This window comes from Photorhabdus tasmaniensis, from assembly GCF_011189505.1.
Taxonomy (GTDB): domain Bacteria; phylum Pseudomonadota; class Gammaproteobacteria; order Enterobacterales; family Enterobacteriaceae; genus Photorhabdus; species Photorhabdus tasmaniensis.
In genome coordinates, this window is the sequence record NZ_PUJU01000006.1 from 1 (window position 1) to 57671 (window position 57671).

The window sequence follows — 57671 nt, forward strand, 5'->3', positions numbered from 1 at the left end:
CCGAAATACTGAGAAAAAGCGTCGATATTCATGGGGGCACTCCTGAAAAAAGGAGTATGAGATCATAAGTAGCTCCGTGGGTCAAACTGAACGATTTTGATTAAATAACGTTCGCGATCTCACCCTAACCAATCAGGGCTTTGAATATTGTAGTTAGATTGAATATCTTTAAAGGCACCAAACAACCCTTCTAATATCACATTGAGCTCCATTTGTACAAACGCAGCACCAATACACGCATGATACCCACCACCAAACGCAACATGATTTAATTTCTCTTCTCTTTGAATATTAAACATGTCAGGATATTGGAAAGCTCGCGGATCGCGGTTTGCGGCCCCTAAAAACAGATAAACCGAGTCGTATTTTTTTATAGTTTCTCCGTGCAGTACGATATCCTTGGCTGCATGACGAGTGACATATTGAATTGGCCCCTCAAAACGCATTGATTCCATGAGTGCATTATCAAGTAGTGAGCTATCTTGTTTAAGTGCTTCCATCTGTTCAGGATGAGTAATCAGGCAATGCAACATATTTGTTAGCATAAATTGCGGAATTTTATGTCCACCGAAAATCAGATGAACAGTTTGAGCCGCTATTTCTGCATCACCTAACATCGCTCCGTCTTCAAATTTCTCAGAATTAGCCAAGCGACTGATGAGATCATTTCGAGGTATATTGCGACGAGATTTAATGGTTTCAAACAGAAAATCAAACATCTCTCTCATGCTCTTTTTAGTAATATCTGAAACTCCTTTGTCTGGTACGTTTGATACCACAAAATTTTGCATAAAATCAGCAATATCATCCGACCATTTGATGAACTTTCCTACCTCGCTTTCATCTAGACCTAACATTTTGCACAAAATCATCGCAGGTAATGGGTGTGCAATTTCCTCTACAAAGTCAATTTCTGTGCAACCACTATCTGTAATTTTTTGGATCAGTGTATGTGTAATCTTAGCAATTTCAGGCTTGATAATTTCAAGCTCTTTTCTCATAAATGCCTGGTTCATGAACTTTCTAAGGCGTGTGTGAACTGGTCTATCGTTGTAAATCATCCAAGTTGAAATGATGTCGATAATTTCTTTAAAGTGTTCACTTTCACCTTCTTTGAGGTTATCTAATTTTTCCTGAATAAGATGGCTAGTAATCAAATCGTTTGAACGTAATAAGCTTGATACATCCTCGTATCGAGTGATAAACCATGAATTCATTTCCTTAGAAAAATATGCCGGAGCCTCATTTCTCAAACGCTCATATACTGAGTATCTGTCGTTAAGGTATGTATCTCCATACACGCTGAACTGCTCCATTTATTACTCTCCCTTTTAGTAGTATGTTAGTGTTTGTTGCTCAGTTAACGATGAAATCAAATCAACGATATTCCGGACCAATTCACTTTCTTGTCGTCTCTGCATCAATGATTCAAATAAACAAGAGAGTATTTGCCTTGAATACTCATCTTCTTTCATTGCGTATTCGTGTTCGATTAAGAATTGCTTGCTAATTACTGCTGCACAGCGGGTGAAATCTTGGAAAGTACTGAGGTTAATATGACCTTTAGAGTTGAGGAAAAATTGGGTAAGTATTGTGGAGGCTATCTGAGTGGTACTCTGATTTATCATTTCGATGATGACTTTGCACACATCCAAATAGTCTGTCTTTCGATATGACTCCAAAAGGGTCATACTTCCTCTCTCAGTAACCATATCTTTTATGTCACTGATAGTGTACGAGATCTCATCGGCGTAATTCACGACAGCTTTTAGCTCCTCCAGATCATAATTCCTTGATAACGTCAGAAGAAAATTTTCTGATTCGTAAATCCCTTTGATTAATGGGGCATTTTGAGAACATGTGCATATTGGGATTACATGATTGTATTTAATACAAAGCGAGGAAATTAGATTTGGGAGTTCAAGATGTTGATAGGCGATTCTGACACTTTGTGCATTACTTTCAAATCCCCCATATTCAGCCATTAGCTCATTCAATACCCGCTCGCCTGAATGTCCAAAAGGAGGATGGCCAATATCATGAAGCATTCCAGCAATACGGCAAAGACCAAGCTCAAATTCATTAAGTCCACTACCAAACAGACGAATACAACTAATTACATCATTAGTATGTTTCATCCGTGTATAGTGTGCTGCACTTCTGAAATGGTACGGGATAAACTGGGTTTTTCCTGTCAGCGAGCTATAATACCAACTCTTTGAAATACGCTCTTCAATTTCTAATAATTTCTCAATATTTCTTTCTCGAACAGCCTTATCCAGTACCAGCATCCATGTACCCTAAAATGAATCATCCTAAAAATTATCACCTATGCTAACAAATGAGAATCACAATGTAAAATCAGTGTGAATATAATGTGCATTTATAGATACTTAATTGTGATTAATCCTAACCACATAGTGTCATCATGAGATTTTCAGCCAAAGTGCAGGGTAACGGATCTGAACTGCGGCAAAAAATGAGACACTATTTTTCACATATCGGGTCGCTATACCACGCCAGCGTTTAAGATAAGGGAAGGCACTTTTAACCATGATGTCGAAGATGATAGAGCTCACGATCATATTCCCGCTCTATATTACGATTTTTTCGACAAGAAATTTGTATCTTAATCCCATGTCGCCAGCTTGCGAACAATCAGCTGTAGTACCACTTGTAACAAGAATTCTGAGCGGCATACCATGCGCATCCACGTCCAAATGTATCTTAGTGTTGAGTCCCCTTTTATACGTCCCATATCCTGATTACCTCCTTTAGCGCCTGCCGCATGAAGGTGAACTTTGATATGGCTGGCATCAATCATATAATATTTTCTAGAGCGGATAATTCCCCACTTACTCCGCCCTTGATATTTAATGCTCACCTTATTTTCAAATTAATAAACAAAGATAAGGTTGTTATGACAAGACAAGAATATATTCCCGAGTTTAAACGTAGAACCGTTGCCTTACTGCCAGAAAGCGGAAAAATCTGTTGTCCTGATGGCTCAAGAACTGGAAATTCGCCACCTTAACTGCTCCAGTACTAAAGCAACTTTAAGCCAGAAAAATGGAGAGTACTTTAAACATGTTTTGGCTATAATAGCTCCCACATTTTAGTTTGACACAAAGGAAACTTTCATGAGCCTGAACTTAGTACCGGCAGGAAAAGAACTGCCTGAAGACATCTATGTCATTATTGAGATCCCTGCCAACGCAGATCCCATTAAATATGAAGTTGATAAAGAATCCGGTGCGCTGTTTGTAGACCGTTTTATGTCTACCGCCATGTTCTATCCATGCAACTATGGTTACATCAACAATACTCTGTCTCTGGATGGTGACCCGGTTGATGTTCTGGTTCCAACGCCATACCCATTGCAACCCGGTGCTGTGATCCGTTGCCGTCCAGTTGGCGTTCTGAAAATGACTGATGAATCAGGTGAAGATGCAAAACTGGTCGCGGTTCCACACAGCAAATTGACCAAAGAATATGATCACATTAAAGATGTGAACGACCTTCCAGAATTGCTGCGTGCCCAGATTACCCACTTCTTTGAGCATTACAAAGATCTGGAAAAAGGCAAGTGGGTTAAAGTTGATGGTTGGGATAATGTCGAAGCAGCTAAAGCAGAAATTATCTCCTCTTTCGAACGTGCCGCTAAAAAATAATTTTTCTCTGTCTGCATAATTAAAAAACCCCCGCCAAGACATTTCTGACAGGGGGTTTTTGATATCACAATCCCTTAAAAAGGGAACTCCACTTTACTCTTTTTCGTGGCGTTTCAGCCAGTCACCGCTTTTTATCCGCCGTAAACCGGTTACCGGAAACTGATAAAGATATATCCATGCACTGCCATACGGTGTCTGAATCAACTCCCTTACATACTCACGAGAATTATCTTTCAAATCATCTAACTCTGTCAGGATAGTAGAATTGATGCGATATATCTCACATTCAATACTCCCGTCACCACGGATTACCGCAGGATAATGCCCAAGGTCGTATAACTCATAGCCTTCCAGCTTATGATCCCCTAACCATTGAGCATCAGTCATCCAGTGATGATTGCCTTGTTTGCGCCGTAAGCTGCCATAAACAATAATTCGCATTTTCAAAACTCAAACTGATAGAGCAAATCCAATGTCTGATCAATACCAGACACTGCTTCCAGATACAATCTAGGCATTAACCTATAGCGTAAGGTTAATGTTGCCAGTGAATCAAATATACCAACACCATACTTAACTTGCAGATCTTTTGTGATCTTTCCGCTAACAACTACCTGTGATTTATCACCAACTCCTTGAGTATCCAGTGCTAAATCGGAAACACCAAATATTTCACCGATTTTACCTACCAACTGACTACTCTGCGCAACCCCCAAACCTATCAACATTGCCGCCATCTGGGAGTTGTCTGAGTCACTGCTCTCCAACCCTTCACCACGCAACAGGTAAGAAAGCGCTTCCTGTTGTGATTTGGCAGGTTCTGAGAAAATTTCCACTTTTGGCTGATCCGCCAAACCGGTAACTCTCACCCCAGCAATAACACGACCATCCGTTGATTCTGGGTTACGGATAGCCTCAATATTAAGCAATGGTTGATCCGATGGACCTGAAAACACAATCATCCCTTTACGGACAATCAGATCTTGTCCATAGGCATGGAAACGGCCATCAAGAATATCAACTTGTCCATTCAAACCCAGGCCCTGTTCACCCTGAACAGCTTTCAGAGCGCCTCTAAGTTTCGCTGTGAGGCCAAATGCACTGAGTCGAACATCATCTCCTATATGAATCATCAAGTTACTTTGAATCGGGATTGACGCTTTTTTCACGTCTAACGGCTGAAGATTCTCACCCAACATAATCTCATCCGATGATGCCTCAACAGCCGATTCAGGTAGTTCTTTAACTGTAATACTCGCCCAGGGAATATCAACATTACCATCCAATTTCAGCAACTGAGGAGAAGCCTCAAATACCAAAACAGGGCTGACATCAATTTTCACCATTGGTGGAAAAGTTACCCTCAACTTATCACCGTTAGCGGCAATTCTTGCATGCCACGCATCCAAATTACGCCAGTCAGCATCACCATTCAGGTTAAGCTGCCCCTTCGGCGTTTTGATAACCCCCTCAAGATCAGAACGTATTCCATCAAAATCTACACCAAGTTGCCCTTGAATAATATCAAATGGAATCCAATGACCCGAAGCTTGCAGTGTGCTCAGGCTCAACCGACCAAACAATAATGGATTTTTGGCATTTCCGCCCAGGCGCAGGTCAGCATTCAAATGACCTTCTGCCTTATCACCTTTTCCAAGAATCGGTTTGATCAACGCCAGTGAAATATCCTGAATACCAATATTGCCCGATAGTTTGCGACGCCCTTCAAGATCAGCAACCTGTACCGCACCGTTAAACTGACCATTTCCCATAATTTTAAACAGCCAATTCAGCTCTGCTGCTCCGTTCTTCAAGCCTGCATTGAGTGTCAGGGTTTGAAAATCTACAGGTAATGCGATGCCATCAATTACTTGCTTAACCTGCACTGCCTCACCACGCAAATTAACGTTGGCCTGAGGCAATCCACCTCCAGCACTCCACTTAACATCCGCATTACCACTGAATACCCCTTTCAAATGTGTTTCAGGCCCCAGTAATGGTTGAATCATAGCAAGATCAAAACGATCAAGAACAATAGATGCACTACCGCTGGCACCCGCTTCAATGGGTTTCGGTACGCAGAGCTGCGCATGTGGATTCAACCAACAATGAGTACCTACAGTGACTTTCTGCTGCTGATTGAGATAATCAATAGTAATAGCTTTGGTTAAACGCCATTCGCCAACCGGAGTATCAAAACGGGTATTATTAATACTGCCTTTCCATCGTTGTTGCTTGCGATCAAAACTACCATTAAGCGCAAGTTGACCGGCAACCGGCTCACCATCGACCTTCAGTTGCAAATTATGTTGTTTCTCATTGCCATTAGCATTCAGCGTCAAACTACGAACGATTAAATCAGCCTGTTTCAACTGACCGATTTTGATAGCAAGATCGCCTTGGATCTGTGCAGCAGAACGTACATCTCCCTTCACATTCACACTATCAATGCGCAAATCCTGCCATTTCAACCCATTAGCATTCAGATCAGCCAGAATTTGAGGCGCTTGCATATTACCACGCAGTTTCAGCGTCCCATTAACGACACCACCAAGTCCTGGTAATAAGCCATCCAGCCTAGGTGCTCTGATATCGCCATCAAGTTGCCACTGTTTGAACAACTGTCCCTGGAGATTGATTTTATTACGCCCTAAGGCCAGCTCAAATTGAGGAATATTCCACTGACCAGCCGCATTACCCGAAATCTTACCCCTGGCTTTTATCAAGTTCTGTTTTACATTACCATCAAGTGTGATTTCCGGGATTCGGAGCTGCCAGCTACCACCGTGCAAACTGCCACGAGTCACTATTTTTCCATCTATTTCGGCTGGCCATTCCGGCCACTGTTTAGCAGTATTGATTCCAGAGAGTGTCAACACCGCATTCCAACTTACCGCCTTACTCCAATCTGCCACACCGACCAGTTCAGTCCTTCCCTGCAAAGCAGACAAACGTAGGCGGGTCAACTTAAAGCGTTCTTCATTACCTTTAGCATCCAACACCAATAATGCCGGTGGAATTTCATTACCTTTAATACCCGAACGCAATGACAAATCATAACCACTCGTTTTACCATTCAGGCGCATTTTTACATTATCAAGCTGATATTCAGGCTCCCCCGCCAAAGGCCAACTCAGTTGCTGGCTTTCAAGCGTCATACGCACGGGCAAACCTGCCTTAGCCAGTTCCACCTGGGCATCAATTTTAGCTTTGACAGGGCCAGACAAATTCAGAATTAAGTTGAGTTGCTCCAGCAAAGCTCCATTAAGCTTCAAGTCAACTTTTTGCCCTTGAATCTCTTGCTGATCTATCTCACCTTTTATTGACAGCTTCACCGGCCATTGCTGCGCCAAAGTCGCGGAACCATGAACGGCTAAAGAACCTTCCAGTGCCTTTACATTCAATTTATTAAGCTGAATCTGCTGCCCCTGATTACTAATTTGCAGTAATAACTCATTGATTGTGATATTGGTATCACCAGTCAGCCGTAATTGCTTACCACTGATCTCTTCAACCGTAATATCCAGTGGAATAGGCACTTCCGGTAACCTTGCCAATAGCGGCGGAGAGAATAGTGCTTTCAGGATTTCTCCCAACGACTTTTCTGGTTCAATTTCCCGTTTTGCTTTTTCTGCTGCTTCCGCTGTTTTCAATTGTTCAGAAGTCGTCTTTGGTAATCCTACCCGCAATCCATTGATTTTCGTTGACTTAAGAATTAATGCCTTTTGCTGCCACTCAGCTGCGGTCCTGAATTCATCAAGGTCAAACACCCTATCATCTATGGTGACCGCAGCATTTTTAATGGATAGCAAGTTAAGTGAAATCGGATATGGAGTCTTTAGTTCAGTCAGAGGGGCTGATTCTGGCGACGGCTCTCCCGCAAGTGGCAATTGTTTGGTGTTAATCGCGACTTTTACGCCTTCTGTCGTCAATGCATTAATACATAATTGACTATCTTTCAGGCAAGAAAGACGTAAAGAAAGGTGGAGTTGATTCACATTAACATCAACACCGGGCATCTGATACCTGACACCTCTCAAAGTCAAATCACGCCAGCCACCACTAACACCGGCTATATCCAGCCCCGGAACCCAACGGACGGCACTGTTAATCATCGTATGCAAACCAGATTGCGTTCCTACCAATCCGGCAACAGCAATAACCAACAGAGTAATAATCAGCAAAAAAGCAATACTGACCTTCTTAATCCATCTCATAATTCAGATCCTAACCCGATGTAAAACTGGATATTACGGGATTCTGAATCCCCTATTGGCCTGGCAAGGTCAAACTTAATGGGTCCGACAGGAGAGGCCCAACGCACACCGACACCTGCGCCGGTTTTAAAATTGCTCCTTCTAACATCATTGACTGCTTCACCGGTATCGACAAAAACAGCACCCCACCAATCACCCGTTACGTTATATTGATACTCAAGCGAACCCACGATCAGCATAGATGCCCCGGTCAATTTTCCGTCATTGTCTTTAGGGGAAATTTTCTGATATTGGTAACCACGGACACTGCGATCACCACCAGCAAAGAAACGTAAATCAGGAGGGACTTTCTGGAACTCATTGGTTTCTATCCAACCCAAATTACCCCGGGCAACAAAACGGTGGTTATCCCAATAAGTTCTGATCCAAACGTTTTGCGCCTGTAATACCAGGAAATCCACATCAGAACCCCAAAGGGTATCAGAAATATCAATGGAATAACGCTGGCTATCGCCCCAATAAGGCATCGTACCCCCACGTTGGCGGATACGACTAACGTTCACTCCCGGATACAACAACATAGCCGTATTGGTGACATTAGCTTGCGTAAAGTGGCTGAGACTCCAGCGCATATTAATCCCATATTGCCAACCAGTTGAAAGATCCCAGTTACGGGAAAGGTTCACCGTTGCGGTATCTGATACGGTATCGTTGACATCCTTACGTTTATAGCCGGTCTGCAACGCATAATATTGCTCCAGCGGATTCGCTTTCAGCGGCATTTTATAGGTAGCATCAATCACCTGTTCAGGTGCAGAAAGGTTGATACTCGTGCCAAGGCTGTGTCCACGAGAATTTAGCCACGGTTTTGTCCACTTAGCTTTTACCCGTGGCCCAACATCTGTTCCATAACCCCCACCCAGTTCAACATAGTTTTTGGAACGTGGTGTTAATACCGCCTCAAGAGGGAGAGTCTTATTACCACTTTTTCTGGCAGCCTTAAAATCAGGTGTCACCAGTGCTGAATTAAACCAGCCGGTTTCTGCCAGCCGCCGATTCAATTCCGCCAATTGTTCGGAGGTATAAAAATCCCCTTCTTTAAACGGCACCAAGTGACTCAGATAATCTTCACGAATTTGTGAACCACGATAATGTATCTGACCAAAGTGATAACGCTCACCGCTGTTAAAATTAAAATCCCAAAATGCCTCATGCCGCTCTTTAGCAACACCCAATTGGCTCTTTTTCATTACGGCGTCAAAATAACCTTTTCTAATAGCAAGCCCAGTCAGAGAGCCTTTAAAGCTTTCATAGCCACCATGATTAAGAATTGTCCCTTTTTTTGGGCTTTTGCTTTTAACCAGTTTGGCATAATCTCCATCTGTCTTAGCCCCACCGTCCAAAACAACATTAACACCGGCAATCCGTACAGGTTCCCCGACCGTGACTTTTGCTGTTAATACCGAACGAGCGGGGGGGTTATTTTCCTGATAGGTAAATTCGATAATGGGTTCATAATAACCAAGCGGACGCAGGCCTTCACGAATCGCTTTATCTACACGAGCGCGGAAACGCCCATCTGCTGCAACCTCGTCAGTACTGATAGTGGAAAGATGAACTCGGGCATTTTTTTCCAAACTGCCAGTTAATCCTTCTATTTTCAGGCGAAGACTAGCACTATGAGCGATAGGCGTTACGATAGACACACAAAGAAGACATAAAATGGGGTATCTCGACACGCGAACTCCTAACCTGATCGGAACAATTTAACTATAATAAAATTTATTTTGATTAAAGTTTATAATATATACAATCTATTAATATCTGAAAACTTAATAATTACAGGAGGGAATATTGTGCCAACTTCAGCTAATGAGATCCAATCTCTTGATCCTCAACGCATATTACCGGGCAGAATAGAATCACTTAAAGTTTCATCTGAACATACTGTCACCAATCATACGATAGAACCTGTTCCAGAAAATATGGAAGTTGCCTATTTTGGTATGGGATGCTTCTGGGGTGCAGAACGGCTGTTCTGGCAACAACCTGATATTTACACAACCTCTGCGGGTTATAGCGGCGGTACAACACAAAATCCAACTTATGAAGAAATCTGTAGCGGTCTGACCGGTCACGCCGAGGTTGTCAGAATTGTTTATGATCCGGTAAAAAATAGTTACGAAAACCTGTTAAAACTTTTCTGGGAAAACCACGACCCGGCTCAAGGAATGCGTCAGGGAGGGGATATTGGCACTCAGTATCGTTCCGCGATTTATACTGTATCACCTCAGCAACATGAACTGGCATTAGCCAGCCGCGAACGCTTCCAAAAAGCCATGCAACAACAAGGAGATAACCGGCCTGTTACAACCGAGATCACAGAAGCAGGGCCATTCTATTTTGCGGAAGATTATCACCAGCAATATCTGTTTAAAAATCCTGAGGGATACTGCGGGTTAGGCGGTATTGGCATTTGCCTACCACAAATGAGCAAAAACTAGCCAGCTCACCTAAACTGATGTTATAATTATCACACTAATCAATAGCTTTCTAAGTATCTATTGCAACTTTTTATTTTACATAATTTTTATTGTTTCCTCCGGTGATCTTTCAACCATAACCAATCCTATCGCCGGAGGTAAAACACGGATGCCTTATGCTAAATAGTCTCTTAGTGGTGCTTTTACTGTGCGCGATCAGCGCTTTTTTTTCGTTATCGGAAATCTCTCTGGCCGCCTCAAGGCGAATCAAATTAAAGCTGATGGCAGATGAAGGTAATGTCAACGCAGCTCATGTCCTCAAATTACAAGAATCTCCGGGAATGTTTTTTACCGTTGTGCAAATCGGCCTGAATGCGGTGGCCATTTTGGCTGGTATTGTTGGTGAATCGGCATTTTCTCCTTCACTGAAAGCTTTTTTCATTCAATTTATGCGGCCCGAATGGGCAGAACAACTCGGCTTTATCTGTTCATTTATCATTGTGACCAGTACATTTATTTTGCTTGCTGACTTGACACCAAAGCGTATCGGTATGATCAAACCAGAAGCTGTCGCGGTGAAAATCGTTAATCCAATGCGTTTCTGTCTGGCAATTTCCCGTCCGTTAGTCTGGTTATTTAATGGACTGGCTGATCTTATCTTTAAGATCTTTAAAATTCCGATGGCACGTAATGAAGACATCACATCTGATGATATTTTCGCGGTTGTGGAAGCAGGCGCTGTTGCGGGGATCCTACGTAAACAAGAGCATGAACTGATTGAAAACGTGTTCGAACTCGAATCCCGTACCGTTCCTTCTGCCATGACCTCACGGGAAAGCGTCGTCTACTTCGATAAGCATGAAAGTGAAGAAAGTATCAAACAACAGGTTTCCACCCAACCACACTCCAAATATCTGATATGTGACGGCGATATTGATCATGTTATCGGTTATGTGGATTCCAAAGACCTACTTAACCAAGTCCTGAGTGGTCAGAGCCTGAACTTCAATAAAGGTGTCCAGATCCGCAACGCGTTGATCATTCCAGATACTTTAACGCTTTCAGATGCTCTGGAAAGTTTTAAAGCTGCCGGTGAAGATTTCGCTATTATCCTGAATGAATATGCGCTGGTCATGGGGGTGATTACCCTCAATGATGTGATGACTACCCTGATGGGTGATTTGGTTGATCAAGGACAAGAAGAGCAGATCGTCGTCCGGGACGAAAATTCATGGCTGGTTGAAGGCGGAACACCGATTGATGATGTACAGCGGGTACTGGATATTGATGATTTTCCTGATTCCAGTAACTACGAAACCATTGCAGGCTTTATGATGTTCCGATTGCGGAAAATTCCAAAACGTACTGACTCGGTCAAGTTTGCGGGTTATAAGTTCGAAGTTGTCGATATTGATAACTACAAAATCGATCAGCTATTAGTCACAAAAATCACTGACACCCCCACCACAGCTCCCGCTCACAACCCAACCATCAGTGATGATAAATAAAAACGGCCTTTGAACTGAGGCCGTTTAATATTCTGTGTTATGCGCCACTTATTGTGGCGCAGATTATTCAGTATGCTACTCGCGGCTATTCTCGTTATCTATCCTATTTCGGCCTGCAAACGTAGCACCTGCTGATTAACTTCACTCATCACACTAAAATGGCGTTTGTCTCTTACCTTCGGCGGTAAAATTTTGCCGCAGTCGAATTCAAAAGCCCCCATATCTTTAATGTATAAACGTCCACGGAATAAAGTTTTAACGTAGAGAGCAATTTTCAGTGGGTTATATCGGTGAAAAATTTTCATCTCTGCTTTTTTCCTCCTATGCTTCTTACGGTTACGTTTGGTGAACCAGCTCCATGCACCACACCGTTATGTAGAATAGTAGACTTAATTTATCGGATTTTGTTCCCCCCATTTTCAGTTTTATGTACTAACTTTACATAAAATGACAGATATTTAGATATGCATAATTATGTAAATTTATCCCTTACTTAATGTTAAAAAATTGATCTTCTTTAAAGAGATAAATCAACTGATAACCGCTATGCTAAAGGCCCGTGCATCGTCACATTCACTTACAAAGGAAAAATTATGATCAAAAATTTTATGTTATATGCTGCGCTACTCTGTTCTCCTGCTCTGGCATTCGCTCACAACATTAACCTGGAACAAAAGGTTCCTGCGGTCAGTGTTTCTGATAAAGGTGAGTTGTTACTCAACAATAATAAGTTTAGCTACCAAAATTGGGATAGTGGAAAACTGATCGGAAAAGTGAGAGTCATACAACATATTGCAGGTCGTAGTGCAGCAAAAGAACTGAATGCTCCGCTGATAGAAGAAATAAAACGTGCTGATTTTTCAAAAGAAAAATACCAAACAACCACCATCATCAATGTTAATGATGCCATATTTGGTACCGGGCCATTTGTCCGCAGCAATATTGAAGACAGCAAAAAAGAGTTTCCTTGGTCCCAGTTTATCGCTGACAGCAATGGTGTAGTCAAGAAAACCTGGCAGTTGGAACCCAAAAATTCTGCCATTGTTGTCCTGGATAAAAATGGCGTAGCGAAGTTTGCCAAAGAAGGTAAGCTAAACAGCAACGAAATCAAACAGGTAATTGAATTAGTTCGTAAAGAATTACAGTAAAAACATCAGTGGTGATAACGACTTGCGGATATATTTCGATTTGCCCTTATCACCACCACCCTACTGAAAAGCAACTTATTTAACGTCAGCTTTTGCTTAAGAGCAGCAATTTCAAGATCACGTAAATTCAAGCTCGGTTTGCGACAAATCTTGCGACCACACCTACTCGACATCACGTTAACATGAAATAAAAACCTTCAGGAACAATTGTAATGATTACCATTCTCACATTAAGATGATACCGTGATTATTAACTTTTGATATTATAAAGCTATGTCTGACTACATTGTTGTTTCTGCGGAGCTGACGCTTGAATCGTTTTACGGCGCGCATCACGGCTGGCTAAAAAACTGGCTCACGTGCAAACTGCAATCGTCCTTTGACGCCGACGACGTAGCGCAGGATACCTTCCTCCGCGTGATAACCAGTGATTCGCTACAGACAATTCGCGACCCAAAATCCTTCCTCTGCACTATTGCCAAAAGGGTAATGATCGATCTGTTTCGCCGCAACGCTCTGGAAAAAGCCTATCTGGAACTGCTTGCGCAACAGCCCGAGGCGCTTATACCCTCGCCAGAAATTCGTCAGTGCCAACTTGAGACGCTCCAACAAATCGACCAGATGATCGATGGCCTGAGCAGCAAAATTCGCCAAACGTTTTTACTGTCTCAGCTTGAAAGTCTGACCTACAGCGATATCGCTTCACGTCTTAATGTGTCTGTCAGTTCCGTGAAAAAATATATGGCCAAAGCCACCGAGCATTGCTTGCTGTTTCGCCTGGAGCATGGACTCTGATATGAATACCACATTGACCAATTCTCGTCTCCAGGCCCTAAAATCAGCATCACACTGGTATGCAGTACTGAGTAGCGATCAAGCAAGCCCACGGCAAACCGAAAAATGGCAGCGTTGGTACGAACAGCATCAGGATAATCAGTGGGCGTGGCAACAGGTGGAAAATCTGCGTAACCAGATGCTTGTAGTGCCAGGCAATGTGGCAAGCCGCACACTTCAGGAAACACACCTGTCACGCCGCAGAATGATGAAAAGCGTGCTGTTGCTACTAGGGGTTGGCGGTATCTGGCAACTGTGGCATTCAGAAACAGGAGAGGGTCTGCGAGCTGGTTACCGTACTGCTAAAGGGGACATTCAGCAGTATCAACTGAGCGATGGCACACTGCTTACACTCAATACTGACAGCGCAGTGGATGTCCGTTTTGACCCTCAGCAACGTCTGGTGCATCTCTGGTATGGCGAAATTGCCATCACCACCGGGCACGGGGCTGGAACAAAGTTATTGCGCGTACAAACCCGCCAAGCACAACTGACTGCGTTGGGTACCCAATTTACGGTTCGTCAGGAAGACAACACCACGCTGGTTAGCGTGCAGCAACATGCCGTAGAAGTGACACTGGCTGGCGCTGACCGCAAATGTATTGTACGTCGGGGTGAAAGCTTAAGATTCAACGCTACCGATTTTAGCGAACTGACAACAGCAATCGCCGAAGACAACGCGTGGACGCAAGGTATATTAAGCTTCAGCGACAGACCACTGAGTGAAGTGATCGCGACCCTCGCCCGCTATCGCAACGGCGTATTACGCTGCGACCCAACTGTCGCCTCACTACGGTTAACCGGCACTTTCCCGATAAAAAATACCGATACGGTATTAACCGTTATAGAAAAAACACTTCCCGTTAAGATTCAATACATTACCCGCTACTGGGTGAATGTTCTGCCCGCATAAAAATCATTAACATAAAAATAATCATTTTCGATTGTCCCTTTTTACCTCTTCATTCGACTTATAAGTGAATACAGCAACAAAATGATTATGGAGACGTTATGACACTTTTACGTGCACGGTCACTGCGCGCGCTTCACAAAACAACACCGCTGGTAATGGCGATTCATTTAAGCCTGTTACCGGGGGCTTGCCTAACCTCGGGGATCGCGTATGCTTCTGTGGCACCAGCTAGCGCACACTATGACATTAATGCAGGCGAACTGGATAAAGTTCTCAATCAGTACTCCACCCGCGCGGGTATTACCCTTTCGGTAGATGCCAGCTTAACGCGCGGCAAACAGAGTAGCGGCCTACACGGTGATTATTCCATCACCGATGGACTGAACACCTTACTAATCGGTACTGATTTACAGACGAAAACGTTGGGTGATAATACGTTCACACTCGAACCCGCTTCTGTCACGCAGAAAGACTCGATGACCGTGATAGGCGACTGGCTGGGCAGTGCTCGTGAAACTGACGTGTTTGAACATGCAGGCGCACGCGATGTTATCCGCCGTGAAGATTTTGCCAAAACAGGCGCAACAACAATGCGTGAAGTGCTAAACCGCATTCCTGGCGTCAGCGCACCGGAAAACAACGGTACCGGCAGCCACGACCTGGCGATGAACTTCGGCATTCGTGGCCTGAACCCGCGTCTTGCCAGCCGCTCTACGGTTCTGATGGATGGCATTCCGGTCCCCTTCGCACCCTACGGCCAGCCACAGCTATCGTTGGCGCCAGTCTCTCTCGGCAACATGGACGCAGTAGACGTAGTACGCGGCGGCGGCGCTGTGCGTTACGGGCCACAAAGCGTAGGTGGTGTGGTGAATTTCGTGACTCGTGCTATCCCACAGGATTTTGGCATTGAGGCAAACGTGGAAGGTCAACTTAGCCCCACATCTTCACAAAATAATCCAAAAGAAACCCATAATCTGATGATTGGAGGTACAACAGATAACGGTTTCGGCACGGCGCTCCTCTACTCCGGTACACGCGGCAGCGACTGGCGCGAGCACAGCGCCACGCACATTGACGACGTGATGCTCAAAAACCGCTATGCCCCCAATGAAGTGCACACCTTCAACAGCCTGCTGCAATATTATGATGGCAGTGCGGATATGCCAGGAGGTCTTTCACGCGCCGATTACGATGCCAATCGCTGGCAATCCACTCGCCCATATGATCGCTTCTGGGGCCGCCGTCAGCTCGCAAGCCTTAGCTATCAGTATCAGCCCGACCAGCAGCACAAATTCAATATTCAGAGCGTATATACCCATACCTTACGCAGCGGTTATCTTGAGCAGGGCAAACGCATTACCCTTTCCCCACGGGAATACTGGGTGCGCAGCATCGAACCGCGCTATAGCCAGCTCTTCAATTTAGGGCCTTCAGCCCATGAAGTCGGAATTGGCTACCGTTACGTGAATGAAGCCAGTCACGAAATGCGTTACTATACCGCCACCAGCAGCGACGAATTACCCAGCACGTCGAGCCCTTATGACCGTAATACCCGCTCTGGTACCGAGGCTCATGCCTGGTACATTGACGACCGCATTGATATCGGCAACTGGACCATCACCCCAGGGATACGATTCGAACATATCAAATCCATCCAAAACAACAACCTGAAAGGCACCCGCCAAGAAGTAAGCTACAATGCGCCGCTGCCTGCACTCAACGTTCTTTATCACGTTACTGATAGCTGGAATCTTTATGCCAATACGGAAAGCTCATTCGGTACCGTACAGTACAGCCAGATTGGTAAGGCTGTGCGGAGCGGCAATGTAGAACCGGAAAAAGCGCGAACCTGGGAAGTCGGAACCCGCTACGACGACGGCGCTCTGACTGCGGAAATGGGGCTGTTCCTGATTAACTTCAACAATCAGTACGACTCCAACCAGACCAACGATACTGTTACGGCACGAGGGAAAACCCGGCACACAGGGCTAGAAACTCAGGCACGTTACAATCTTTCCGAGCTTACGTCTAAATTGGAGAACATTTCGGTTTACGCCAACTACACGTATGTGAACGCGGAAATTCGTGAAAAAGGCGATACCTACGGGAATCAAGTGCCATTCTCACCGAAGCATAAAGGTACACTTGGTATGGATTACAAACCTGGCAACTGGACCTTCAACCTCAACAGCGAATTCCAGTCCAACCAGTTTGCTGATAACGCTAACACCATACAGGAAAGCGCCGATGGCAGCACTGGCCGCATTCCGGGCTTTATGCTGTGGGATACGCGCATGGCGTATGACTTCGGTCCACAAATGGCCAATCTGACTCTAGCCTTTGGGGTGAAAAACGTTTTCGACCACGAGTATTACACCCGTTCTTATGATGATAATAATAAAGGCATCTACGCCGGGCAGCCGCGCACATTCTATATGCAAGGCTCGCTGAAGTTCTGATGCTGCATTAACCCTTTCGCCGGGCCATTGCCCGGCTTTACTATTTCTGATAGAAAAAGCGGTTGACCAACTTAAAAATATTTCCCAGATGAACACGCAAAGCACCGTAGTATACTCGGCTTTTTGTTAGAGATTGTGTCGGGATTAATTGTTTATACCTTCCAACCAAAAAAGCCGAGCTTGAATTTACGTGACTCTGAAATTGCTGCTCTTAAGCAAAGCCGACATTAATTTATTAAAAGATTGTTACTCTAAATCCTGGATTCAGGAATGATTCGCGAGGCGTATAATCCAGAGTCTGGCCTTTCCAGTTGGTTACATGAGCACCGGCCGCCATTGCCACAGCATGGCCTGCTGCGGTATCCCAGATATTAGTTGGTCCAAAACGGGGATAAAGTTGCGCTTTTCCTTCGGCCACCAGGCAGAACTTTAATGAAGAACCCACAGAAACCGTCTGATGTTCACCTAACTGATTGAGATAATCCTCCAATTCTGTATCCATATGAGAGCGGCTGACTACCACCATTGGGGGATTAGCATCACGAATTTTAATCGGCAAGCATTGACCACTACAGGTTTTTTTCCATGCCTGCCGTCCCTGCCCGAAATAAAGCGTATCCTGTACAGGAGCGTACACCACCCCCATCACAGGAATGCCCTTATCAATCAGAGCGATATTAACCGTGAATTCACCGTTACGATTAATAAATTCCTTGGTTCCATCCAGCGGATCAACTAACCAATAGCGCTTCCAATCACGCCTCTCCTCCCAGGCTGGCGGCTCTTCTTCCGACAACAATGGAATTTCCGGTGCGATACGGGACAATCCGGCTTTAATTATTTTATGAGCCGCAATATCAGCAATAGTAATCGGTGAATCATCCTGTTTATGATCAACTTTCAGGGGATGTCCATCCTGATAAACTGTCATAATAGCCACGCCAGCTTCCCGGGCCAGTTGGCAGACTTGTTCTAGCATCATACACCTCTACAGTGAGTTATCTGTTATCATTTTAGACTATATTATCAATCGATCTTCTGCCGGAATTGTAAGAATTTTATTGCCATCACCAAAACAAAAACAGCCGGATATACCGGCTATTTTTAATCATATTTCTGGATAAAATTATAGAATATCCAGTAATTCCACTTCAAAAATCAGTGTGCTATATGGAGGGATCGATGCGCCGGCACCACGCTCACCATAAGCCAAATCATATGGGATATACAGTTCCCATTTAGAACCGACAGGCATCAGGGTCAATGCTTCGATCCATCCAGCAATCACACCATTCACTGGGAATTCGGCAGGTTCGCCACGCTGTACTGAACTGTCAAACACAGTGCCATCAATCAGGCGACCAGTATAGTGAACGCGAACCTGGTCAGTACGGGCCGGAATTGCACCATCACCCTGTTTTAGTACAGAGAACTGTAAACCAGATTCTGTCGTACTGATACCGTCACGCTGGGCATTTTCTGCCAGAAACTTCTGACCCTCTTCTGCCATAGCCTGCTGGCGTTCACGGCGCACACCGTCTGCACGCTCATGCATCTCACGTAAAGCACGATGCAGTATATCAACCGGCACTGCTGGAGAACGACTTTCCAGCGCATCACATAACCCTGCCAGTAATGCTTCCGGCTCCAGACCTTGCAAACCAGATTCCAGTAATTGCTGACCGACTTGTAAGCCAACCCCATAACTTGCTTGTGCTTCGATAGAGTCAAAAGAAAGTTTTGCCATGAAAATACCTGTGATCAAATTAAATTAGGCCAGCAAGCATAACAGTGCTATGTAACAGGGTAAACCTAAGATATCACTGGAGGATACGCCTCGCCGTAATATATAAGACTCAGTAATCGATATAACTCTAAGTGGCATATTCATTTCTTAAAGGTTATAATACAAATAAAATTTTTAAAATATTTTTACTTCCAATTGATTATATAAATAAAATATTATTGATATAGAATTAATTCCACTGTTAATATTATACAATGAGGAAAATCTTATGAATACGTCATTTAATGAGATTTTATCAGAAATTCAGAAATCCAAGACTATGCCGGAATTAGAAGAGAAATTATTAAACGCGATAAATTATCTGGATTTTGAATTTTACTCAATTTACCAGGAAGAAAAATACCCATTCACGATAAAGAAATATGTTCTAATAACCAATTTAAATATAGAAACTGCGAACAATTATAATCAAAATAACAATCACGACAGCGACCAATTAATGAACGGCGATTATACTTTCTCCATCCCTTCAATTTATAATGAAAAAATATCGAAAAATGCTGATATTATGATTAAAGAATCAAATATAGATGAAGTGCAAAATAGCCTCTCAATTAAAATCAAAGGCTCTCATGGAGAAAGATCAATTTTTTCAGTCGCCAGAAAAGAAGGTGCCATTTCTCACAATGAGATACTTAATAAAGCAGGAATGTTAGGCATATTGGCAAATGAATGCGTGGAAACATTCAATAAATTAAAGAATAAAAAGGATAAAATAATTGTCCCAACACTATCCACGAGAGAAGTCGAAGTAATACGATGGACTTGTGAAGGAAAAACTTCGGCTGAAATAGCCAATATACTGGAAATCTCAACAAGAACAGTCAATTTCCATATCAATAATGTTATGGAGAAATTAGTTGTTCCCAATAAAGTCGCAGCAGTTGCTAAAGCAATAGCATATAACCTGATTATATAACAATTAGAGCCAAAATGAGGCTCTAATCACATTAAATTACAAAATATAATTTTTCAAAATATCTCTCCAGGCGTCATTAATTTCATTCATCAGGGATCCACATTTGATATGAGCATCATTAATATGCACACAAACATAACCACAGAAATCATTATTGCTCTTTGGTGTTTCGTAAACCAGTGAATTTTTATCTAAATTAATCTTTATTGAAATAATATCATAATGTAATTTCATCAGGATATTATCAATTGACATTAACAATAATCTATTTACTTCTGTTTTACTAAATTTATCATTAATTTTTCCATCTTCACCCGCCAGCAAATTAATCAAGAATGCTCTTCCCTTCGCTTCGGGTAATATCATTTGATCACTAAATCCTTTAACTAAGTGATCAACCCAAATTTCCTGTAAGCTTATACCATATACCCGATTAGCCATATCCCAAATACGCATACCGGCTGGTCTACGGTTAGTTTCAACCAGGAAAGTTTCCCCCGTTTTACTATCTTGTTTAATCTCATTATGGAATGCGCCGAGAGTCTGCCCTGAAATCAGGTTAATTGCCTGCCCTGCTTTATGTAATGCAATAGCATTTCTTCCATCACATTGCGCGGGAACTATTTGCCCTATTTCAACAGGATATTCACCTTTCTGAGAGACTTTTTGCGTTAAAAAAGCCATACAACCAATACCATCGTACGAATATTCTGTATCGAAAGTAATAAATTCCTCTGCAAGAATTGGGTTGCCACCAGACTGCTCAACAGATTGAGCAAAAGCAGTTGGGATTTTATTTCTATCTTTAATCGCCACTACACCGAAATTTGCCCGGCCACAATTAGGTTTAATAACCACGCCATACGGAACAGAGTCATAAAACGCCTCCAATTCATTAATATTATTAATGAACTTGTATCGAGGGGTTTTAATATGTTGGGCCGCAAGCAGTGGTAATATACGGGTTTCTTGTTGACGGAACTGAGATTTCTCAATACCCGCAAAACTTAATTCAGGATCATCACCATAAACATTCAGTTTCTTGGCTATAACAGCAGCATACCCGGATACCGCATCCATAAAGGGAAGAATAGCGGCACATGTCATATCAAGTTTAGAAAGAACACCTATTACTTGATCAACATAATTTTCTGTCCGTACAGGTATATGATAGACAAATGGGGTAATATTTTTCTCTTCACCGGACAACATATCACTAATAATTACTAATTCAAGGGAATAATTATATTGAATATAGTCACGAATATTAACTATTTCATTCAGTCTTACCGGAAGATAATCAAGTACTAACAAGTATTTTCTCGAACTCATATTTCCTCCATTATTAACTATTATGCAAATTTAATTTAAGTGAACGATAAGGATTAATAATGACGAACATTAATAAAACAAATACAGAGAATATCAAATAAATACTATTGTAGGAAAAATAGTTCAGCAAATTAGCACAAATGAAACTAGTTAAAGGTGTCGCTACCTGATTCAAAACAAGCACAACACCGAGATACTGAGAAAAATTCTTCTTCGGAATAAGGCTTGCCCGATAAGAGCGAGAAAAAAGATTGAAACAACCTTCCGAACCAATGACCAGCAAGAAACCCAACGTATAAATAACGAATAACGGACCGGTAGCGAATAATGTCAGACCACATAACGCAATAAGAAAAGCCGTCACACCGACGATACGCACATCAAAAATACGGCATAATTTCGGAGCAACAAAGAAGACACAACAATTCACCACCCCTGCATAAGCCAAAAGCCGGGCATAACTCTCTTCCGGTTGCGAAAAAATACTGGTAATAACATAAACAGCCGTTGATAAGATAGCCCCTTGCATCACATTCATCAGAAATGTCAGGCTAATAACCCGTAGTAGCGATGGATTTCCCATCAGGAATTTAAAAATCGCAGGTAGATTATAACCGTCTCTATTCACATGCTCTGCAATCTGATTTTTCCTTTGTAGCTGAAACCATATGAAGCTGCTAACCAGGAAAGGAAAAAAAGCAAACGCAAATACGGCATAAACACTGAATTTATAAACCAGCACACCAACAACCGCCGGGGCTGCGATATAGGTAAACTGTTCAACAAATTGCAAACGAGAGTTAACAGAAGGTAACTCTATTGCATTAACGTTTTTAGAGACGAAACCTTCGAGGTTGACATATCCCGCACCACTAAAAAAAGATAAAACACATGAGAGAGGAATAATGACATATACAATATTATTATCGGAATATATAAATGAAAGAATAAAAAGGAATAAACAAACCAATGAACGTAGAATATCACTCAGGAATAACATAACCAATGTATGCATCCTATCACCCATCCAACCAGAAATAGGGAGTGAAATGACTCTGAATAACCGTTCAAGCCCAAAAGCAAAAGATGAAAGTGAAGCACTATTAGTTGAGGTATATACTAATACAGGCACAGCAAACATAACAAATGCCTCTGAAAAAACAGAAAAAAAACGAGCCAGTATGATCCTGTGTATCATTAGTATTACCCCAACCTTATTGTCTATCCCAATAGGCTATTTTATTTATCAAATTGAGTCTGGGCAATACTCAAACTGATTTTATCAATTACGCCTACTGGGATAGACTTCTACTACGCAAAATTTAATGAATCGATTTAATCAAATAATTCCCCAAAACTAAATAATCAATATTTGTCTTCATGAAAGTTTTAATAGCATCCTCAGGTGAACAAACAATCGGTTCACTATCGTTATAAGAGGTATTCAGCAACAAAGGAACACCTGTTTTCCGATAAAATTCCTCAATCAACCGAGCATAACCTGAATTTGATTCACTATCTACAACCTGAACTCTGGCAGTGCCATCTGCGTGAACGACGGCTGGAATTTGCGATGCTTTATCGACTTTAGCATCCATCGCCAACAGCATATATTTTGCAGCTTCAGGTAATTCTTTCCGAACGTGGAACCAATCAGCCACATGCTGACGCAATACACTCGGCGCAAATGGCCTGAACATTTCACGATGCTTAATTTTACGATTCATTAAGTCCCGGATATCTTTATTTCTCGGATCTGCCAGCAAACTACGATTACCCAGAGCCCTGGGCCCAAATTCCATCCGCCCCTGGAACCAACCAATCACATTATTTTCAGCCAGTAAGCCTGCGACAACCTCATGAATATTTTCTTCATATGTCCAATCCAAGCCATGCTCACTCAAACTACGCTGGTAATCATCATCACTATATTCAACCCCCCAATAAGTGTGAGGCAAAGGATAACGTTGCTCATTGCCAAGAATCTGATGCCAAATAAATAACGCAGCACCTGTAGCAGTACCCGCATCATGCGCGGCAGGTTGCACAAAGATATCTTCAATATCCAACTCTTCATACAACCGTTTATTTGTTATGCAATTTAATGCAACGCCACCAGCAAGACAGAGCTTATTCGTTGCTGTTTCCTGTAAATGATAACGAGCCATATTTAAAACTATCTCATCAGTTATTTCCTGAAGAGAGGCGGCAATATCATAATATTCCTGTGCAACTTCTCCACCAGGAACTCTTTTCTCAATGCCAAACAAAGATTCCAATTTAGAAAAATCTTCACTGCGGAAATTGAGAATAGTATTATCGATAGTAAACTCACCTTTATCATAAATCTTGACTAATTGTTTGAATGCCGGCATAAAACCTTCATGCGTTCCATAAGCAGACATCCCCATCACTTTGCAAGCATCGTATACAGAGAAACCCAAGAATTCTGCCAATTTCTCCCACATAAAACCGATTGAATTAGGATATTCAATGGTTTTAATTTTTTCTATGCTATTGCCATTGCCCAGATATATTCCAGCAGTATTATCTTCTCCAACACCATCAAGTGATAACGTTAACGCTTTATCAAATGACGAGACAAAATAAGCCGATGCCGCATGAGCTGTATGATGAGGCACCCAATGAAATTGACCACGAAATCCCATCGACTGCAAAATTTCGGGCACTGAGGTCGTTTTACGATAGAAAACTGACTCACCCGAAACACTTCCCCAACTGCCTTCATTCTTAATTTCATCAATAAAGACTGACTTTCTTCGTTCTATCGGATCGATAGAAAACCCTATATGACTCACATCTTCTAATTTAATACCAGCAAAGTCTAATGCAACTTCAATTGAAGCCAATGGCAGTTCATCAGGATTATCAATATTTGCTGGCTTTCCGTGTTTTTTCCTATTTAACCGCTCTTCTTCAATGGAAAAAATAGTTTCTCCATCCTTTAATAAACAAACTGCTGATTCATGATAAACAGAATTTATACCTAAGATATACATGACTTATTATCCTCTCACTATAGTTAGTTTATTTTTAATACCAGGCAGCGCAAGCTACCACCACTCTTTAAGAATTCACCCATATCACATTTAACAACATGATAACCATAATTATTTAATTGTCGCTCAACCTCAATAGAACAATCATGCATAAAAATATCTTTTCCTATTGGGATATTATTACAGACAAATAACTCTTTGGCATCATGCTCTGATATTGGGATCCTTCGTTCAAAGGTTTTAGAAATATAATCCTGACTTTCTTTAGTAAATGCCTCCGGATAATAAATAACAGTATCTTTGTCAATAAATGAAAATGCCAAAGCCACATGGAAGAAAGTGTTATCCTGAATATGAAGTTCTCCTTTGACTTTAAGCTCCGGATATACTTTCTGAATTGTATTTATTGCTTCTTTATCTGAGCGAGGACCATAACCAAATATGATGTCATTATCCCAATAGATAACATCTCCCAGCCCTTCAAAATAGATATCTTCCTCAACGCGATGTATTTCATAACCCAGATTTTCCATATAGTCTATATAATACTGACTTTCGCCCTGACGTTCAGCGTGCCGGAAATTACTGGAAAGAAACTTATTATTATGCACCATGCCACTATCTCCTGAAAAAGTCATATCAGGCAAACCATTGACAGGATCGATAGTGCGAATATTAATACCTCTTTCAATCAGTCGTTCATAAAGAAAATCCCACTGTTGTTGTGCTAATCTCTTATTCACTTTGTTATTAGGATCCATCCAGTCATTAATAACGTATTCAATATCGTAAAAATCAGGTTTACACATTAATAATTCTTTAATCATAATATTTTCCTCATTCTGGATTTAACACTTTGATTAGTATGAATATTAAATATTTTTGCGAATCCATCCGCATCATTTTGACTATATAGATGACCACATTTATATATCGCCAAATTATGATCATAAATGCTGCTCTTTGAAGAACGGGAGCAAACATTGATATATTTATAACCTAATTCAAGTTTGACCTCACCATTGACATACTGATTCATGCTATCAATAAATTGGTTCAAATGAGTAAATAATGGATCATACCAAAGCCCGGAATAAACTAGTTCAGCCCATTTTTTATCAATTATTTCTTTAAACCAGTTTTCATTACGATTACTACAGTAAAGTTCCAAATCACGATGAGCGGTAATTAAGATATGTGCAGCAGGTGATTGATAAATTGCTCGCGTTTTCAAACCAACAATGCCATCTTCAACAATATCAAAAATACCAATTGATAGATTTTTACCAATTTCATTTAATATTTCAATGATTTCATTTAATGATTTTCTTTCGCCATCAAGCAATAGAGGTATACCATTTTCAAAACCTAATGATAAAGATATTGGCTCAGTGGCCAATAGTGCCCGCTCAAATAACCTCTCTTTAACATCCTCAGGAATCAACGCTTCTGGTTCTTCCAATGGGCCACATTCGATACTTAACCCCCATATATTTTCACTGGTAGAATAGGGATTATTACAACCAAATTCTTGAGGAATACCATATTGGGCAGCATAATTATTTACGATATTTTCATCGTATTTAAAATCTCTCAACGAAGAAATAGGAATTTTATCAAGAATTTCTATATTCATATCCATTCTGACTTGATCATTACCTCTAAATTGATGCGCAATATAATTAACATTGAGTGCGTTAGCTACTTCAACTGCGGCTTCAGCAATTGCAGGCCGGGAAAGTGCAGCACTGAGATAATAACCATTTTGATAAATAGCGTTGGCTTTGATTGCTTTTGAAAGAAATTTTTCAGCAAATTGCGTTCGATAATCTTTATAAATAAACTTATCAGCACCCGCAACCATGCATTCCAATTCAATATCTTCAATGTCTCTTACTTGTCCTTCATCAATATAAAGAGCAATAACCTCTTTAAACTCAGATTTAAGACTTCTTATGATAAGAGGATTATAGCGGCGATTATAGTAAATCACCAAAACACTATCAGAATTCATTTAGTGTGCACCCCATGCTTATAATAATTTCTTCTAACCCAGATTCTGTCGTACTTTCTTCAATAAGTTCTGAGAAATTATTTTCAAATAGCCAGGTATTGTTATAAATCGTGTCCATATAACGCTCTCCACTATCAGGAATAATGACAACGATATTATCTCCAGGTTTAAAATCATCCAGGCGATCCAGTGCCGCACTAACTGCACAGGCTCCCGTCCCACCAATCAGAATACCTTCATTTCTGGCTAATTTTCTTGCCGTACGGAATGCGTCAATATCTGCCACTTTCAAGGTAAAATCGATATTGCTGCAATCGAGAATAGTTGGTATAAATGCCAACCCCGCTCCCTGCACCAGATATTTTCCTGGCTCTCCACCGAAAATAATCGATCCAACGGGTTCAACACCATAAATTTGTACTTGTGGATTTTTTTCTTTCAGATAACGAGAAATCCCTGTAAGGGTTCCACAACTTCCTGCCGTAGAAAAACAAGCCGTCAAATTATCGCCAAAGGTTTCATACAACTCACGCCCTGTGGAATGATAATGTTCATCAGGATTAACTTGGTTTTCAAATTGCATGGGACTGAACGCATTCGGATAGGCTTTTATGATCTCTTTGGTTAAATCAATACGATATTTGACAGTATCCACTCCAGCTTCAAATTCTGGCAAGAAAATAATTTCTGCACCAAATGCTCTGATTTTATCGCGTTTCGCTATCGGCACCATGCGGTCTAAAACAGCAATAAACCGATAACCCTTAACAGCACACGCCATTGCCAAACCAATCGCAGTATTACCCGATGATGGTTCAATAACCACCATTCCTGGCCTTAATTCTCCCTGGGCTTCCGCCCTTTCCAACATGGCAACAGCAATACGGTCTTTAATACTCCCACCGGGGTTAATATTCTCCATTTTCAGAAAAACATTAACACCTTTAGTATATTTTCCATCCAACATAACCACAGGGGTATTACCTATAGTCTGTAATATATTTTTACCTAGCTTCATATCCGTTTTATCTCTCATTTTTTAGTCAATGTGAAGAACATACAGTGATAACGAGGTATTTTTATTAACAAATAAAGTGCTTTTATATCTAATATATCTATTAATCCATTGATGAAACTATCTATTTTATAAATAATTACAGGAGTAATTTAACCCCTATTAAAAATAAACCGATTTATTTATGCTCTCACACAATGATTAATCAATACAACTGATAATTATAAATTTACACTTAAAAGTCTACTGTCAACTCTGACAGTTATATACAGAAAAATCCATATAACTTTTTGATATTATTATTTAATAATAAGAATATGAATCATTAATTCCCCATATTCTTATATAAAATTAGATAAAATAAATTATTATTACAAATAACAGTGATTATATAAGAATATATTTTTAAATTATTATAAAATAATAATATATGCAATTAACCAGATCTATAAGAAAATATATCAAAATAGCTGATAAAAGATCGCCCATCAAAATGAAATTATCAAGGCCATATTATTAGATAGTGAAAAACATGAAATCAATTATTTATACATAACAATATGATAACTAGTGGTATTTTCACCATAGAAAACCAATAATAAAAACAAACCAAAAGACAAAAAATGGAAAATAAGTCAGATTAATGTTCAGTTTAATATAAATTACCCACGGAAATTATATAGATTAACGAAACAATAGTGGGTTAAAACAATAAAAAAAAACGCTGGCAATGCCAGCGTTTTTTACTTGTTAGCATCGGTTAATCAGAGATTAAGCTTCAGCAACAATGTTAACGTTCAATTTCGCGAATACGTCGCTGTGTACCTGGAAGTTAACTTCATGTTCACCAGTAGTACGCAAAACACCGTTAGGCAGACGAACTTCACTTTTAGATACTTCAACACCTGCGGCAGTCACTGCATCAGCAATATCGCGGGTACCGATAGAACCGAACAGTTTACCTTCGTCACCCGCTTTAGAAGCGATAGTAACGGAACCCAGTGCGCTGATTTTCTCAGCACGAGCTCGCGCTGCTGCCAGAACGTCAGCCAGTTTGGCTTCCAGTTCAGCGCGGCGAGCTTCGAAGAATTCGATGTTTTTCTTAGTCGCAGGAACAGCTTTGCCCTGTGGTACTAAGTAGTTACGGGCATAACCCGCTTTAACGTTAACTTGATCACCCAGGCTACCCAGGTTTGCTACTTTATCAAGCAGAATAATTTGCATTACCTTATCCTCTCAGAGTCGTTAATGGACTGTGCCGATTACTGATGACGATCAGTGTAAGGCAACAAAGACAGGTAGCGCGCGCGCTTGATAGCACGAGCGAGCTGACGCTGGTATTTTGCACGGGTGCCAGTAATACGGCTTGGTACAATTTTACCACTCTCGGTGATGTAGTTTTTCAACGTAGCGATGTCTTTATAATCAATCTCTTGAACACCTTCCGCGGTGAAACGGCAGAACTTGCGACGACGGAAATAACGTGCCATTTGGCTAGTCTCCAGAATCTATCAATTCAATCTGCTCGGCATGAAGAACCAGTTTGTTCAGACCATTGCGACCTTGATGGCAACTAATGAATCCTGAAACGGTTAATCGACTGCCGACCGTTATACTGTGAGTTAAAACTTGTAACAATTGTCCGCTGGCAATAACGGGCATTCTGCACCATGCTTGCCTGCTCAGACCGGCTTCCTGCTGCTGTGAGCGATGCTCAAGTACAAACTGGCAATGAGGGATACCGGTAGGACTAATTTTTCGAATGGGGGCTTTGCACACTGTGCCAGAAAGCACCAAACGATTAGTTGTCACAGTTATTACTCTTCAGAATCCCCAGCTTCTTCAGCATCAACGCCGGCGTCTTCCATAGAGTAATCGCGGCTGCGACGCTCATCTTTGGCTTTAACCATTGGAGATGCTTCAGTTACCGCGTGCTTAACGCGCATAATCATGCTGCGGATAACGGCATCGTTGAAGCGGAAGTTAGTTTCCAGCTCATCAATCGCTTCCTGCGGCGCTTCAACGTTCAGCAGAACGTAATGAGCTTTGTGCAGTTTGTTGATTGGATAAGCCAGTTGACGGCGGCCCCAGTCTTCCAGACGGTGAATCTGACCTTGCACGTTAGCGATAGTCGCACTGTAACGCTCGATCATGCCCGGAACCTGTTCGCTTTGGTCAGGATGGACCATAAAAACGATTTCGTAATGACGCATTAGAATTGCTCCTTACGGATTATTCAGCCTCCTGTCAGGGTCAACCGCAGCCCATGGAGGCAAGGAACTTGTTTAAGTGCGGCTGAAAAATTGACGCGTAACTATACCCGCCTCATATAAAAAACTCAAGGAGCGAGTAATGCTTTATGTTATGGGTTACTGCGAACTCCGCTGACGCACTGCTTCAAACAGGCAAATCCCCGTTGCAACAGACACATTCAGAGATGAGACCGAACCCGCCATTGGAATACTAATCAACTCATCACAGTGTTCGCGGGTCAGACGACGCATACCTTCCCCTTCAGCCCCCATCACCAGCGCCATCGGGCCGGTTAGTTTACTCTGATGTAGCGTATGGTCAGCTTCTCCTGCTGTACCCACCACCCAAATATTGTGTTCCTGTAACAAACGCAAAGTACGGGCAAGGTTGGTGACACGAACAAGCGGTACGCTCTCCGCGGCTCCACATGCCACTTTCTTCGCAGTGGCATTAAGCTGGGCGGAACGGTCACGGGGTACAATGACAGCATGTACACCTGCTGCATCAGCACTGCGCAGACAAGCCCCCAGATTATGTGGATCTGTCACACCATCAAGCACTAGCAAGAAAGGAGTTTCCATTTGTGCCAGCAAATCTGGCAAGTCGTTTTCCTGATACTGACGACCTGGCTTTACTTTAGCAATAATCCCCTGATGTACAGCACCTTCCGTTTGATTATCCAACCACTGACGATTTGCCAGTTGGATAGTCATCCCGATATTTTCCAGTTCATTAATCAATGGCATCAGACGGCGGTCTTCACGCCCTTTCAGTACATAAACTTCCATAAAACGCTGAGGGTCGCGCTCCAATAAAGCTTTAACGGCATGAATACCGTAGATAATTTCACTCATAATCTTCTTATTTTCACTGTCATACCATGAACCCATCCATCAGGCTCAATATATTCAAGAGACTAAAATATTCAGGCTACCCTGAAAAAACAGGATAGCCCTTTGATTATTTATCTGCGCTTTTCTTAGCCCGTTTAGCTTTGAATTTAGCAGCAATTTTCTGTGTTTTGGCTGAAAGGTTCTTACCCTTTTTCTTATCTCCTTCAGGCTTATCCACAGATTTCTTTTTACGGAAAGCGCCATCAGATTCAAAGTTAGCCTCTTTGCTATGACTACGCCCTTTCTTACTGTTCCTACGGCCAGGTTCTGCTTTTTTCACCCTGTCACGCGCTGTCTTACCGATATTTCGGGCTTCCCGACTAATGGAGAGCAGTTTAAAATCAATATTACGCTCATCCATATGGACAGCTTCCACACGGATTTCAACTTCATCTCCCAGCCGGAAAGTTTTACCAGAAAACTCACCCATTAAACGCTGACCAACATTATCGAAATGATAATAATCATTATTCAATGTAGAAACATGTACCAAACCGTCAATAAACAGATCATTTAAGCGAACAAAGAAGCCGAAACCGGTCACACTCGTGATAATGCCGGTAAAGGTATTACCCACCTGATCCTGCATAAAGTCACACTTAAGCCAATCGGCGACGTCTCTTGTTGCTTCATCGGCACGGCGCTCTGCCATTGAGCAATGTTGGCCCAGTTGCAGCATATGCTCCATATCGCTGTGCCATCCACCTGTCGGTGTCCCACATTGTTCAGCAACACCTTGTTGTTCCACCAGCAGATATTTAATCGCTCGATGCAGTGCCAAATCAGGATAACGGCGGATAGGTGAGGTAAAGTGCGCATAAGAATTCAATGACAGACCGAAATGACCACGGTTTTCCGGATCATAAATTGCCTGTTTCATTGAACGCAGCAACATAGTTTGCAATAACTCATGATCCGGACGTTCAGCCACTTGATGCATCAGTTGCGCATAATCTTTTGGTGTTGGTTGCATACCACCTGGCAGAGTTAACCCCAATTCGCCGAAAACAGAGCGCAGATTAACAATGCTCTCTTCTCTTGGCCGATCATGAATGCGGTAAAGCACCGGCTCGCTGTTTTTTTCCACGAAACGCGCAGCCGCAATATTCGCCAGAATCATACACTCTTCAATCAGCTTATGCGCATCATTGCGGGCAACCGGTTCAATTCGCTCAATACGGCGTTCAGCGTTAAAGATAAACTTCGCCTCCTCTGACTCAAAGGAGATAGCACCACGCTGTTCACGGGCATTTTCCAACGCCTGATAAAGCTCATGTAAATGTTCAATATGCTGAACCAACGGTTTATAGTGCTCACGCAGTTCTTCATCACCCTGCAACATACGCCATACTTTGGTATATGTCAGGCGTGCGTGAGAATTCATTACTGCTTCGTAAAATTTATAAGATGACAATTTTCCCTGCTCTGAAACCGTCATCTCACACACCATACAAAGGCGGTCAACCTGCGGATTCAGAGAACAAAGGCCGTTGGAAAGCACTTCAGGTAACATGGGAACAACCTGAGATGGAAAGTAAACTGAGTTACTCCGGTTGCGTGCTTCTGTATCCAATGCCGTTTGTGGGCGGACATAGTAACTGACATCAGCAATAGCAACCCATAAACGCCAACCGCCACTTCGCTTTCTTTCACAATAAACGGCATCATCAAAGTCACGGGCATCTTCACCATCGATTGTCACCAATGGCAAATCACGCAGATCAACTCGGCCTTTTTTCGCAGATTCCGGCACCTGCTCATCCAGAGAGGCCACTTGGTTTTCTACCTGTGGCGGCCAACTGTGCGGAATTTCATGAGTACGCAGGGCAATTTCCACTGCCATGTTCGTTCCCATTTTTTCACCCAGTACTTCAACTATTTTACCAACAGCTTTTGTACGGCGCGCCGGACGTGTAGTCAGCTCGACGACAACGACGTTACCCATGCGGGCACCCCTATTTTCATCTTTCGGGATCAGGATATCAAAGCTCAAACGACTATCATCCGGCACAACAAAGCCCATACCAGAGTCAATAAAATAGCGGCCAACAATCTGGCTGGTCTTGGGTTCCAACACACGGACAATGCGCGCTTCACTACGCCCTTTGCGATCGGAAGGTAATTGCTGCGCCAACACAACATCACCATGAATAGCCATTTTTAACTGCTCGGCAGAGAGATAAAAATCGTCTTTGTGGCCTTCTACCCGCAGGAAACCATAACCATCCCTGTGACCGATGACTGTGCCTTTCAATAAATCCAGTTTTTCCGGCAAGGCGTAACATTGACGGCGCGTGAAAACCAGTTGACCATCACGTTCCATCGCCCGTAAACGACGACGTAACGCTTCAAGCTCCTCATCGTTAGTCAGATTCAGCTCTTGTGCCAGTTCCTGGCGACTTACCGGTGCAGTGTGTTTAGAAATAATGTCTAAGATGTATTCGCGGCTTGGAATAGGAGATTCGTATTTTTCTGCTTCACGTTCCAAAAAAGGATCTTGTGACATGGCGGTTCCTCCGTTGTCATCAGCAGGCTGTTTGCGCCATTTCTTCATTCGGTCAGAAGCAGCTTATAAAGGGGGATATTATCTTCAACCATATCAGCTAAAGTATGCTTATCCAGTTCATTCAAAAATGTTTCTATTGCCTGACTTAATACCACTTTCAGGCGACATGCAGAGGTAATATGGCAAGATCCCTGACTACAGTTAACCAATGATAACGGCTCGAGAGCACGAACAACATCACCAATTCTAATATCCTTTGCTGGCTTACCCAGACGAATGCCGCCGTTTTTACCACGAACAGCATCTACTAATCCTAAATGGCTCAACTGGTTAATAATTTTTACCATGTGGTTACGAGAAACACCATAAACACGAGTGACTTCAGAAATACTGGTCATCCGGTTTTGCGGTAAAGCAGCCATATAAATTAGCGCCCGCAAACCATAATCTGTAAAACTCGTTAACTGCACATCAACCTCTGGATAATGAGATATAATTAAAAAAATAAGTATTTGTTCAATTTATATACCTTGAATTGGCCAAAATCATGTTAATCATCTGGTAGTTAGCAAAAAAGACCATAATAAATAGCAAAAAACCGGGCTGAAAAGCCCGGCTTTACCTGATTATGTGACACAATCAAGCATCAAACGGATCACGCAGAATCATCGTTTCTGAACGATCCGGGCCTGTAGAAATAATATCAACCGGAACACCGGTCAGCTCTTCTACACGTTTGATATAATTCAGTGCCGCCTGAGGCAATTTACTGTGTTCTTTCACACCAAAAGTACTTTCGTCCCAGCCTGGCATAGTCTCATAAACAGGTTCAATACCTTCCCAGTCATCCGCAGCCAAAGGCGTTGTTTCAACCACATGACCATCAGGCATCCGGTAACCAACACAAATTTTGACGTCTTTCAAACCATCCAATACGTCCAGTTTGGTCATACAGAAACCTGACAATGAGTTGATTTGTACTGCGCGACGGATAGCAATGATATCCAGCCAGCCAGTACGGCGGCTACGCCCCGTCGTCGCACCAAACTCCTGACCTTTTTCACGCAGGTAATTGCCTGTTTCATCAAACAACTCAGTTGGGAATGGGCCAGCACCTACACGGGTGGAATAAGCCTTGATAATCCCCAACACATAATCAACATAACGTGGACCTAGACCGGAACCTGTTGCAACGCCACCTGCCGTGGTGTTGGAAGAGGTCACGTATGGATAGGTACCGTGGTCGATATCCAACAACGTGCCTTGTGCGCCTTCGAACATAACCAGCTCACCTTTCTGAGTTGCTTTATACAACAGGTCAGAAACGTCAACAACCATACCCGTCAGAATATCGGCAACAGCCATGATTTCGTCCAGAGTTTTCTGGTAATCAACCGCCGGTTCCTGGTAGTAGTTAACCAGTTGGAAGTTATGATATTCGATAATTTCTTTCAGCTTGGCTGCAAATACTTCTTTATCAAACAAATCACCAACACGCAGGCCACGACGTGCAACTTTGTCTTCATACGCAGGGCCGATACCGCGGCCGGTTGTACCAATTGCTTTTGCGCCACGTGCTTTTTCACGGGCATTATCTAACGCAACATGGTACGGAAGAATAAGCGGACAAGCTTCTGAAATGAGCAAACGCTCGCGGACAGGAACACCTCGGGACTCTAACGCGTTCATCTCTTTCATCAGCGCGTCCGGTGCTAATACGACTCCGTTTGCGATGATGCTGATAACATTTTCACGCAGGATCCCCGACGGGATTAAGTGGAGAACGGTTTTTTCACCGTTGATAACCAGTGTATGACCAGCATTATGGCCCCCTTGATAACGAACAACATACTTAGCTCGTTCAGTCAGCAAGTCGACGATCTTGCCCTTGCCCTCGTCACCCCATTGGGTGCCCAATACGACAACGTTCTTACCCATTTCAAAAATTCACTCGGTTGCTTAAAAATGGATTCTAACATCTCATTCCGCACCTTTCAGTAATTTTTATCACATCCGTTATTTTTGTTGACCACCTGACACGACAAGGCCCGCCTGATGCGGGCCTTACTTAGATATTCAAACATCAATCAATGCTGAACTGCACGTTTTTCAGGTGCTTTCATATAACGGAAGAAATCAGTATCCGGGCTTAACACCAGAACATCTTTCCCATCTTCACTGAAGCTCTTCTCGTAAGCGCGTAAGCTACGGATAAAGGCATAGAAGTCAGGATCTTTGCTGAATGCATCAGCAAACAGTTTAGCGGCTTCTGCATCACCGGAACCCCGTAAGGTACGGGCTTCACGCTCCGCTCTTGCCAATGTTTCGGTCACTTGTTTATCCGCTGTTGCGCGCAATTTCTCTGCTTCTTCCTGCCCCTGAGAGCGGTGACGACGGGCTACTGCTTCACGCTCTGCCCGCATACGCTGGAAAATAGCTTCTGAAACTTCCAATGGCAGGTTAATCTGTTTGATACGCACATCAACAACCTCAATCCCCAGAGCAGCCATACTGTTCGGATTAATAGCCAGTTGTTTACCCGCAGTTTCTTTCGCTACACGAGCCGCAGCGGATGCAATAGCGTCATCTGCTTCACTGGTAGCCACTGCTTCGCCGTCAGTCGTACCTTTGTTCAGGGCGTCACGAACATCAGTAGTCAGTTTACCACGGGAATCAGTCACAATGCCGCGCACATCCAGACGACCAATCTCAGAACGCAAGCGGTCACTGAACTTACGTTTTAGCAGAACTTCAGCCTGAGAAATATCACCGTTACCCGTTGCCAGATAATAACGGCTGAAATCGATAATACGCCATTTCAGGTAGGAATCGACAATCAGGTCTTTGTTTTCACTGGTCAGGAAACGGTCCGCCTGAATATCCATAGTCTGGATACGAGCATCAAGTGTTTTCACTGTTTCAACGAATGGCACTTTAAAGTGCAAACCCGGTGCATAAACGATCGGTTTATTTTCCGCGTCACGGGCAACCTTACTGAAACGCAGAACAATACCACGCTGCCCCTCATGCACAACAAACACTGAGGTATACAAAGCCACCAGTACAGCGACAATAATAACAATGAATGACTTACGCATGATTATTGTCTCCCTACTCTGACAGTATCGTTACGCAGATTATCTGTACGACTGTAATCTACTGTCCGGTTTGAACTTGAGGGTGTTGTTGGGCGAGTAACGCGCGGGCTGGAAACCGTTGTATTACCAAGCTGACTTTCCACGGCCGTTTTACCACTGGCTGCATCGCTACGGAACATTTGCTCTAATGGCAGGACCATCAGGTTATTACTGTTCTCATTGGCAATAACTTTGCGGGTATTACTCAGTACTTTTTCCATAGTTTCAATATACAGACGCTCACGGGTAATTTCCGGTGCTGCTTTATATTCAGGCAGCATCTTGGCAAAACTCGCCACTTCACCCTGCGCTTCCAGTACCACACGCGCCTTATAAGCCTTGGCATCTTCGATTAATCGTTGAGCCTGGCCATTTGCACGTGGCTGAACTTCATTAGCGTAAGCTTCCGCCTCACGAATGTACTGCTGCTCATTTTCACGGGCAGCAATCGCATCATCAAACGACGCTTTGACTTCTTCCGGTGGACGGGCAGTCTGGAAGTTGACATCCAGCAGTGTAATACCCATTTTGTATGGACGAATTGTTTCTTCCAGTACCCGCTGGGTATCACTACGTACAATGGTACGGCCTTCAGTCAAAATTTTATCCATAGTGTATTTGCCGATAACACCACGAACCGCGCTGTCTGTTGCCTGACGCAGGCTGTTATCAGGGTTTGTTACGCTATAGAGGTAAGCCGCTGGATTAGTCACACGGTACTGAACGTTCATTTCCACACGAACAACGTTTTCATCGGAAGTCAACATCACACCGGATGCCGCCAGTTCACGAACAGATTCCACGTTAACCGGAACAACTTCATCAATGAACGTTGGTTTCCAGTTCAAACCTGGCTGCACAATATGGCTCAATTTACCCAAACGGGTAACAACACCACGTTCTGTTTCTTTAATCGTATAGAAACCACTGGCGGCCCAAATCACGACAACAGCGACAACAGCAAGGCTAACAATACGCCCGCCAAACTTTGCCCCCTGGTCAGAACCATTACCGCCCTTATTCCCACCGAAACCACCGAGTTTACTACTCAGCTTACGGAACAGATCGTCGAGATCAGATGCCCCACGGTTTCGACTACCTTTGTTCCCGCCGGAGTTGCCGCTATTATTCTTGCTGCTCCCCCACGGGTCGCGGTCTTGTCCGTTGTTTCCGGGCTGATTCCACGCCATGTTTTAACTCCATTCTTTTATGATTGGTTTTTCAGGCCAAGAGCCGCTTGTAAACAAGCCCGCTCTCAATCACACAAGTTTTCAAATATTCATCTGACAAGCACATCAGACGATATAATCAAACAAATCCTGTTCTTGTTTGCACAGACGGCGCCAGTCAACAATCGGCATTCTCACTTCAATACCAACTTTGCCGTCCTCTTCTATCCACTCTTTCTCTATTGCCTGAAGTTGATAGAAGCGGCTGCGTAAACGACCCGCTTCTGGCGGCAAGCGCAATTCGTAGTGTGCGATTTCACCCGAAAGACGCTCCGTTAACGCTTGTAACAACAACGGGATACCTTCACCGGTTTGCGCCGACAACCAAACTCTGACCGGTAAGTTATCTTCGTTGCGATCAATACGCGGGGTGAAGTCCTCCAGCATATCAATCTTGTTCATCACCAGCAGTACCGGAATTTCATGCGCTTCAATTTCTTCCAGTACACTGTCAACTGCGGTAATATTTTCGTCCAGGCGACTATCCGCAGCATCAACAACATGCAGCAATAGTGTTGCCTGCCGGGTTTCCTGCAATGTCGCTTTAAATGCCGCAACCAGATCATGAGGCAAATGACGGATAAAACCAACAGTATCAGCCAACACTGCCGTGCCAACATCATCAACTCCAATCCGCCGCAACGTTGGATCCAGTGTTGCAAACAGCTGATCAGCTGCGTAAACCTTAGCGGAAGTCATACGGTTAAATAAGCTCGATTTCCCGGCGTTGGTATATCCCACCAGAGAAACCACCGGTATATCCGCCTTATTCCGCGCCTGACGCCCCTGTTCACGCTGCTTCTCAACCCGACTAAGGCGGCCCAGAATCCGGCGGATCCTATCCCGCAGCAAACGCCGATCTGTCTCTAGCTGAGTTTCCCCCGGCCCCCTTAGACCAATCCCACCCTTTTGACGTTCAAGGTGAGTCCATCCCCGGACAAGACGGGTAGAAAGATGGCGTAACTGTGCCAGCTCTACCTGCAACTTACCTTCGTGAGTTCGCGCCCGTTGAGCAAAAATATCTAGGATCACACCGGTACGATCGATCACCCGACACTGACAGAGCCGTTCAAGGTTACGCTCTTGCGCAGGGCTAAGAGTATGATTAAACAGCACAACATCAGCACCACTAGCCTGTACAGCCTCCGCAATCTCCTCAGCCTTACCTTCTCCGACAAAATATTTCGGATTAGGTACTTTTCTGCTCCCTGTAACAATTTGAACAGGAACCACACCAGCAGAGGTTACCAGTGATTCAAACTCACTGAGATTGTCTGTGTCTTTATCCTGCGAGAAGAAAATGTGCACCACAACGGCTCGTTCACCGCCTTCATAACGCTCAAACAAAGGTGGGACCTCTCAGGCTGAGTAAAAAACTATAGGAAAAAACATAGGTAAAGTCTCCCTACCTATGTTTTTCTTCATTTTGTTACCATTCTCAAGCTTATTCAGCGCCATCACTTTCCTGTTGTGCTGCCGGAGCGGAAGCTCCACCAGAGTGGTAATTACCGACACTTGCCCCTACACCCGTATTGCTACTGTGATGAGAAACCGGGCGGGAAGGTACAACAGTCGAAATGGCATGTTTATAAACCATTTGGCTAACCGTATTTTTCAGTAAAATGACAAACTGGTCAAAAGATTCAATCTGCCCCTGCAATTTGATGCCGTTGACCAAATAAATAGAAACCGGGACCCTTTCACGCCGTAATGCGTTCAGGAACGGATCTTGCAAAGATTGCCCCTTAGCCATTCTATATTTTCCTTATTTTGTTGTTTTTAACTAAGAACCTGGAGGTTCGAAAAAATAAACTACTCAAAAATTGCGCTTTGGTACTCATCAATTGTACACAATCAATAAACCTATGCACTAACAACCTGCATAACTGTGCTTAAAGCCTGTTCAGGTTGAGAACTCTCCAACCAATGAACAGGCTCCCAACCTCTGAGCCAAGTTATTTGACGCTTTGCCAACTGGCGTGTTGCACAAATACCACGATAAACCATTTCATCGTAGTTAATCTCGCCGGAAAGATAGGACCACATCTGACGATAACCAACGCAACGAATAGAAGGTAAATCCACATGCAAATCATGACGAGCATAAAGTGCTTTAACTTCTTCTTCAAATCCTGATTCAAGCATTTGATGAAAACGCGCTTCAATACGTTGATGAAGGATCTCACGCTTTGCCGGCGCAATAGCAAATTGATGGACACGGTAAGGAAGCATTTCTCCTGACAATCTCGTCAGCTCAGTGAGAGTTTTACCTGAAATAAGAAAAACTTCCAGTGCCCGGGAAAGCCTCTGTGGATCATTGGGATGAATTCTTAACGCCGCCACAGGGTCGATCTCCTGTAGTTGCTGATGCAATGCATTCCATCCTTGTTCTGCCGCCTGCTGTTCTATCTCCGCCCGAATAGCCGGATCAGCAGAAGGCAAAGGTGATAAACCTTCAAGCAATGCCTTGAAATAAAGCATCGTTCCGCCAACCAACAGAGGAATACGCCCAGAAGCGGTAATTTCTGCCATTTCCCCCAATGCATCCCGACGGAAATCAGCCGCAGAATAAGGCTGAGAAGGATCAAGAATATCGATCAAACGATGAGGCGCCAACGCTTGCTCTTCTGTTGTTGGTTTAGCGGTACCAATATTCATTCCACGATAAATCAACGCAGAATCAACGCTTATCAGTTCCACAGGAAGATGCTGACGCAAAGCGATAGATAAGGCAGTTTTGCCTGAGGCCGTCGGCCCCATAACAAAGATTGCCGCTGGCAGATGTTGAGCTTTCTGATCACTCATGAGTAAGGGATGCCACCACTGCTTGTAAATCAATTAATTGTAATAGCCCATCTGGTGGAGATTTTACCAGTTGTGGGCAAAGCCGCTCAACATCAGCCAATAACTGTATTGCCTGAGCAACATTCCACGTTTCATGCTCACTGCCAATATGACGAGCAAGCCAAGTTACAATCTGTTCTTCCGATACTGATGGCTGCTGCGCCAAATAGTTTAACAATTCAGGAATTAATTTGGGCAAATTTTGCTGGCGCAATGGTAACGATACAGCACGTAGTGTTGCTTTTCCATGAGATACAGACGCTTCAATACCAAAAGAGCCTAATAAGTCACTATAACGATTTAAAGCGCTCGCTTCTTCCTTACTGAGAGCAAGTTTCAGCGGGATCAAAAGTGGTTGTGGTTTCAGTCCTTGCTCCGTTGGTGTCAACTGTACTTGTTTCAACCAACGTTCGGCGACTGGCAAAGATAGCAATCCAAGACCTAACGGAGATTCAATCAGAGCGTAACATGGCGGATATATACTCAATACTTTACCAAAACTATGACTATTATTTTTAACCTGAACAGGAACAGACGTCACTTTTTCCGCCATAACAGGAGAGGTTCTTGCCGGGAACAGCTCCCTTTTCTCTTCGGGTTCCGGTACAGATTGCATCAACTTCTGATACAACTCACCCTGAGGTTTTTGATAATTGTCCCCATGATACTGACGGTTTTCACCACTGCGGGGAAAACCTGTACCACTCCTGCCTGACAAAGCCTCTTTTGGTGATGAAGTTGCCGTAGATGCGGCGGTATTTTGCCGGGAAAAATGATTTTCGCCCGCTGATGGGCGGTTTTCCGGCTCCCAAACCGGAGCAGGTTCACAACATGCCATACCCAGTTCAGCGCCGCTTCCGCGCTGTTTTAATACAGCGGTTACCCCCTGATAGATAAAATCATGTACCAAACGGGCCTGATGGAAGCGAACTTCATGTTTCGCCGGATGTACATTCACATCCACCTGATGCGGATCGACTTCCAGATACAAAACATAAGCCGGCTGCTGTTCTCCCTGGATCAAATCTTGATAAGCCTGACGGATAGCATGATTAATTAAACGATCACGCATCATTCGTCCGTTAACATAGCAATATTGAATCTCTCCACTCGCCGTCGCATTCATCGGATCAGCAACCCATCCCTTGATGGACAAATCGCCATGCTGCCAGGAAAGAGCAAGCGCTTGTTGCATAAAAGCGGCACCACAAATGGAAGACAAACGTCGTTCATACTGTGATTCATCTTTTGCTGGCCGGTACTGGCGAAGCAACTTACCGTTATGATGCAAATTGATTGATACATCCAGACGCGCTAGCGCAATACGCCTGACTATTTCATCAATATGACCAAATTCTGTTTTTTCTGTTCGCAGAAATTTACGCCGCGCGGGAGTGTTATAAAACAGATCTAACACTTCAACCGTACTGCCTACCGGATGGGCAGCCGGCTTCACTGTGACTTCCATATCCCGTCCTTCAGCGTAGGCTTGCCAGGCTTTATTCTGCTCTTCAGTACGGGAAGTCAATGTCAGACGCGAAACTGAGCTAATACTGGCCAGCGCCTCTCCGCGGAATCCCATACTGATAATCGCTTCCAGATCATCTAATGTGGCAATCTTACTGGTGGCATGGCGAGCCAGTGCCAAAGCAAGATCCTGATGATTGATTCCACAGCCATTATCACGGACACGGATAAGTTTTACTCCACCGCGTTCAATTTCAATATCAATGCGGCTGGCTCCAGCATCAAGACTATTCTCCATCAACTCCTTTACGACTGATGCAGGACGTTCTACTACTTCGCCAGCAGCAATTTGGTTTGCCAATTGAGGAGGTAAGATCTTGATCGCCATAGTTAACCTTTACTTCCTGGCTGTTTTAGGTGCAGCCTGTAATGGATGGGCCAGAAAATAGTTGCGCAATCCCCGATGGATAGCGCTTGCCAGCTTATCCTGAAAATCACTGGAACCAAGTAATGCTTCTTCCGCTGAGTTACTGATAAATCCTGTTTCTACCAAAATTGAAGGGATATCCGGTGAACGTAGCACACCCAAACTGGCATGTTCTGGCGAGCGTTTATGTAATGAACCCACTTTGCGCAACTCATTCAAAACCTGTACTGCAACATTATAACCCACCCGTTGAGAGTGACCGAATTGTAAATCCAGTACCGCCTGGCTTAGATAAGGATCTGCGCCATTTGCCAATGCATCGCCTGCACCGCCTAGTAATTCAGACTGTTTCTCATGCTGCTCAAGCCAATTACCCAATTCGCTGTTTGCACGCTTGTTTGACAGTACCCAGACAGAAGCACCACGGGCGCTGCGATTAGGTGCAGCATCAGCATGAATAGAAACCAGCATATTTGCGCTATGTTTACGCGCAACCTCAGAACGACCTGCAACAGAAATAAAATAGTCTCCGTTACGGGTCAAAACAGGTTTGAACATAGGATCATTACGCAATAGCACTTCCAATTTACGCGCAACACTAATAGTGACATTCTTCTCTTTCAGTCCATGTTGCCCGATCGCACCAGAGTCTTGTCCGCCATGTCCCGCATCAATCGCAACAACAACCCGCTGACTCCCCTTGGGAGTCATTAGTGGAGTCGCCTTTTTTGTCGCCGGCTGTTTATTATCAGCAATGACTGATTTACTTGCTGCCACGTGTGAACTTTCTCTGAAAACAGGATTACTGACAGCTATACCGGAAGCCCGCAAGGTAAAAATAACCCGATATTCACCACCCGACTGCTGCACTATAGAGTTGACTTTAACTTTTTTATTTAGTTCAAACACAATACGTTTTTTTTGTGCATCAGGTGCCTGACTGGCGCGAATTTTCTTCACTAAATCCAGTCCCGGCAAATTCATTGGCAAACCAATAATATTTCCTGGCTGGTGAATATCTACCACCAAACGTTCGGGTAAATGCAACGGGAAAAAGCTGTAATCAGGGCGACCACCTGAAAAAACCATCGTCACTTTGGATTCACTGACACTATTACTCACGTGAATATTGGATAAAGTCGCCGCTGTCGCTGTTACCACCACTAAACTGCTCATCATGATAAACAGCCAGCAAATTATCATAAAACTGATTTGCCATTTCTTTATCATTTTTGCAACTAAAGGGTGCATCATGGTCGGGTTATCCCTCATAAATATTTCAAATTATCCAACAAGCTCTCACCATATTCAGATAAAGCAATAAAATGTGCCTGTCGCCCTTCGGGCTGGTAACTCAAATGTAATTTAATATCTGCCTCCGGTAACACACCTTCTCCTTGCTGAGGCCATTCCACCAGACAAATGGCATTCTGATGGAAATAATCACGAATTCCCATAAACTCCAACTCTTCCGGGTCAGCTAACCGGTAAAGATCAAAATGGTAAACTGGCCTCGGTGTTAAAGCGTAAGGTTCAACCAAAGTGTAGGTTGGGCTCTTCACATGCCCTTGATGACCCAGAGACTGCAAAAAACCACGGCTGAATGTCGTCTTACCCGCGCCTAAATCACCATATAAATAAATGACACTGCCATGATTACAGGCAGCCGCAACCGCGCCTCCAAGGGAAACCGTTGCCTCTTCATCTTGAAGTGATAAAACAAGTTCTTTCATCGAATAATATCTGTTGTTTTATGAATTCATCAGCTAAAACAATAACCCTAACACAACTCTATTATCAACATTTAACATCTTCTGCTCTGTTTCACTGCCGGACTCACTATTTTTGGCCTGCAACAGATTATGCTATACTGCGGTTCCTTGCAGCATAAACTAATTTCCGCCATGGCAACTTCTCTCGATCTCAATCTCTTGGTCACAAGCATCAAACAATGGGGCCTCTCTCTTGGTTTCCAGCAAGTTGGCATTTGTGATATTGATTTATCAGCAGAAGAGCCGAAGCTCCAGGAATGGCTGGATAAACAGTATCACGGTGAAATGGCATGGATGAAACGCCACGGTATGATGCGTGCCCGCCCAAATGAACTGCTGCCAGGAACATTACGCGTCATTAGTGTAAGAATGAATTATCTCCCTGCCAAAGCCTCTTTTGCCAGCACACTCAGTGATTCTGCACTCGGTTATATAAGCCGTTACGCTTTGGGAAGAGATTATCACAAACTACTGCGCCAGCGTCTGAAGAAACTGGGTGAACAAATTCAAGACTATTGCCATGACTTCGAATATCAGGGCATCCTTAATTTCCGGCCTTTTGTTGATTCCGCACCAATAATGGAACGCCCACTCGCTGCTAAGGCCGGATTAGGCTGGGTTGGTAAACACTCGCTTATCCTTAATAGAGAAGCCGGCTCATGGTTCTTTCTTGGTGAACTACTGATAAACCTTCCCCTACCTGTAGACACGCGACAGGAAGAACAATGTGGCCGCTGTGTGGCCTGTATGACAACCTGCCCAACAGGTGCAATTATCGCTCCTTATACCATTGATGCTCGCCGTTGTATTTCTTATCTCACGATTGAATTGGAAGGTGTTATTCCTGAAGAATTTCGCCCACTGATGGGAAACCGCATTTATGGTTGTGATGACTGCCAGATTATTTGTCCGTGGAACCGCTTTTCCCAACTAACAGATGAAGGTGATTTCAGCCCCCGGGCAGCATTACATACGCCGGAATTATTGGATTTATTCAATTGGAGTGAAGAAAAATTCCTGCGAATAACAGAAGGTTCTGCAATCCGCCGTATCGGGCATTTACGCTGGTTACGCAATATTGCAGTTGCCTTGGGAAACGCGCCATATCAAGACAACATCGTTCTGTCTCTGCAACAGAAACTAGGATTAAACACAATGCTTGATGAGCATATTCATTGGGCTATTGACCAACAAATGACTCGCCGGGCAACCAATACTGTCAATGTACAAACTTCTCAACAAAAACGGCTTATCCGAGCGATAACCAAAGGCTTACCCAGAGATGCTTAATTATTAGCCATCCTGGCAGTGTATAAAAAAATTCAAATAATTTTCCTGTGAATAAAATAAAAATCCCTTGCTGATCAATACTCAAAAAAAGCGCAAGTGATCAGTATGACATTTCTTAACAAAGGACTATTCCGAAAAATTATCAATAACTTACAGAAGAAATATTGATTTTATAAAATGTAAGATCAGCAAAATCCGAAAGAAACAGCCTGTGGATAAGTCTGTGTGGTAATTTTAAGGTGTCGTACTTATTTACCAGGGAATCACTTTCTATTCTGTGGATAAAAAATAGAAATCAGCACCGAACCCTACAGCCCAAAAATCGAATCAAAATAAGCGAGTATTATCATTGAGGAAGAAACTTGGAGAGGGAAGCAAATCGTTTGAATCCCACTTAACTCATTGATTCAACAGAGATTTTTAAATAGATCGTCGTTGAAAGGAGTGCATTATGTACCACCCTCAAAAGTTTGGCAAGCAGAAGTTGAAAAAACTTTGGGGGCTAAAGGATTATGCCTTTCTCCTTCCTGCGTGTCCTGAGCCAAACGACGAAGATAAATCAAAATTGATTTCGCCCATTTACAACAGATTATTATCGCAGGCACACACTACCGAAATATAAGGTGGCTTATGCAAAGAAAAACAGGAAACCAACAACCAGGCAGTAACTCTTTACGGATAGACATTACACAATAACTGTAGAGTCGCCGCACAGATTTAAACATCCAACGAAAGCTTGCGTTTGATCCCAGGTTATTGCAGTGAGACTCTCTTCATATCGGATTGCGCGCAGTTGTTGCATACAGATAACAGTAAAATAACTATCTAGCAATGAGGATCGAAAAATGAAAAGATTCACCAAAATTGCAGTAGGTCTTCTAGTATTAACCGCAGCTCAAACGTCCTTTGCCGCCACCAGCAATTGGTCACAAACAATTCGTGCTCCAAACGTTTATGGTGGAAACTCCACCAACTCAAACTTCTTTAACACACCCATCTCGGTACCGGCAAAAGCAACTATCACGACAGTATCCTGGAACATAGGCTTGTATGCCAATGGTGCAACAACTCAGACTTTTAACGTTTGTTACACCCCAAGATACTCTTCCACCCCATCACAATGCCTGGATGTCTCCGGCAGTCTCAATGGCTCCACAAATGCCTTTATTGGCAATGATGCCAAAGGTTCCTTTAGAATTAGCGGGATTCTGACCGGAGGAACTTACCCTGTTTACCCATCTCACTACAATACGATCATAGTCGACTATCAGTATTGAGCAACCCGACCTGAAGCCATAAGGCTTCAGGTCATTGACGAAAAGTCACACCAATACATGCCAAAACAACACCCCATCGATAGCGTTGAAAGTGCCATCTTTTCTGATGATCCTACGCCTACCTAGCAACGAAGTCTGTCAATTGAGAAACTGTCGAACCCACCATTCGGAATTTTTTAACCGTCAATGTGATACGGGCCATGAACCAATGAAACCTGCCGGAAATTACTCTCTCTACTGTCCCCTTTTAGTATCGGCATGATTACCAGCGCTGACTGGGGTTATGCCAGAAAAGTGCCGAAAGATAAGCATCTGACCGGAAAAATCTTTACTCAGCGCATTAAGCGTAACAACCTGACGCAGAGAACTCGAATCAAACAGCTTACCCGCAAAACCATCTGCTTTTCGCGCTCTGTCGAATTACATGAAAAGGTCATCAGCGCTTTCATCAAAAAACGTATGTTAAACTAATGGGAGGCATCACCAGATTTTTCAACAAAATTTATATTTCATTCAAATTCGAAAAACTCTATCAGCAAACTGGATTGTTGATTGCCTATGCGCAATCATAATTCGCGTTATTTGCATGTTGCCTATAGAAAGGTTTATTATATTTTCGTTTTCATCGTCTAAATGGCTTGTTGCCTCATCTAAAAATAGAATTTTCGGTTTTTTATATAAGGCACGAGCAATCATTAATCTCTGTTTCTGACCTCCAGATAAAGAATTACCTAATTCACTAATATTCGTAAAATAACCGCGTGGCAAATCTTTAATATGGATAACGCAATTAATTTTGTTAAAAACGATTTTATTTTTTCAACATTTAAAAATAATTTCCATAGATTTAGTTTATTATTATTTTTTTGAAAAGAGGTGCTTTTATAAACTTCAAAAGCCTCACAAATATTATCTGGTATATTTTTCTTTATGATTCCTTCGTTTTTATCGAAAATTAAGCAATATTTGCTTTTTATTGACAGCACTACCTGAAAGTCACCATTTTTTAACTTTAAAATTAAAGGAGTTTTTATTTTGTAATTTATTGAATGAACAGGTATTTTTCTGATATCGATATTAGATACTTTAGATAAATAGATTAATTTTTCACTTTGCGATAAATTCTCAGATGGATTTATTTTGACTTCTGAGTTGAGTGTTTTTAAATATCTTCCTAGAAATATAAAACAAGCCGTATCATATGGCTCATGATTTAAATCATTACAAATCGAATCAAGGTTATTGAAAAAATTTAATTTTAAAGAACCTATTGCTTTATCAATCATTTTTATTTTCCTTGGTAGCGCTTTGTGTTTTATATATGGGCGTAAAAATCCAATCGTATAATGTTCTTCTATCATAAAAGAGTGTTATTTTGGCTATCAAATTATCTCTTATATAAAATTTTGTATCTTTAAGTTCTATCATGGATTCAGTTCCCGCTATTAATACTTTATAAAAAGAAAGGGAATCGATATTCTTATAAGGTTTTAAATTATACTTAGATATTTCATCATCGGTAGCAGAAAGATTAGAGATAGATTCTATTTTTCCAACAAATTGACCGTATTGCTCATAAGGAAAAGCATCATACCGTATTATTACTTGATCATTCACTTTAATATATGGAATTACATAGTTAGGCACCCATGTTATAATATTGTGCTTTTTGATTGATGGACTAACTTGGATGAGAACATCACCTGTATTTACTTGTTCACCCTGTGATGTATTTAATGATTCAATTATGCCATTAATAGGTGATACCACTATCTGTTCATTTTTTATCTCAAGATCATTTAAGTAATTTTGCAAATCAATTATTTTTAACAAATTAGATTTTATAAATATTTCACTATCGTTTTTTTCTTCCTCTTCTTTCTCTTCTAACTCAGCCATTTTCGAAACAATATCATTCCTCTGCATAAAAATCGATTGATAGAGGCCATATTGTTGATAATAATTATAGCTCTGAATTACTGCCTGTTCTTTTGTTATTAGTCCTTTTTTAAGAAAATCCTCAAAAGATTTTTTATTATTTTCAAAGCTGGATAAGCCGTTTTGAATATCGATTTCAATTTTTGTTGTTTTACTTAATAATAGTTTGTATTGAGATATTTGTTGATTGAACGCATAAATTCTTTTTGTAGATAATTCTTCACGATTAGCTATTGATTTTTTGATAATCTCTATTTGGTTAGATACATTATTTAATTTTAGATTAACGTCTCTTCCTTCCTTAGTTATAAAACTGGAATCTATAGATACTAATTTATCACCTTTATTAACAAGCGCTCCATTATGAACAAATACATTCTTTATGAAACCATAACTATTAGTTTTTATGTTTAATGATTTTGGCGTGCTAACCACCTCCCCTTCAATTTCAATCCTTTTGGCAAATGAACAAAAAAACATCAGATAAATAATCATGAATATAACTAAAAATGACAAAATATAAATTATATTTGAATTAAAGGTGTTAACTAAATAAGCATTACCATCCCATTCAAATCTATCTGTATTAGACCTATTTATATTTTTAGTCATGCTGACCTCTACAGTTAAAGCCTGCTAGTAATGCTAGACAGGCTTTCATTACATCACATGTTATAATATATCATTTATTAAACAATGTTTAAATTTAGCTATTTCTTTTTCGTCGATATCACGTAAAGGTTTTTGCGTGTCATCAGTTATTAAAAGCTCACCGCTAGATTTAGGATTTCCTTTTGTAGCATCAATTGTAACATTTAAGTTTATAGTGTATTTTTTCCCATTTTCAGGCAGATAGTTTATACAATGTGTAATTGCTCCTTTCTTTTCATACTTAGCCTCATGGTTGTTAGATTCTGCATAAGTTAATGCGGGAATAAATAAAGTCAGAATAAGGAAAAAGTATATTTTTTTAAATAACACAGTCATATTAAACACCTTATTTTCATGTAATTGAAAGGCTTTACTCTTCATATAGAAGAATATCACCGGGTTGGCACTCTAGAACTTTACATATTTTCTCAAGCGTGTTAAATCTAATTCCTCTTGCTTTCCCATTTTTTAAAATGGACAGGTTTTGCTCAGTGATTCCAATTTTCTCAGCTAGAGCTCTTGATGTCATTTTATTTTTAGCCAGGATTATATCCAGGTTAACCACAATAGTCACTTTTCACCTATATAATCGAATCAATGTCATTTTTAATATTAAATCCATTCTTTAATATGTTAGTAAAAATAAACACAAACCCACTAAAATACAGCCCCATTACCTGCCCCCAAGATAATGAAATCATTATCAACCTATCACCCGGTGGGTTATTTAATGTAAGCAAATAAGATGTCAGCGGAACTGACAAGAAATCTATCACAACCCATGAGAAGATATAGAGAGAGATTTTTTTCAGAGACCTCACATTAGCGAGACTAAAAATTTTCATTTCAATTACGCTAGTGTAAAAAACTTTAATTTTATGCAGAATTGTTATTAACAAAATTATTGGAATTGTTGAAAGTAAAGCGCATAAAAAACCTGACTTTATCGACAAAATTTGGAATTCTGGATTGGCTCTAATTCGGTCTGCCAAAAAAAAACCTAAACCGCTTGGGTTATAACTTTTGTTAAACCAAGTGTAAACATTCAACACAGCTAGTGTCACAATGAGTAATTGTGTAATAAGAATCATTACGTTGATAAGTTTGTTGTTCATGGTTATCAGCATCTTGTTTAACGATAATTATTTATCGTAATACGATAAATTAATTTGTCAATGTTTTTTTTGAAACGTCTTATTCATTGTAATGTAAACAATATTTTTATGGATGGACACGACTTTTGAAGTGGTCAATAAAAATTGATCACAACCTGAGAGGTTTTCCAAAATCATCGTTCTGATTCGTTGGGTGTTAGCCCATAGCTATACCAATGAGAGCGAAGTTGGCTGTAATAACTCGTGATTGAGTGGAAAGCCTCCGTAAAATTCGGATATCCCTCTTGAGGAACCCATTCACTTTTTAAGCTCCCGAAGAAGCGCTCCATTGGACTGCTATCCCAACAATTTCGCTGGCGGCTTTCCCCTTGATTCCCAAGCCATTGTAAGGGATTTCTTTGTCAGCCCAGAGTCCTGTGAGAAGGACATTGCCCAGCCGATGGGTTTACGGGCAAAAAGGTCAGCAAGCGAAGCCGCAATTTGAACAAGACGTTTTGAACGTCGCTTATCGCCTAATTCAGCGTGCTTAAAAGTTTCTTCTGCCCCTCCTTGGGTGTTGACTGAAAACATCATAACTGACCTCACTTATTTTTTATTGAGATCAACAACAGACACGAAAGTTCCAAAACATTTTAGAACCACAGAAATATTTGTGTAGGAAAAACAGCGTAAAAGCAGGGATTTTACACTGCGATCAACATATTGAATTCCTGACCTAAAAAGTGCCCCGGCTCAGGGCACTTTGATTTCTAATCTTAGAATCGATAACTATGAACATTTGAGTTCCAAGATGGAATTGCCGCATGTTTTACTAACTTTTCCAAAGCTGTTTGATCAAGATCTTTTACTTTGTTGTCTTTTTGCACCATAGCACAGTCTAGTAGTGCATTATTCCACACCTTAGCATTATTTGTGTCGTTCATTTTAATTATCTCATTTCAAAGTTGAATGACTGGTATTGTAGTCCCTTTCTCATTAAGGCCTAAGTAATTTTTCAAATAAGCCTTTGTTTCACCCAAACCATCATCCATATGGTTTGAATACGGTTCAGCCGGAATTATGTTCTTCTCTAATATTCTTTTTCCTATATGGGCATACATTTTCTTTAAACTTGGACAGTAATAGTCTCTCTGATAATAAGCTCCAGAATAAAATTTATATGACCTGGATTGGCATCCTCCATGACAGACATGCTGCCATTTGCATTTGGCGCACTCCTCATTTATTGGCCTATTGCGCCAATTAAAAGCGACCTTAGAGTTAAATAGTTCATATAAGGATTTATAATTTATGTTTCCATATTTTAAGTCATTATGACCAGACAAGCTTGCGCACGGGTAAATATCGCCTAATGGATCGGTCGAGCAGTTCGCATTCCCGCACTGGGACATGCCGATACAATCAGCGGCACGTCCAGCTATAATAGACTGTGTTTTTCTGACAAAATCAGAAACATGTATATAGTTTTCATCATCCGCATCAAACCATAAATCATAGACTTTTTTCCACGGTTCAAAAAATTCATCAGCGTCTAACCCTAAATCATTATATGCATCATTAGCCCTACCTGATTTAATTAACGGGATAATGTTGAAAACTATTCGTTCACTTACAAAAAACTTGTAAAGCTCTTCTGTTCTATTCATATTTTCTTTATTGATTACTATTACACTTCCAAAATTTATATTGGCAGCCCTTAATTTTTTAATTCCTTTCATTACATTATCAAAACTGCCTTTACCATTTTTATAAACTCGATTTTTATCATGATTATCTTTATCCCCATCTACGGATAAACTTATAATAAAGTCATTTTTTTTAATGAAATCAATCCATTTGTTTGAAATTAATGTTCCATTCGTTTGAATAGTATTTATATAATTTATCTCTTTACAGTATTTCTTTTGAAAAAGAACCGCATAATTATAGAAGTCAATACCTACAAAAAATGGTTCGCCACCATGCCAAATAAATTCAACACCTGTAAATCCACCAACTGTTCTCACATAATCAAATGTTTCTTTTATAACGTTTTCTAACGTAGTTAAGTTCATTACAGGTCTTCTTTCATCTTCATTGTAGCAATAACTACATGCCAAATTGCAAAGATGAGTAGGTTTAATTACATTAATGAAATTCATCACATCCCCCCTTATTTACCCCGTCATATAACCATATAAAATGTGTGTGTATAATCAAGCTTCAAAGGAAAGAAATGCCACAGTGGTCACATGTTGATTTAGGAATTTTATGTTTTTCAATACATTAATAAATAAACTAGATAATTCTCTGGATAATGCCGTCATGAATTAATCTATGTAATAATAATGCCTGATTACACGAATGGATGACTTAACCATGAGCACACCCGCACACTGTTGTCACGATATCTCTGATCGTGTTTGGCGTTTACTTGAGCCTCACTTACTAGGACATCAGAACACCTGGGGACGTGTCGCTTATGATAATCGACTATTTATTAATACGTTTTTTTGAATTTTACGGACAGGCACCCCTGGCGAGATTTACCCCCCAATTATGGCAATTTCGCCGTTTTTGTCGGTGGCATGACAAAGGCGTATGGGAAGGATTGCTTGAAGAACTCATCTCTGAACCGAATTTCGAATGGCTGATGATTGACGCCAGTCACATTAAGGTTCATCCCCATGCCCGAGGGGAGGAAGGTGGCAATCAGGATAGGAGGCGTACAAAAGGGGCCCCAATACCAAGATACACCTGGTCGTGGATGTGCATGATATGCCGGTCAGAGCACTTATTACAAGCGGTCCCACAGCTGATTGCTCACAAGCTGAGGTCTTGATTGAAGGAATAGATGCGGCACATTTATTGGCGAAGCGAGGCTATGACAACAATGCCATTGTTGAACAAGCAGAAAAACAAGGTATGGAAGCGCAAATTCCCAGCCGTAAAAATCGCAAAGTGAGACAAGAATATGACTGTGAACTCTATCGGCTCAGACACTTAGTTGAAAATGCTTTCCTCCATCTTAAACGCTGTGGTATAGCGACCCGTTATGCCAAAAATAGTGGCTCATTTCTTGCTCGTGTTTAGATCCGCTGTCTCGCTCTTTGGTTAGGAATTTTATGACGACACTATCTAGCATTCAACCTACATCAAGCTGTCTCTTGTCGCCATCATCTGGAGCAGGACATTTGTTGCAGGTCGCTACATTTCTGTCGAAACGCCGCCCTTACTGTCAGCAAGTCTCAGATTCATTCTTGCGGGTATAACGCTAATCATCTTCCTCATTTTGCCAGGAAAGATGTTCGTCAAGATAAATCTACATCAACTATTGAAAATCATGGGACTTAAAAGTCGCGATTGGCTAAAGACTTTAATAGATATCTATGGAAGGAGAATTGGAGCGGGAAACGAGACTCGAACTCGCGACCCCGACCTTGGCAAGGTCGTGCTCTACCAACTGAGCTATTCCCGCATTACTGACTGACTAATCATAGCCTGATTGAAAACTTGGAGCGGGAAACGAGACTCGAACTCGCGACCCCAACCTTGGCAAGGTTGTGCTCTACCAACTGAGCTATTCCCGCGTCGCTGATTGGCTAACTATAACCTGAAATAACATACTGATGACAAACCGAAATTTGGAGCGGGAAACGAGACTCGAACTCGCGACCCCGACCTTGGCAAGGTCGTGCTCTACCAACTGAGCTATTCCCGCATATCTTTCAGTATGCCATACCTGACAAAATTCTTCATCGGTATGGGGAGCGCATTATACGAAAAATCGTTGCGCTCGCAAGTCCCTTCAACGCAAAAAAACAAACTTTTCGGTCAAGTGGCGATTTAATAAACACCAATGCGGATTAATAATCATCACACTGAGCTTACGTTATCATAGCCAACAGAGGACAAAATAAAACTTTCTTATTCCGATTGAATAAAATGTTCCCGGTAATACGCTAATTCAGCCACTGATTCGCGGATATCATCCAATGCCTGATGCGTATTCTGCTTTTTTAATCCCGCTAAGATTTCCGGTTTCCAGCGACGGGCTAATTCTTTCAGTGTACTGACATCCAGATAACGGTAGTGAAAATAGGCCTCCAGCACCGGCATATAACGGAACAGAAAACGCCGATCCTGACCAACACTATTACCACAAATGGGTGAAGCCCTCGCGGGAACCCATTGTTCCAGAAATTCAATCGTCGCCTTCTCTGCCGCACGATCATCTATTTTGCTTGCTTTAACACGTTCAACCAACCCACTGCCAGTATGGGTACGCACATTCCATTCATCCATCAGAGCAAGTTGCTCATCAGACTGATAAATCGCAATGACCGGCCCTTCAGCCAGAATATTCAAATTTGCATCGGTGACAATTGTCGCAATTTCAATAATGCGATCCCGCTCTGGATCTAAACCCGTCATTTCCAGATCTATCCAGATAAGATTGTGCTCACTTTTTGACATGTTATATCCTAGGTTGGAGAGATAGTTCTTATTAATGGTGTATCATAGCGCTTTTAAAAAATAGCAGCGATAAATATGGAACAAGTGAGGTTCGGTGGCTAAGAATAAATTATCCAAAGGCCAGCAACGGCGGGTACAGGCAAATCATCAGCGCAGACTGAAAAAACAGGATAATAAACCTGAAATGGATGATAGCCAGTTAGGTGAACCCCAAGAAGGGTTGGTTATCAGCCGTTTCGGCCAACATGCTGATGTAGAGGCCGCAGACGGTTCTATACAACGTTGTAATATTCGCAGAACGATCCGTTCATTAGTCACCGGTGATCGGGTGGTATGGCGTCCTTCGCTGCAAACGCAAACAGATGTTAAAGTAAATGGCATTGTTGAAGCGGTTCACGAGCGGACTTCGGTACTGACACGCCCTGACTACTATGATGGCATTAAACCTATCGCCGCCAACATTGACCAGATAGTTATTGTGTCAGCCATTCTCCCTGAGCTTTCACTCAATATTATCGATCGCTACCTTGTTGCCTGTGAAACACTGGGCATTGAGCCATTGATTGTACTAAATAAAATTGATCTACTGGACGAAGAAAGCCGTGAGTGGGTCAATGAAGTCATGTCCACATACCATAATATTGGTTACAGAGTATTAAAGTTATCAAGCCATACTGGCGAAGGTATGGAAGAATTACTAAAGATGCTTGCAGGCAGAATCAGCATCTTCGCCGGTCAGTCCGGAGTGGGTAAATCAAGTTTACTGAACACGCTGCTACCAGAGGATGAAAAAGAAATTCTGGTCAATCAGGTTTCAGAAGCTTCCGGTTTAGGTCAACACACCACCACGGCATCCCGCCTTTATCATTTTCCATATGGCGGTGATGTGATTGATTCTCCAGGTGTACGGGAGTTTGGCCTGTGGCATTTAACCCCAGAACAGATAACTCAGGGTTTCGTCGAATTCCGCGATTATCTGGGAAATTGTAAATTCCGTGATTGTAAACATCGGGAAGATCCAGAATGTGCATTACGGAAAGCAGTAGAAGATAGCGAAATAACCGAAGAACGTTTTGAGAATTATCACCGTATTCTCGATAGCATGGACCAAATTAAACCACGCAAGATGTTTACAGATAACGATAGCTATACCCAAACCCAATAGATTTCAAGTTGCAGCGCGGCGGCAAGTGAACGCATCCCCAGGAGCATAGATAACTATGTGACTGGGGTAAGTGAACGCAGCCAACAAAGCAGCAACTTGAAAGATGAAGGGTATAACTGACATTAAATAAAAGGACGGGTACAATAGCCCCCTTTTATCTAATTTTGCCGATAAAATAACATCCAAGAGGTTGACGTGCTGGATAACATTAAAATCAGGTTGCATTATTTACTACCTAAACAGGGAATTACGAATCTGGCGGGCTGGTTTGCGAATAAAAAAGCGGGCTGGCTGACTCAACTGGCAATCAAGGCGTTTGCCCGTGTTTATAAAGTGGATATGAATGAAGCGAAGGCACCTGAGTTTTTAGCCTATACGACATTCAACGAATTCTTTATCCGCCCATTAAAAGAAGATGTTCGCCCGGTTGTCAGCGAAGCACATCAATTAGCACTACCTGCTGATGGCATTATCAGTCAATTAGGTAATATCCGTACAGACCAGATTCTTCAGGCCAAAGGGCACCACTATACCCTTGAAGCCCTGCTAGCCGGCAATCATCAATTAGCAGATATATTCAGTGATGGGCAGTTTGTAACGACTTACTTATCACCAAAAGATTATCACCGTGTACATATGCCTTGCGATGGATTACTGAAAGAGATGATCTATGTTCCAGGTGATCTATTCTCTGTCAATCCGTTAACTGCCGCCAACGTGCCAAACCTGTTCGCCCGTAACGAAAGAGTCATCTGCCTGTTTGATACTCAATTTGGGCCAATGATACAAATTCTGGTTGGTGCAACTATCGTCGGCAGTATTGAAATGGCCTGGTGTGGGACGGTTACGCCACCACGGGAAGGTATTATCAAACGCTGGGCCTACCCTGACGCGGGTACAACCGGCGCGGTCTCGTTAAAGAAAGGTGAAGAAATGGGGCGCTTCAAACTGGGTTCTACCGTTATTAACCTGTTCGCAGCAAATCAGGTGCAGTTAGCCGGGAACTTAAGCAGTGGTTCAGCAACCCGCATGGGTGAACTATTAGCCCAAGCGATAATACCTGAAGAACCTACTGATAACATAAGCTAATCCCCTTCCAAGGAGAGCCCTCTATCGTGCGCCTGATTATCAGCTTATTACTTAGCCTGCTCATTATTAGTCCGGTTTTTGCTGCTACTCAATTTGATGAAAACCAGCTCAAACAAGAACTGAAACAAATTGAATCCAGTAAAAATCCGCAGGATGCAGAAGTTGCTCAGGCGCTCCAAGGAGCGCTCAATTGGATTGCTGATACGAAATCGGCTAACGACAGAACACAGAAATATCAGGCTACCATTGATGATTTTCCAAAAATAATCAGAGAGCTCCGTCAAAAATTACTTGCTGAAAGTGATACTCCCCGCCAAATTCCTGCTAACCAGCCAATTGCAAATCTTGAGCAGCAAATCATTCAGATCAGCAGCCGGTTACTGGACCAAGGTGGACAATTACAGCAAGAACAAGACAAAGGACGGGAAATCAGCGACTCCCTTGGATTATTACCGCAACAACAATCAGAAGCACGACGCCTTCTGACGGAAGCATCCTCTCGCCTTCAATCATTAGAAACACCTGCCACTCCGTTAGGAGAAGCCCAATTTGCTTTAGCTCAAGCCGAAGTAAACGCTCACAAAGCTACAGTTAATGAACTGGAAATAGCTCAACTTTCTGCCAATAACCGGCAAGAAATTTCCCGTATGCGAGTTGATCTGTTCAAAAAGCGTTATCAGCGACTTGATCTTGAGCTGCAAAAACTCCGCAGTCAGCTTAACGCCCAACGCCAGCAAAAAGCAGAATTAGCTCTGGAACATACAGAAATGCTGGCAGAACAAAGTGGCCAGCTACCAAAATTTCTGCTTGATGAATTACAACT

51 protein-coding genes, 3 tRNA genes and 7 pseudogenes (1 of these 61 running past the window's edge) are annotated in these 57671 nt (G+C 42.2%); 16 read left to right on the top strand and 45 right to left on the bottom strand.

Features of this window, described 5'->3' with window-relative positions; translation table 11 throughout:
* Nucleotides 1–119 precede the first annotated feature (119 nt).
* The 3 genes and pseudogenes from C5471_RS03590 to C5471_RS24170 all read right to left on the bottom strand — a co-directional run.
* Entirely contained in the window at nt 120–1316 is a 1197-nt protein-coding gene (locus tag C5471_RS03590; protein WP_133813839.1) for a cytochrome P450, read from the bottom strand.
* A 15-nt stretch (nt 1317–1331) separates the two neighbouring features.
* Nucleotides 1332–2291, bottom strand: a complete 960-nt coding sequence (locus C5471_RS03595; RefSeq protein ID WP_133813840.1) for an HD domain-containing protein — start codon at nt 2289–2291, stop codon at nt 1332–1334.
* A gap of 135 nt (nt 2292–2426) precedes the next feature.
* Nucleotides 2427–2833: pseudogene (locus C5471_RS24170) on the bottom strand (transposase family protein); the annotation flags it as partial.
* 307 nt (nt 2834–3140) lie between these two features.
* Here C5471_RS24170 and ppa point away from each other — a divergent pair.
* Complete coding sequence (gene ppa, locus C5471_RS03610) at nt 3141–3671, top strand: inorganic diphosphatase (protein WP_133813842.1); 531 nt, start codon at nt 3141–3143, stop codon at nt 3669–3671.
* A gap of 93 nt (nt 3672–3764) precedes the next feature.
* Here ppa and C5471_RS03615 read toward each other — a convergent pair whose 3' ends face one another.
* The 3 genes from C5471_RS03615 to tamA are packed head-to-tail and all read right to left on the bottom strand — an operon-like array spanning nt 3765 to nt 9627.
* Complete coding sequence (locus tag C5471_RS03615) at nt 3765–4112, bottom strand: gamma-glutamylcyclotransferase family protein (protein WP_133813843.1); 348 nt, start codon at nt 4110–4112, stop codon at nt 3765–3767.
* Nucleotides 4113–4114: 2 nt separating this feature from the next.
* Nucleotides 4115–7888, bottom strand: a complete 3774-nt coding sequence (gene tamB / locus C5471_RS03620; RefSeq protein ID WP_133813844.1) for an autotransporter assembly complex protein TamB — start codon at nt 7886–7888, stop codon at nt 4115–4117.
* A complete protein-coding gene (tamA, locus tag C5471_RS03625; RefSeq protein ID WP_133813845.1) occupies nt 7885–9627 on the bottom strand; it encodes an autotransporter assembly complex protein TamA in 1743 nt (580 codons plus the stop codon). Before tamA ends, tamB begins: the two co-directional genes overlap by 4 nt.
* Before the next feature lie 117 nt (nt 9628–9744).
* On the opposite strand from tamA, the gene msrA reads away from it, so the two are divergent.
* Together msrA and paeA are read left to right on the top strand one after the other, a co-directional pair.
* A complete protein-coding gene (gene msrA, locus C5471_RS03630) occupies nt 9745–10392 on the top strand; it encodes a peptide-methionine (S)-S-oxide reductase MsrA (protein ID WP_133813846.1) in 648 nt (215 codons plus the stop codon).
* A gap of 155 nt (nt 10393–10547) precedes the next feature.
* Nucleotides 10548–11879: a polyamine export protein PaeA gene (gene paeA / locus C5471_RS03635; RefSeq protein WP_133813847.1), complete on the top strand. Its 1332-nt coding sequence runs from the start codon at nt 10548–10550 to the stop codon at nt 11877–11879.
* 98 nt (nt 11880–11977) lie between these two features.
* Here paeA and C5471_RS03640 read toward each other — a convergent pair whose 3' ends face one another.
* Nucleotides 11978–12184 (bottom strand): DUF1107 domain-containing protein, encoded by a 207-nt coding sequence (locus C5471_RS03640; RefSeq protein ID WP_011148633.1) that lies wholly within the window; start codon nt 12182–12184, stop codon nt 11978–11980.
* Between the two features lie 288 nt (nt 12185–12472).
* Between C5471_RS03640 and C5471_RS03645 the strand changes: the two genes are divergently transcribed.
* The 5 genes and pseudogenes from C5471_RS03645 to C5471_RS25215 all read left to right on the top strand — a co-directional run.
* Nucleotides 12473–13027 carry a YtfJ family protein gene (locus C5471_RS03645; protein ID WP_133813848.1) on the top strand — a complete coding sequence of 185 codons (555 nt, stop codon included), beginning with the start codon at nt 12473–12475 and terminating at the stop codon, nt 13025–13027.
* A gap of 273 nt (nt 13028–13300) precedes the next feature.
* Nucleotides 13301–13822, top strand: a complete 522-nt coding sequence (fecI, locus tag C5471_RS03650; protein ID WP_133813849.1) for a ferric citrate uptake sigma factor FecI — start codon at nt 13301–13303, stop codon at nt 13820–13822.
* 1 nt (nt 13823) lies between these two features.
* On the top strand, nt 13824–14774 hold the full coding sequence (gene fecR / locus C5471_RS03655) for a ferric citrate uptake sigma factor regulator FecR (RefSeq protein ID WP_133813850.1): 951 nt from the start codon (nt 13824–13826) through the stop codon (nt 14772–14774).
* 98 nt (nt 14775–14872) lie between these two features.
* On the top strand, nt 14873–17233 hold the full coding sequence (fecA, locus tag C5471_RS03660; RefSeq protein WP_133813851.1) for a TonB-dependent Fe(3+) dicitrate receptor FecA: 2361 nt from the start codon (nt 14873–14875) through the stop codon (nt 17231–17233).
* 43 nt (nt 17234–17276) lie between these two features.
* A pseudogene (locus C5471_RS25215) lies at nt 17277–17464 on the top strand (IS982 family transposase); the annotation flags it as partial.
* 4 nt (nt 17465–17468) lie between these two features.
* Here the strand turns inward: C5471_RS25215 and cysQ are convergent.
* Nucleotides 17469–18212: a 3'(2'),5'-bisphosphate nucleotidase CysQ gene (gene cysQ / locus C5471_RS03665; RefSeq protein WP_133814253.1), complete on the bottom strand. Its 744-nt coding sequence runs from the start codon at nt 18210–18212 to the stop codon at nt 17469–17471.
* A 147-nt stretch (nt 18213–18359) separates the two neighbouring features.
* A complete protein-coding gene (gene bamJ / locus C5471_RS03670; RefSeq protein ID WP_133813852.1) occupies nt 18360–18980 on the bottom strand; it encodes a BamJ family beta-barrel-assembly machinery protein in 621 nt (206 codons plus the stop codon).
* Nucleotides 18981–19248: 268 nt separating this feature from the next.
* On the opposite strand from bamJ, the gene C5471_RS03675 reads away from it, so the two are divergent.
* Nucleotides 19249–19959, top strand: coding sequence for a helix-turn-helix domain-containing protein (locus C5471_RS03675; protein ID WP_133813853.1), 711 nt, complete (start codon nt 19249–19251; stop codon nt 19957–19959).
* A gap of 36 nt (nt 19960–19995) precedes the next feature.
* On the opposite strand, the gene C5471_RS03680 is transcribed toward C5471_RS03675, so the two are convergent.
* The 22 genes from C5471_RS03680 to tsaE form a co-directional block, all read right to left on the bottom strand.
* A complete protein-coding gene (locus C5471_RS03680; RefSeq protein ID WP_242688559.1) occupies nt 19996–21273 on the bottom strand; it encodes an ATP-grasp domain-containing protein in 1278 nt (425 codons plus the stop codon).
* A 31-nt stretch (nt 21274–21304) separates the two neighbouring features.
* Nucleotides 21305–22489, bottom strand: a complete 1185-nt coding sequence (locus tag C5471_RS03685) for an MFS transporter (protein ID WP_133813855.1) — start codon at nt 22487–22489, stop codon at nt 21305–21307.
* Nucleotides 22490–22613: 124 nt separating this feature from the next.
* The gene (locus C5471_RS03690; RefSeq protein ID WP_133813856.1) at nt 22614–24311 is read right to left on the bottom strand and encodes a carbamoyltransferase family protein; all 1698 of its coding nucleotides are present in this window, start codon (nt 24309–24311) and stop codon (nt 22614–22616) included.
* 23 nt (nt 24312–24334) lie between these two features.
* The gene (locus tag C5471_RS03695; protein WP_133813857.1) at nt 24335–25138 is read right to left on the bottom strand and encodes a dimethylarginine dimethylaminohydrolase family protein; all 804 of its coding nucleotides are present in this window, start codon (nt 25136–25138) and stop codon (nt 24335–24337) included.
* Nucleotides 25135–26325, bottom strand: a complete 1191-nt coding sequence (argG, locus tag C5471_RS03700; protein WP_133813858.1) for an argininosuccinate synthase — start codon at nt 26323–26325, stop codon at nt 25135–25137. Before argG ends, C5471_RS03695 begins: the two co-directional genes overlap by 4 nt.
* Nucleotides 26315–27361, bottom strand: a complete 1047-nt coding sequence (locus tag C5471_RS03705; RefSeq protein ID WP_166295649.1) for a PLP-dependent cysteine synthase family protein — start codon at nt 27359–27361, stop codon at nt 26315–26317. Before C5471_RS03705 ends, argG begins: the two co-directional genes overlap by 11 nt.
* Nucleotides 27362–28111: 750 nt before the next feature.
* Nucleotides 28112–28564: a 50S ribosomal protein L9 gene (rplI, locus tag C5471_RS03710; RefSeq protein ID WP_133813859.1), complete on the bottom strand. Its 453-nt coding sequence runs from the start codon at nt 28562–28564 to the stop codon at nt 28112–28114.
* A 38-nt stretch (nt 28565–28602) separates the two neighbouring features.
* Nucleotides 28603–28830 (bottom strand): 30S ribosomal protein S18, encoded by a 228-nt coding sequence (gene rpsR, locus C5471_RS03715; protein ID WP_000135199.1) that lies wholly within the window; start codon nt 28828–28830, stop codon nt 28603–28605.
* Nucleotides 28831–28834: 4 nt separating this feature from the next.
* Entirely contained in the window at nt 28835–29152 is a 318-nt protein-coding gene (priB, locus tag C5471_RS03720; RefSeq protein WP_133813860.1) for a primosomal replication protein N, read from the bottom strand.
* A 5-nt stretch (nt 29153–29157) separates the two neighbouring features.
* Nucleotides 29158–29553 (bottom strand): 30S ribosomal protein S6, encoded by a 396-nt coding sequence (gene rpsF, locus C5471_RS03725; RefSeq protein ID WP_133813861.1) that lies wholly within the window; start codon nt 29551–29553, stop codon nt 29158–29160.
* 156 nt (nt 29554–29709) lie between these two features.
* Entirely contained in the window at nt 29710–30447 is a 738-nt protein-coding gene (rlmB, locus tag C5471_RS03730; protein WP_133814255.1) for a 23S rRNA (guanosine(2251)-2'-O)-methyltransferase RlmB, read from the bottom strand.
* A 106-nt stretch (nt 30448–30553) separates the two neighbouring features.
* Nucleotides 30554–32992, bottom strand: a complete 2439-nt coding sequence (gene rnr / locus C5471_RS03735) for a ribonuclease R (protein ID WP_133813862.1) — start codon at nt 32990–32992, stop codon at nt 30554–30556.
* Nucleotides 32993–33036: 44 nt separating this feature from the next.
* Complete coding sequence (gene nsrR, locus C5471_RS03740; RefSeq protein WP_133813863.1) at nt 33037–33462, bottom strand: nitric oxide-sensing transcriptional repressor NsrR; 426 nt, start codon at nt 33460–33462, stop codon at nt 33037–33039.
* A 169-nt stretch (nt 33463–33631) separates the two neighbouring features.
* Nucleotides 33632–34930 carry an adenylosuccinate synthase gene (locus C5471_RS03745; RefSeq protein WP_133813864.1) on the bottom strand — a complete coding sequence of 433 codons (1299 nt, stop codon included), beginning with the start codon at nt 34928–34930 and terminating at the stop codon, nt 33632–33634.
* Nucleotides 34931–35079: 149 nt separating this feature from the next.
* A complete protein-coding gene (gene hflC / locus C5471_RS03750) occupies nt 35080–36090 on the bottom strand; it encodes a protease modulator HflC (protein WP_133813865.1) in 1011 nt (336 codons plus the stop codon).
* Between the two features lie 2 nt (nt 36091–36092).
* Nucleotides 36093–37319, bottom strand: coding sequence for an FtsH protease activity modulator HflK (gene hflK / locus C5471_RS03755; protein ID WP_133813866.1), 1227 nt, complete (start codon nt 37317–37319; stop codon nt 36093–36095).
* A 105-nt stretch (nt 37320–37424) separates the two neighbouring features.
* A complete protein-coding gene (gene hflX, locus C5471_RS03760; RefSeq protein ID WP_133813867.1) occupies nt 37425–38705 on the bottom strand; it encodes a ribosome rescue GTPase HflX in 1281 nt (426 codons plus the stop codon).
* A gap of 97 nt (nt 38706–38802) precedes the next feature.
* On the bottom strand, nt 38803–39111 hold the full coding sequence (hfq, locus tag C5471_RS03765; RefSeq protein WP_023044707.1) for an RNA chaperone Hfq: 309 nt from the start codon (nt 39109–39111) through the stop codon (nt 38803–38805).
* A gap of 110 nt (nt 39112–39221) precedes the next feature.
* The gene (gene miaA / locus C5471_RS03770; RefSeq protein WP_133813868.1) at nt 39222–40163 is read right to left on the bottom strand and encodes a tRNA (adenosine(37)-N6)-dimethylallyltransferase MiaA; all 942 of its coding nucleotides are present in this window, start codon (nt 40161–40163) and stop codon (nt 39222–39224) included.
* Nucleotides 40156–42057, bottom strand: coding sequence for a DNA mismatch repair endonuclease MutL (gene mutL, locus C5471_RS03775; RefSeq protein WP_133813869.1), 1902 nt, complete (start codon nt 42055–42057; stop codon nt 40156–40158). Before mutL ends, miaA begins: the two co-directional genes overlap by 8 nt.
* Before the next feature lie 9 nt (nt 42058–42066).
* Complete coding sequence (gene amiB, locus C5471_RS03780; RefSeq protein WP_133813870.1) at nt 42067–43350, bottom strand: N-acetylmuramoyl-L-alanine amidase AmiB; 1284 nt, start codon at nt 43348–43350, stop codon at nt 42067–42069.
* Nucleotides 43351–43364: 14 nt separating this feature from the next.
* A complete protein-coding gene (tsaE, locus tag C5471_RS03785) occupies nt 43365–43829 on the bottom strand; it encodes a tRNA (adenosine(37)-N6)-threonylcarbamoyltransferase complex ATPase subunit type 1 TsaE (RefSeq protein ID WP_133813871.1) in 465 nt (154 codons plus the stop codon).
* 171 nt (nt 43830–44000) lie between these two features.
* Here tsaE and queG point away from each other — a divergent pair, with 171 nt between their 5' ends.
* The 3 genes and pseudogenes from queG to C5471_RS03800 all read left to right on the top strand — a co-directional run.
* Nucleotides 44001–45158 (top strand): tRNA epoxyqueuosine(34) reductase QueG, encoded by a 1158-nt coding sequence (queG, locus tag C5471_RS03790; RefSeq protein ID WP_133813872.1) that lies wholly within the window; start codon nt 44001–44003, stop codon nt 45156–45158.
* Between the two features lie 845 nt (nt 45159–46003).
* On the top strand, nt 46004–46435 hold the full coding sequence (locus C5471_RS03795) for a flagellar protein FlhE (RefSeq protein ID WP_133813873.1): 432 nt from the start codon (nt 46004–46006) through the stop codon (nt 46433–46435).
* A 204-nt stretch (nt 46436–46639) separates the two neighbouring features.
* Nucleotides 46640–46906: pseudogene (locus C5471_RS03800) on the top strand (IS1 family transposase); the annotation flags it as partial.
* Between the two features lie 42 nt (nt 46907–46948).
* On the opposite strand, the pseudogene C5471_RS03805 reads toward C5471_RS03800, so the two are convergent.
* The 10 genes and pseudogenes from C5471_RS03805 to dynA all read right to left on the bottom strand — a co-directional run.
* Nucleotides 46949–47224: pseudogene (locus C5471_RS03805) on the bottom strand (ATP-binding cassette domain-containing protein); the annotation flags it as partial.
* Nucleotides 47167–47721, bottom strand: a complete 555-nt coding sequence (locus C5471_RS03810) for a hypothetical protein (protein ID WP_133813874.1) — start codon at nt 47719–47721, stop codon at nt 47167–47169. The pseudogene C5471_RS03805 and the gene C5471_RS03810, both read right to left, overlap by 58 nt.
* Entirely contained in the window at nt 47714–48985 is a 1272-nt protein-coding gene (locus C5471_RS03815) for an HlyD family secretion protein (protein ID WP_133813875.1), read from the bottom strand. Before C5471_RS03815 ends, C5471_RS03810 begins: the two co-directional genes overlap by 8 nt.
* 60 nt (nt 48986–49045) lie before the next feature.
* The gene (locus tag C5471_RS03820) at nt 49046–49405 is read right to left on the bottom strand and encodes a hypothetical protein (RefSeq protein WP_133813876.1); all 360 of its coding nucleotides are present in this window, start codon (nt 49403–49405) and stop codon (nt 49046–49048) included.
* Nucleotides 49395–49598: a helix-turn-helix domain-containing protein gene (locus C5471_RS03825; protein ID WP_133813877.1), complete on the bottom strand. Its 204-nt coding sequence runs from the start codon at nt 49596–49598 to the stop codon at nt 49395–49397. Before C5471_RS03825 ends, C5471_RS03820 begins: the two co-directional genes overlap by 11 nt.
* Nucleotides 49599–49605: 7 nt before the next feature.
* A complete protein-coding gene (locus C5471_RS03830; protein ID WP_166295652.1) occupies nt 49606–50139 on the bottom strand; it encodes a DUF2975 domain-containing protein in 534 nt (177 codons plus the stop codon).
* A gap of 173 nt (nt 50140–50312) precedes the next feature.
* Nucleotides 50313–50613, bottom strand: a pseudogene (locus C5471_RS24175) (IS3 family transposase); the annotation flags it as partial.
* 24 nt (nt 50614–50637) lie between these two features.
* Nucleotides 50638–50712: pseudogene (locus C5471_RS25220) on the bottom strand (hypothetical protein); the annotation flags it as partial.
* Nucleotides 50713–50894: 182 nt separating this feature from the next.
* Entirely contained in the window at nt 50895–51062 is a 168-nt protein-coding gene (gene dynB, locus C5471_RS03840; RefSeq protein ID WP_166295655.1) for a dynobactin A family peptide antibiotic, read from the bottom strand.
* Nucleotides 51063–51077: 15 nt separating this feature from the next.
* Nucleotides 51078–52280, bottom strand: coding sequence for a dynobactin maturation radical SAM/SPASM protein DynA (gene dynA, locus C5471_RS03845; protein ID WP_133813880.1), 1203 nt, complete (start codon nt 52278–52280; stop codon nt 51078–51080).
* Nucleotides 52281–52497: 217 nt separating this feature from the next.
* Between dynA and C5471_RS03850 the strand changes: the two are divergent.
* Nucleotides 52498–53211 (top strand): annotated as a pseudogene (locus C5471_RS03850) (IS5 family transposase).
* Nucleotides 53212–53520: 309 nt separating this feature from the next.
* On the opposite strand, the gene C5471_RS03860 reads toward C5471_RS03850, so the two are convergent.
* From C5471_RS03860 to orn, 4 genes are all read right to left on the bottom strand, one after another.
* Nucleotides 53521–53596, bottom strand: a tRNA-Gly gene (locus C5471_RS03860).
* Between the two features lie 36 nt (nt 53597–53632).
* A tRNA-Gly gene (locus tag C5471_RS03865) sits at nt 53633–53708 on the bottom strand.
* A gap of 55 nt (nt 53709–53763) precedes the next feature.
* A tRNA-Gly gene (locus C5471_RS03870) sits at nt 53764–53839 on the bottom strand.
* 206 nt (nt 53840–54045) lie between these two features.
* Nucleotides 54046–54594, bottom strand: coding sequence for an oligoribonuclease (orn, locus tag C5471_RS03875; protein WP_133813881.1), 549 nt, complete (start codon nt 54592–54594; stop codon nt 54046–54048).
* 94 nt (nt 54595–54688) lie between these two features.
* Here orn and rsgA point away from each other — a divergent pair, with 94 nt between their 5' ends.
* The 3 genes from rsgA to mscM all read left to right on the top strand — a co-directional run.
* Nucleotides 54689–55759, top strand: coding sequence for a small ribosomal subunit biogenesis GTPase RsgA (gene rsgA / locus C5471_RS03880; protein ID WP_133813882.1), 1071 nt, complete (start codon nt 54689–54691; stop codon nt 55757–55759).
* A 195-nt stretch (nt 55760–55954) separates the two neighbouring features.
* Nucleotides 55955–56848: an archaetidylserine decarboxylase gene (gene asd, locus C5471_RS03885; protein ID WP_133813883.1), complete on the top strand. Its 894-nt coding sequence runs from the start codon at nt 55955–55957 to the stop codon at nt 56846–56848.
* A 26-nt stretch (nt 56849–56874) separates the two neighbouring features.
* Nucleotides 56875–57671 carry the 5' portion of a miniconductance mechanosensitive channel MscM gene (gene mscM, locus C5471_RS03890; protein ID WP_133813884.1) on the top strand. The gene runs 2539 nt beyond the window's last position, so only the first 797 of its 3336 coding nucleotides appear in the window; its start codon is at nt 56875–56877; its stop codon lies beyond the right edge, outside the window.

Coding starts and splice junctions, on each gene's coding strand:
- cysQ (WP_133814253.1), bottom strand. CDS start 18,212: ATGCTAGAACAAGTCTGCCAACTGGCCCGGGAAGCTGGCGTGGCTATT.
- C5471_RS03645 (WP_133813848.1), top strand. CDS start 12,473: ATGATCAAAAATTTTATGTTATATGCTGCGCTACTCTGTTCTCCTGCT.
- C5471_RS03695 (WP_133813857.1), bottom strand. CDS start 25,138: ATGATTAAAGAATTATTAATGTGTAAACCTGATTTTTACGATATTGAA.
- mutL (WP_133813869.1), bottom strand. CDS start 42,057: ATGGCGATCAAGATCTTACCTCCTCAATTGGCAAACCAAATTGCTGCT.
- dynA (WP_133813880.1), bottom strand. CDS start 52,280: ATGAATTTCATTAATGTAATTAAACCTACTCATCTTTGCAATTTGGCA.
- argG (WP_133813858.1), bottom strand. CDS start 26,325: ATGAATTCTGATAGTGTTTTGGTGATTTACTATAATCGCCGCTATAAT.
- C5471_RS03705 (WP_166295649.1), bottom strand. CDS start 27,361: ATGAGAGATAAAACGGATATGAAGCTAGGTAAAAATATATTACAGACT.
- C5471_RS03595 (WP_133813840.1), bottom strand. CDS start 2,291: ATGCTGGTACTGGATAAGGCTGTTCGAGAAAGAAATATTGAGAAATTA.
- rlmB (WP_133814255.1), bottom strand. CDS start 30,447: ATGAGTGAAATTATCTACGGTATTCATGCCGTTAAAGCTTTATTGGAG.
- bamJ (WP_133813852.1), bottom strand. CDS start 18,980: ATGGCAAAACTTTCTTTTGACTCTATCGAAGCACAAGCAAGTTATGGG.
- hfq (WP_023044707.1), bottom strand. CDS start 39,111: ATGGCTAAGGGGCAATCTTTGCAAGATCCGTTCCTGAACGCATTACGG.
- miaA (WP_133813868.1), bottom strand. CDS start 40,163: ATGAGTGATCAGAAAGCTCAACATCTGCCAGCGGCAATCTTTGTTATG.
- C5471_RS03685 (WP_133813855.1), bottom strand. CDS start 22,489: ATGATACACAGGATCATACTGGCTCGTTTTTTTTCTGTTTTTTCAGAG.
- C5471_RS03615 (WP_133813843.1), bottom strand. CDS start 4,112: ATGCGAATTATTGTTTATGGCAGCTTACGGCGCAAACAAGGCAATCAT.
- rnr (WP_133813862.1), bottom strand. CDS start 32,992: ATGTCACAAGATCCTTTTTTGGAACGTGAAGCAGAAAAATACGAATCT.
- fecR (WP_133813850.1), top strand. CDS start 13,824: ATGAATACCACATTGACCAATTCTCGTCTCCAGGCCCTAAAATCAGCA.
- fecI (WP_133813849.1), top strand. CDS start 13,301: ATGTCTGACTACATTGTTGTTTCTGCGGAGCTGACGCTTGAATCGTTT.
- paeA (WP_133813847.1), top strand. CDS start 10,548: ATGCTAAATAGTCTCTTAGTGGTGCTTTTACTGTGCGCGATCAGCGCT.
- C5471_RS03640 (WP_011148633.1), bottom strand. CDS start 12,184: ATGAAAATTTTTCACCGATATAACCCACTGAAAATTGCTCTCTACGTT.
- tamB (WP_133813844.1), bottom strand. CDS start 7,888: ATGAGATGGATTAAGAAGGTCAGTATTGCTTTTTTGCTGATTATTACT.
- dynB (WP_166295655.1), bottom strand. CDS start 51,062: ATGAACGACACAAATAATGCTAAGGTGTGGAATAATGCACTACTAGAC.
- amiB (WP_133813870.1), bottom strand. CDS start 43,350: ATGATGCACCCTTTAGTTGCAAAAATGATAAAGAAATGGCAAATCAGT.
- rpsR (WP_000135199.1), bottom strand. CDS start 28,830: ATGGCACGTTATTTCCGTCGTCGCAAGTTCTGCCGTTTCACCGCGGAA.
- C5471_RS03830 (WP_166295652.1), bottom strand. CDS start 50,139: ATGAACAACAAACTTATCAACGTAATGATTCTTATTACACAATTACTC.
- C5471_RS03690 (WP_133813856.1), bottom strand. CDS start 24,311: ATGTATATCTTAGGTATAAATTCTGTTTATCATGAATCAGCAGTTTGT.
- fecA (WP_133813851.1), top strand. CDS start 14,873: ATGACACTTTTACGTGCACGGTCACTGCGCGCGCTTCACAAAACAACA.
- C5471_RS03795 (WP_133813873.1), top strand. CDS start 46,004: ATGAAAAGATTCACCAAAATTGCAGTAGGTCTTCTAGTATTAACCGCA.
- tsaE (WP_133813871.1), bottom strand. CDS start 43,829: ATGAAAGAACTTGTTTTATCACTTCAAGATGAAGAGGCAACGGTTTCC.
- C5471_RS03810 (WP_133813874.1), bottom strand. CDS start 47,721: ATGATTGATAAAGCAATAGGTTCTTTAAAATTAAATTTTTTCAATAAC.
- C5471_RS03745 (WP_133813864.1), bottom strand. CDS start 34,930: ATGGGTAAGAACGTTGTCGTATTGGGCACCCAATGGGGTGACGAGGGC.
- queG (WP_133813872.1), top strand. CDS start 44,001: ATGGCAACTTCTCTCGATCTCAATCTCTTGGTCACAAGCATCAAACAA.
- hflC (WP_133813865.1), bottom strand. CDS start 36,090: ATGCGTAAGTCATTCATTGTTATTATTGTCGCTGTACTGGTGGCTTTG.
- C5471_RS03675 (WP_133813853.1), top strand. CDS start 19,249: ATGAATACGTCATTTAATGAGATTTTATCAGAAATTCAGAAATCCAAG.
- hflK (WP_133813866.1), bottom strand. CDS start 37,319: ATGGCGTGGAATCAGCCCGGAAACAACGGACAAGACCGCGACCCGTGG.
- rplI (WP_133813859.1), bottom strand. CDS start 28,564: ATGCAAATTATTCTGCTTGATAAAGTAGCAAACCTGGGTAGCCTGGGT.
- rpsF (WP_133813861.1), bottom strand. CDS start 29,553: ATGCGTCATTACGAAATCGTTTTTATGGTCCATCCTGACCAAAGCGAA.
- ppa (WP_133813842.1), top strand. CDS start 3,141: ATGAGCCTGAACTTAGTACCGGCAGGAAAAGAACTGCCTGAAGACATC.
- orn (WP_133813881.1), bottom strand. CDS start 54,594: ATGTCAAAAAGTGAGCACAATCTTATCTGGATAGATCTGGAAATGACG.
- C5471_RS03590 (WP_133813839.1), bottom strand. CDS start 1,316: ATGGAGCAGTTCAGCGTGTATGGAGATACATACCTTAACGACAGATAC.
- C5471_RS03815 (WP_133813875.1), bottom strand. CDS start 48,985: ATGACTAAAAATATAAATAGGTCTAATACAGATAGATTTGAATGGGAT.
- C5471_RS03820 (WP_133813876.1), bottom strand. CDS start 49,405: ATGAAGAGTAAAGCCTTTCAATTACATGAAAATAAGGTGTTTAATATG.